This is a genomic window from Clostridium sp. YIM B02569, assembly GCF_022320765.1.
Lineage (GTDB): Bacteria > Bacillota > Clostridia > Clostridiales > Clostridiaceae > Clostridium > Clostridium beijerinckii.
Window position 1 is genome coordinate 1 of record NZ_JAKJJX010000008.1, and the last position, 57671, is coordinate 57671.

Consider the following 57671-nt stretch of genomic DNA (forward strand, 5'->3'; position numbering starts at 1 on the left):
AGAGCAATAAGCCTCAAGATGATGCAATATATTTATATATGATAAAAAAAGAAGCAGAGGGAAAAGCCAAAAAGTAGCTAAAATTGCTGCATTTAATAAATTTCTAAGAATTTACTATGCTAGGTTAAAAGAAATATATATGACCTGATTTTTAGGAATTTAGAAGTTTTCTGAGCTAAGCAGGATATCTGGTGGGCTTGTTTGCGATGCCTCTAAATATAAATATTTATTTTAAAAAACCTACTAAAAAAGTGTTGATTTTTCTTAGCAGGTTTTTTTGCAAAAAAATAAGGGTAATAAAGATTTCTCTTTACTACCCTACAAGACTTAATGCTTAAAAAAGAATCTTGTAATTATCTTGGGAGTCTAACGCTATCCACTATCGCTGTTAGCTTTGTGTGTAACATTATAATACCATAATTCCACAAATTATACAAGACTACTTTTATCTGATTTATAAGAATTATTATATTAAAGCAAAAAAGGTAGACTAAGTATTCTACCTAGTCTACCTTTACTAAACAGAGTATATGCAATTTAGTAATAATCATTATACCATATTACTTTATATCATAAAACCAGCTTCCCAAAGTTTCTTTTAGCTCTAGGCATTTGCTCATAGATATATTTTGAGTTTCAATCCATACCCCTTTTTCGTTTCCTCTGAAATAACACCTAACATCTTTGAAATATTGAAGCACATAATCAGCATCAACACCATTAAAACTATTATCTCCTTGATAGCCATTAGGTAAATAGTTTGTAACAACATATCCAGTGTTTTTATTTAATATTCCTTCATTAAGCTCATTCATATCGCAATCAGTATTTATTCCGCTTACAGATCCTGTTTCACTATATTGGTGTCCTACTCTATTAGTGAAGAAATTAGAATTTAATTTCCATGGATCATTATTATAGTTTGCTTCCCATAATGGATAATCCGCAATTCTATTATCTAAGTTATCCATAAAACTAGTATAAGTATAAATACCTATTTGCATATTAGATAGCTCTTTAAATTTAGCAATAAATCTTAGAATATACTCCATTAATCCATCAAAATTAGTTTCTACATCTAGCATCGGAATAAGATCACTGCTTTTATCTTTTATAGCATTATAAAAACTATTGGCTTGAGTTTCTGGCTCACTAGTTCCAACTAAGAAATGATAGAACCCTGTTTTTAATCCTACATAATGTGCGTTTAAATAATTAGTATCTAAATAACTATCTTTAAATGTTGTTCCCTCTGTAGCTTTAATATAAACAGCTTCTACTCCTGCTGTTCTTACTTGGTTAAAATTTATATTTCCGTTATGATTACTTATATCTATACCTTTCATTTATATCTTCCTTTCTTATTTTAAATATAAAAATAAGAGTAACCTTAAAGGTCACCCTAAAAACTAAGCTTATACTGTTTGCTGCACATCTGCGTTTACTGTTGCTGCTGCAAGCGATTGGAATTTGCTTAATTGATCTTTTAGACTTGCGTTTTCTGCTTGTAATTTAGCGTTTGATTCTTGTAATTCCTTCATAATTACGGAATTATCTAATACTGCTTCCTTCCCCACATTAACACTTCCTGCAACTGCCTGCCTAAAATATATAACATCTTCCTTAGTTAGTTCTGGAAATTTAGCAAGCAATAATTTATCGAATTCTTCAGTTTTACTTCTAAATTTATCTTCAATTTTTTCTGCAATCCTAAAGTTCTCGTCTACAATGCTCCATACCTCTCTAGCTGTTGTCATGTATGTTTTATTTTTTAATATACTCATTACTAGCCCTAAAATTTGTTTTATCATTTTACATACCTCCAATTATTTATTAAATATTCCTGTTTGAACTGCATAAAAAAAGAAGCTAATTAAAGCTCCTCCCATTGCAGTTATAAACCACTTCATCATGCTAGTTAAGTTTTTAAGATTTTCACATAAATTTTTAAGTTCTGTCTTTAGTTCTCTTCCATCCTGTTCAAGTTTATCAAGCCTATCCCCATGATTATCAAGCCTTTTATCATGCGTTTCTAATTTGTCTTTTATTAATTCTTCATTCATAAGTCACCTTCCTATTTCAAATTTTGTAAAAATGTGCAACAAAAAAGCACCTTGAAGGTGCTAATAGTTCTTGATAATTATTTTTTTGCATAATATATCTTTTTAATAATATTTTTAAATAATACGTCACTTAAAATTTTACCTAATATTATAGAAAAGATTGTTCCTAAAATAGTATAAATTAACCACCAACCATGTTTTGTATTGTATGTTGGATAATAACGCCAAACATTATTTAATGGAACTTTGTCAATATATAGTTGTAATAAGACTACCATTTTAAACATAACAAATTGCCAAATTAATATATCTATACTGTTTTCACCTAAAAATATAAACATTTTTTTTATGTTTAATAATAATCTTGATTTCCATTTACTAATTATTTCTGATACATAAAAAGTAACTTGAATCGCAAATATGGCTCCAAAAATAAAAAGAGATTTATATTCATATTTATTTTTTCCTAAATCAGTTAGGTTATAACAGCTAATTATAACAAATAGAATAAAAGAAAGTACTATAATAATAGGTTTATTAAATTCATAAACTTTTTCTCTATTTATCTTTATTAAATAGCCAAGTGCATAAAATACTCCAAGTATCAATGTTCTGCTTAGCATATAAGGAAATGTTATTTCAAATCCAATCATTGCTAATACAATAAAAAAAGCAGTAATATAATACATTTTATAAGAACTGTCTTCTAAACAATAATGTAATATTTTATACAAAATAGAAATAAAAAACAAAGCTCCTAAGAACCATGTAGCTCCAAAAAAAACTCCATCTTTATTTAGCGTCAATAATATTTCAAATATCTGTTTAAAACATGCTTTTAAATTTCCACTTTTTGTTGTTTGTAATATAATTGAAATAATATTACAACTTATAAATGGAATATACAATGTTTTTATTTTTTTTATAATAAAATCTTTAAGCGAACTTGAACTGTTGAATAGAAATCCTGATATAAGAAAAAACAATGGCATATGGAATTGAGACATATAGGATGAAAATGGACCGGAGGCATGGACCCATACTACCATTATTATACCAATACCTTTAGCTATATCTAAGTATTCTATTCTACTAGAAGCTATTTTATTTTGCATTTACCTAATCTCCTTTTTGCAATATAATATTTTATTTAGTACATTATAACATTATATTACAAATTACGGTATTTGTTTAAACAAAAAATATAAATATAGCTAAGAAATTACAGCCAATTTCCTTATTGTTCCCGTACTATCCTTAATTGCAATATAACCTGTTATAGTTCCTGGAGTTGCTGTATATGTTCCAAATTTAAGATTCCCAGTTCCTTTTGGCGATAATGATAAGTCAATATTGGTATCTGTTCCTGAAGAGGATATTATCGGTGCTGATCCAGTTACAGTTCCATCAATCCTTATTTTATTTACTGCATTTGGTGTTTGCACCACTAATAATGACTCACTACCATAAACCCCTCCAATTGCAGCTATGCAATCCATATCTATACGATTCTGAGATTCGGTTGTATAACCTACAAAAGTACTAGTTGCTCCATATTTTATATATCTTGCTGAGGTTCCTAGTATTGTATTAAATATCATTTTTGAGCTTTGATTTGAATCCGATTCACGTATTCCAACTGATATTCCAACTATAGTATTATTGGATACAGTATTATCAGTAGAATTGTATAAAATAGAATTAAAAGTATATGGCTCGGATGAAATTCCTGTAAAATTAGAATTTACAGTTGAATAATTAATCATTCCTATAAAATTATTATTAACTATACAATCCTTAGAACCTGATATTCTTATTCCTGTTCCACCTGTGGTTAAAATTGAATTATTTAAATTATATCCTATGTCAACTATTCTATTACCATGTACAACAGTATAATCTGATATTTGAACTTGTATTCCCACTACAGGCTGTATAATAATATTATTTGCTATTATATTTTGTTTACCAGGTAAAAGCAAATCCGCTACTCCTGTTGCTATAGCTGTTTTAGTTTTAGTGAAAAAATTATCTGTTACAATATAATTTAAAAATCCTCTCTTAGATATGACACCATTAGTACACTTAACAAATCTACATTTATTTATTATAGCTTTTTCGCCTATTTCCATAGAACTATTAGCACTTAAATAAATTGCAGAATCCCATACCCCAATAAATGTACAATTTTTAATTGTAATATTTTTAGCAACGGCAAATATTCCGCTATCTGATCCACAATGTTCATAATCAGCACCAGCATATATTGTTAAATTTTCTATTTTTACATCGTCAAAATATTCTCCAATGTAAAATGCATCCCATGCTGTTGAACTTGTACCATCATCATTGGGTTGTGCACTTCCATCAATATATCCTCCATACCAATCTATAGAATAATAAGTACTACTATTATTATTAAAATGAAATATTTTATTGTTTAGTCTAGAGCTTGCTATAAACTTCACATTAACATCACACAAAACCTTTAAATTATTAATCATTGTTGGTGCAATAGTATTTTGAATTAAATAATTTCCACTAGGTATATATAATGTCTTACCTTGGGATATTGCATTATCAAAAGCTTGGATTAATCCTTCGCTTTCGTCTACTACTCCTAAACCTGTACAGTTATAAGGCGGTTTTGTTACATTAATATACATATCATTTCCTATTGTACTTAATTTATCCTTTAGTGTTGAATATGGTTCTTTTGCATTTTCAATTTCATTTTCTGTTTCAGTAACTCTATTATCCAAATCTAATAAATCAGGATGAGACTCTTGAAACGTTTCTAAATTTTCAAAATAATCCGTTGCTTGATCTAGTTTATTCTCTAATTCTTCTAATAGTGTATACGTTGCAGTACTAATACTTGCACTTACTGCAATTACACTCGGTACAACCTTTAATACTAGATTGAAAGTCGCTTTCTTATTGCCTATAGAATCAATAAATTGTAATTCTATAGGCGTATCCCCTGCAGTAGTTGTAAGCTGTTCATCAGCATTAATGTTAACTAAATTGCTATTTATAGTTATTCCAGTATGCTCTTGAATTAATGGAACTTGGTCAGATTTCATTGCTTTTAATCTCACATTATATCCAGTTAAATTTGCTTGCACACTATTGTCAAATATATTTAAAATCAAATTTAAATTATCAAATTGCTTGCAAGTAATATAAATGTTTAAATTTTGTTTAAGGTCTAAACTTGCTGTTAAATCTTGTATTGCCATATTTATTCACCTTCCTTTTTACATGTGGCTTACTACATATTCTATATATTCTCTTAAGGTTCTGGATCCTATGTTTATATTTTCACTGTCAAAGTCAACACCAGCATAAAATCTAGAGTAAGCTCTGAATCTAGCACTATCTTTTACATTTAAAGTATTAGTAATTTCAAAATCATCATCAGCAACTAAAGTGGTTGCATTGTCTGCCACATAAATTCTACTTGTATATCCATTCTCATTAGTCATACTTAGACCATTTTTATCTAGCTTATAGTTTGCGTCTCCATCATCTACAACAAAGCCACCATCAGCAGTACATCTTCCGTTTGCATTAACATAAAAAACTAACTTAGAGTCTTTGTAAAGTCTAAACTTACCATCATGAACTTCTAAACCATTCACATCTATTATTACATATGCACCACTAGCGCCTACACAAGCTACCTTAAATGCATTTTTACTTAGCTCCCATCCCATTCCTGTTCCATCCTGTTCAACTACTGCATCAATCTTTTCTTCCTGTAAATCAATCCTTGCGTTTATCTTTTTCTCAGAATTTGAAACTTGTAAAACTATCTCTTGCTTGGCAAACTGTATTTGCTTTACAGTATCGCTTATAATATCCGTTATATTTTTTCTAGCAAATCCAATTTCAACTTTATCTATTGTTGCATTTCCCTCAGAATCTACTGTATAGCTGATTTTATTAACTCTACCTTGTAAATCCAGATTTAACTTCTTATGTTTGATATAAACCGTATCTCCTAACTTTACACTCTCTAGAGCTTTATAATTTTTATATTCTTCTGTTTTACTTAGTTCTATAAAATCTATAACATAGCTAAAAGTTATTTGATCTACTTTATCCTCATTAAACATCTTGTTACAAGTATCTCTCATAATCTTATATGCTTCTTCAACTGTAATTTGTTTCTCATCTTTTGTATTAGTTCCATCCCAAATATTCAAATTTAATTCAACATCTCGATAGTATTTCTTTTCATATGCCCCAGCATTAGGACTTACAATCTGATATTCTGGCAATCTATAGTCTCCTGACTTTGGTATAAGAACTGTTGCTAAATCTGTGTTATCTATAGTTTCTTTTATCGAAGATATATTTTTTCCATATTCAATAACAACACCATTGTCTTCCCCTCTTTGATCAACTATATCTATAGTTTCATTGCTTACTATAAATTCACCGCCATATTCAGATAAAACACTATTTTCTGAACCTATAATAGCACTTAATAAGTTTCCTTCTTTAACTTCTAATATCACATTAGTGTTAGTATTTGTATCCAAATCACCTACTTTATAGCTATGAGAATCCAAAGCATTATCCAATATAATTTGTATAGCTTCTTTTCTAGTCTTTCCTACAATAGTCATAGCTCTAACTCTATTTTCCTTTAAATCTGCCAGTAATTTAGATTGGCTTTGAACACTAATAGAATTAGAGTTAGTTTCTTTTTGAATTATCCTAAATTGCTGATTATCTCTACTATCAATCGTTGGAGTAGAAATTATTGAAGCAGTTACTAAGTTACTAGAAATATTTTTAGTGTCTTCCAATGGATATTCTAGTTCCATAGTATAATCTTCATTTATTTCTTCAGTAACCTTACATGATATTATTTCATTCAATACCCATTCGTTATGAGTAAAATCTGTTTCAGTACTCCTGAATAATCTAACCATTAATAACACCTCCAGTAAGGTGTTATTTCTATTTTGCTTACAGCTCCAGACCATGAAATTGTATTTTGGCCAATAGAAAAGACTGGCCATTCACCAGTCATATTTTTACCAAAGTTAATATTATCCTTGTAGCATTCTTTTATTTCTGAATCTATTGTCACATAATCAACTACATTTTTTACAGTGAAAGTAGTCTTGCTTATATTTAAAATTATGTTTCCATTTCCATAAATCTTTAATATAGGCTTAGCTTTATATGTTCCAAAATTATTTAATACTGTTCCATTAGATGTTATAGTTTTAGATTTTAACCCGCTTGTCATATATTTTAATCCATTGCAAGTAAAGGTTGCAGTAAATCGCCTTACTATATTACTTGTTGTCTTTGTCTCGCTTATTTTAACTTGCTTCACTTTGTAAGTTTTAAATTCATCCATACTGTAGAAAAGTTCTTTAGACATTGAACTTAGCAGCCAATTATCGATTCTAGATTTTTTCATTAGATATTCATCTTCATTAGCTTTATACCAAAAATCAAAACTAAGACTTATATCTTCAAATCCTTTAATCTTTGTAAGATTTTCTCCGCCATCAATTGATATTGTTTCGTATATAATATTACAAGCTGGTATGATTGGAATATTTTCTATTATTAAATCTAAATCATCTAAGCTATTTAAATTATTATAGAATATAAATGACACTCTACCACTTCCTTCTATTTGAACTAAATGCCAATTCTCTACTTACATATGGAGTTGAAACTCTAGCAATTTCTCTGCCATCCAAATTAACTGGAACCTGAATTATAATAGGTTGTCCATTTGAACCTGTGTAAGAATTTTGAGCAATATTACTAGCCACTTTATTAGCTACACTTTCAGCAGTTTTTAAGACTAAATCTTCACTTGCATCATGATTATAAATTCTTGTACCCGCCTTAAGTTGGTAAACTTCATATCCTCTTTCATGAAGTGTAGTTAAACCCGAGTTTTCCATAACTCCACCTGTCCAGTGTTCTCCAATTCTTAATTGATCTGCATCAGCTGCATCTACATCTGAAGCATTCCCACTTACATTATAGGAGAATGTTTTATTTGATGGAATCCAACTACTCCACCAATTTTTCAATTTATCCCACCATGTTAATATCTTACCTGTACTTGTATCTACACTATTTTCAAGATCACTATTCATTCCTTTTATTTTTTCAACTGCTCCATCACGAGTTTCTCGTGCCTTTTGAATAGTATCATCTCTTTGCTTGGTTGCATCTGCTATCATTTTATCAGCTTGCTCTGATGTTATAGAACCTACCTCATCACGTTGCTTAATTATTGTTGCAACAGTTTGATCATATTCATCATTAGCAACTTTAATAGCTCCATCTCTACTTTCATTTAATTTTTGAATATGCTCCGATGCCTGTTCAGCAGTGATTCTTCCATCATAATCTTTCATACGCTGTAAAATTACCTGTGCTTCAACCTCATTATCAGAAAGTGATTTTACCGCATTTTCTTTCATTTGATTTTGTAATTGTCCTATGTCAGTTACCTCTTGACTCGTTAACGTTCTATGCTCATTACTTGCATTCTGAATTATTTTATTAATTTGATCTTCATATTGCTGAGTTTGCGTTTGCCTATTAGTATAGAATTCCGTTGTCTTTTGCATTATTTCAGCTTGTTCTGTACTTGTAAGTGTATTTTGTTGTGTAAATAACTCTTGTAACTTAGATATGCTATCAGTTTTCTGTTTCTCATATCCTTGTATAATACTCTGAGTCATACTATCGAATTTAGTTTTAGTGTCAGTTGCAATTTGTCCTGTAATAACATTTCCATTAATATATAGGTCTTGAAGCGAGGCTTTAGCATTTTGATCCATATCTAAATAATCTTTTACTGCTGTTTTTGTTGCTTCGCTTATCTTTATTGTATTAGTTGCAACATTTTGAGCCATAGCTCCATATTCGGTTTGTACAGTTTGTGAAGTATATTCAACTTTATCTGCAAATAAATCAACACTTGGTACAACTTCCTGCGTTAACCCTTTGTATATTCCATACCCAGCTAAAGCAACTGCACCAGCCACTGCAATGTATGGAGCTGCAGCTACAACTGCGCCACCCATCCCTGTAGCCACTGCACCAAATCCTGTAGCACCTCCGACTCCTCCAGCAACCGCTCCAGCTTCTGCAACTGTTTCTGTAGCTACAGTTGCAGTTCCTAAAGCACCAGATAATTTAGATGCTACATTAATTACAGTTCCAATCCCACTAGACACTCCACCAACTACTTTTAGAACTCCACCTAGCGCAGTACTAAACATTACTACATCTGCAATAGTTGTTACAGTTCCTTTATCCATACCTTCTAAAGTTGATGTCAAGCCACCAATTACACTAGTAACCTCTTCCATTACTGGTGCTAATGCATCTCCTAGTTCTATACTTGCATTTTTCAATTCATTAAAGTTTTTTCTCATTTTATTACCAGCAGTTTCGTCTACTTTTGTAAATGCATCATCCAATGCAGTCGTATTAGTGGTCATTTGATCCATACTTTGTTGGAATAAGTTCATTCCTTGGTCACTTGTCATAGTAAGCACAGTGTTAACTGCTTCTACAGAACCAAATAATTGATACAATTCTTCTGTATTACCATTAGTTTTTTGTTTTACTTCTTCTAAGAACCTCCCCCATCCAACGCTCTGTAAATGTGCTGCATTGAATTTTAAACCTAGTTTTTCTGCCATTTTTGCAGCATCATCTGATGGTTTTGCTATATTAGAATAAGCTGCTTTTAACCCTGTAACTGCTTCAGATGTCTTAATACCATTTGCAGTTAATGTTGCTAATGAACTGAATAGCTCTGATGTAGTTACTTTTAATGCTGCTGTTGTTGGAATGACATTACCTATAGAGCTAGACATTTCTCCAAAAGTTGTTTTTCCTAAGTTTTGTGCAATAAACATTTGATTAGCAATATTAGTTACTTCTTCTGTCTTAAGTCCATAAGCATTCAATACAGTTGTTAATCCATCAACTGATGTTGCTGTATCAGTAAATCCACCTTTAGCCGCCTTGACCGCTGTTGTTAGAAAATTTACCGACTTTTCTGCTGCAACGCCTGAAGAAATAGTATCATACATACCATCTTGAATAGTATCAAAACTTTCTCCCGACATATTAGATAGATCTATAACACCTTTTCCTAGGTCTTCTATACTGATATTAGTTGTATCAGCAACAGTACTAATCTTGGCCATGCCATCATGGAAATCAGTACTAAATTTAACTCCTGCTATTCCTGCTGCTTCTAAAGGTGCTGTAATTTTTAATATTCCATCTCCAACATTAGTAGCCTTACTCCCAAAATCCTTTAGCTTCTCGCCACTTTCTTTTAAACCATTACTTGCACTAATCCACTTATTATTACTTTTATCAAGCTCATTATTTATTTTTTGAAGCTCTCCTTGAGTTTTGACCATCTCAGTTTCAGCTTTATTCATATTAGTTTGATAATTTTGTATCTGTTTAGCATTAGATTCAATTGCTTTTTCTTTTTTACTATACTCAGTTGTTAATTGATCTACTGCTTCTTTAGCATTTTTAGCTTGTTCACTTTCTTTTCCATATAACTGAATTGCTTCTTGATACTTATTATTGGCGCTTTCCAAACTAGCTTTTAATTTATCTCTTTCAGAGATATTATCACTCATCTTCTGGCTAGCTTTCTCCATTGCTTCTCTATAAGTATCAATTTTTTTAGATTGCAAATCAAATTGTTTGGCAAGTGCATCTTGTGCTGATCTCAATCTATCACTAGTAGCTCCAAATGTCTTAAGACCTTCACTAGCTAATTTAAATTCTGATTGAACTTCTTTTAAACTGCTATTTATACCTTTAATACTAGAATTATATCCAGTATCATCTAGTACCATCTTGGCCTTTATTAGTTTTTCTAAGTCGCTCAATTACTTTACCTCCTTTCTTATAAGAATGGTATTTCATCTACATAAACTCTTTTTTCATTGCTAGATTTATTTTCATCGTCTTCATCTTTAATTTCCCAACCATTAAATTTCACATGATTCATCCACATTTTATATATTTCAGCGTGTGTAGATTCTAAGAATTCAGCTTTTGTATAATTTAAATGAGCTTTACTAATATAAAAAAGCCAGTCAAAATTAATCTCATAAGGATCTTTTGACTGGTCACCTAGTTTTTTTCTTTATTCTTTGGCTTTGAATCCTTTTTCTTAGCACTAGTATCAATACCCATATAATCAAAATATAAGTTTTTTACAAATGCAGGTATTTCATTATTAAGCTGCTGAGGTGTTAATAAATTTATTAATTCATCTATACTAAATTCCTTGTTTTTTTCTACTTCTTTGTCATTTACAGTTTTGCATTCTTTATCTATGCAACTACAGGACATTAGCCTTAATGCATTAGTATAAAATTGTTTTCCTTCCATTATCCCTTGCAGTACTGTTCCGTAATTCCCATACTTATCATCTACTTTCAAAATGGTTTCATTTGTCATTTTAAAATTATATTCTTTTTCACCTATCTTCAATTTTCTAATTTCAGCAAACATATATTTATATCTCCTTTCTCACTTTATAAGAAACTCCCAACCAAATTAAATGATTGAGAGTCTAAAATACTTAAGTAGTTGGTGTTGTTCCTTTTTTAGTAGGTACAATCACGCTTTCAAAGAACTTAGTCCCAATGTCATTTGGGCAATTTGGATCATCCTCGTCTACGTTATATTTCCACATTGCGTTATTTTGCAATGGTTGGAACGTTGCTTTCATTTCTGGTGTCTGATAATCAACTTTCCCTTCTTGACCTTTGCTAGAATCATCTGGCAAAGACATCTTCCCTTTATAAAGAATTCCATATCTCTTTTTGCCATTAGATTTATTTGCAGCATAAAGCAATGCTATATATGGAGCAATATCATCAGATGATGCAAATGTTCCTCCTTCTGTTGCAATAGTCTGTCCTAGTAAGTCAGCAGATTGTGCATTAGTCAAATCAGCTACATTTACAGTAACCTCAATATCTTCTAATGTTGTTGTTTGATCCCACACCTTATTTTCTGCATATAATTTTGCTGTATTACTTTTCGGTGCAATCTTAATTTCTTTAATACCTGGTAAATAAATTGGTTTATCAAATACTATTCCTGTAGAATCATCCTTTGTAATCTTTGAATAATAAAGCTTTTCTAAACCTACAATAGCCATATATTTTTACCTCACTTCCAGTGTAATAAAAAAACGCATAGCTTTATGGAATAACTGCGTATCATTTTCATATAAATCAGCAGCCATACTCCTATTAAAGCCAGCGTTTGTCATTACTTCTCTAATTTTATTCTCTAAATCTGTATAATCTGTTTTGCTAAATATATCTACTTGCAAATAAAAGTTTGTTGCTATCTCTTTATTTTCTGCCCACTCCTCGCCATTCTCATCAAAGATCTCATATTCAACGTATGGTGTATTAGGCTTATTGGCATGTATAAAATAAACTTTTTTATCTGCTGTTAAATTTAATATTTCAGTATCAGATAATGTGTCTTTTACTAATTTCTTAATATTAACCATCACACCACCTCTACTTCAATAATCCCTTTGCTAATACTTCTAAAGCTTCATCTTGTGAGCTATTAACAGATCGTTCAAAAAATCCAACATGATGTTTTTGTTGGCTAGTTCCAAACTCTTCAAAGCCTGTATACCAAGCGCCCATTATAACTTGACCTGTTATTAAAGAAAGATCATTCTTACTAACCTTTTCTTTAATTTTTCTTTTCATATCTCCGCTTTCTCCAACCGGAGTATTACTTTCAACTGTATTATAAATTACATCTATACCATCTTTCATCGCTTTCTTCTCATCAGCTTCAGTAAGTGTCATATCTTGAAGTAATGCTTCTAATTCTTCAAAACCATCTAATTCAATTCCACTCATGTAATCACCTAGCCTTTAACTTCTGCCTTTATATCTATCCATTGATGGAGATTCTTATAATCAGAACAAAATAATATATCATAATCTTTTTCTTTATATATCACTTTATACTGCTTTGTTGCTCCTGGTACTAATAACACCTTAGTTTTATTGCAATATCTAACTGTAAAGGTAACTACATTTTCACTATTATTAGCCTTTGCAGATAGAAACTCTTTTCCACTTATTTGTTTAAATGCACTCCAACATGAATAATAAGTATCATCCCAATTTGGTGTATCAAAACCATTATCATTTTGACTTTCTCCAATGTATTCGCTTATTACTATTCTTTGATCCATTTCTACGCTACTCAATTATAATCACCTCATATTAAACTCAAAGGGTAGAAAAATTTACCCTTTAAATTAGAATGATATTGCATAACAATTTCTAGCATATCCTTTCTTTACATCAAATCTTCCTAAAATCCTTACTTTAACTGTATCATTTATAAATCCTGCTTCTGTACTTCTGGCAACTGTAAACTCATTTCTTTTAAATAACTTTACAAGTTCCTTAGAATTACAAACATAAAAAGTAGCTGTTTTTCCTTCTGCTGTTGGTAATAAAGTTTCATCTACTACAACTAATTCTTTATTATTAAAATAATATTTTCCGTTTACTTCCGTAACTAAATTTAAAGGTCTCTTTTGCCCATCTTTCATATTCTTTAATACTGAATATCCTTTTGGATTTGTGAATGTCACTAATCCAGCTTTAACTGCTGGTACCGCCTCGTCTATATCTGTATTTATATCCTCATAACTTCCAACGCCAGTAAATGCAGCTGCATTATCTTTTATGACTTTCATAATTTTTGCATTTTTAGTTCTTACAGTTTTAGCTGTAAAGTTTCTACGTGCTAAGCCTTAAATTTCAACCTCTGCATCATCAAGTAATTCAGATGTTAATGTGTAAATCTCACCAACTTTAGCACATTTAAATGCTATATCTGAAGTTGTTAACGTTGCATCAGTAATATCATCCCCTTCTAAAACCTCTGGCAATTCATCTTCATCCACTTCTGATACTGGCATTGTTCCTTCATTCTTTGTTACTGGAATAACTTCAACATATTCCTCTAATGATCCATATCCTTTTTCTATCTCTATAAGTTGATTTACAAATTGTTTTGGTAAAACTGCTGAATTGTCTGTTGTCTTAACCATTGCTCTTTCTTCTTCTGTTAACTCCTGACCTAAGACTTTCTTAACAATGCTTCTCATTTCATCAACTTTATCTAATTTTGTTTCCTTTTTTTCATTCCTTTGAGACTCTAAATCTCTCTTTTCAGCTTCTTCTAATTCTTTTTCAATTTCTATCATTTTTTCTATACTTCTTATTTCTGACATTTTAGCTTCAGCTTCTGTTACCTTTTGCTCTGCTATAAGACTTCTCACTTCTGTTTTCTTACTATCTAATAATGCTAATAAATCTTTTAATTTCATATTTTAACGTCCTCGCTTTCATTATTTAAAATAGAGTATAAAAAAAGAACTACATAATCTGTAATTCTAATTCCATTAATTTAAGTTTTAGATTTATTTCATCCTCTCTTTTTTCTTCCTCTAATGGAATTACTTCCACTTGATCCTGTATAAATCTTTGCTCAATACAAACTTCTTCATTATCCCTAGCCTCTATACTAGTTCCATAATATGCTGGTGTACGTGTATTATCAAGTATAGATACTTCTCTTAATATAATATCTTCAAGATATCTTCTCTCAACATCTGTATCCGTTTTTCCCCAGCTTTGTTTTTGAGGTATGAAAGAAAATGACCACCCAACTAGTTTATTATTTTTTGCCTTTTCAATGACATCAGAATCATATATCCTAGCTTCCGCATATAAACCAATATTATCTTCCTTAAGTTTAAGATTATCTTTTGTTGATCCAAGTTTTCTACTCCAATCATGATTAAGTAATACTGGTACATCACTAGTCCTTTCCAATGCTCTTTGCCAAACTCCACTTCTAACCTGCTCAACAAATTTTCCTTTTGGCGAAGGTAACTCTCTAGAATCCCTTTCACATGCATTAACATATCCCCTAACTACTACATGATCTGACCTAATTTCTACTTGCATAAATTTTCACCTCCTCTCAAGATTCTGTATTATAATTACTAAGCTTATCTAATATACTAGAAACAATTCTATCTTGTTTAGTTTTAATATCTATACTAGTACCTCTAATGTTATACATATCTGATATTAGTTTTTTCTGAAGTATTTCAGCTAATTTAACCGCCTTTTCATCGTTTTTATAACCTTCTCCTACCATAGAATCTATGTATATTAGAGATACCTCTAGCAGCTCAGTTAAGTAATTATCTTCATCTTCATAGTCAATCTTCAAATAATCTTTAACAACATTTAGTGTCAATATTATCACCATCTTTCGGCGTAGTATTTTGCTTTCCTTTTTGGTAACTAACATTACCATTAATTAAATCTTTTAAAAGAACTTGTCCTGAAGGTAAAGTAATAATCAATTCACCACCTATTTTTTGTACGCCTAATATATCTCTAGCATAATCAAGGTCATAAACCCCATTTTTTACATAGGTACTAATTACCTCAGATTGAGTTTTACTATCAGTTCTTAATAGTACATTAATATTAAAGCGTATTTTATATCCCATCTCTCTTTCAGTTTGAGTTAACAACTTCCAGTCCATCTCCTGCTCTATTTGCTCAAATATTATTAATAAGCAATCAGTTAAAAACTTTATATTGTCCTGTTCCTCACTAACTGCTGTATCTCTCATTATCCCCAGTTTACTTAACGGAACTTGAAAGCTACTTGCTATTTCTTCTTTTGATAATTTTCTCAACTCAGTAAATTGTGCATCGCTTAAAGATAAATTCATAGGCTGAACATTATAACCTGCTGGTATAGTAAATACCCGCCCATTATTAGTGTAGATCCTATCAAATTTCTCTTGAACCTTTTTGAGTTCCTTTTCCTCTTTAATGTCACTAGTAAGCTGAACAACTATTTTATTTGTAAGCCCATTGCTAAAAAGTTTATTTAAGTAATTTTGACTTTTAAGACTACTATCTAAACTTTCAGAAAGAATGCTCCTATTTGCTTTGCCTTTAATTCCATCCATAGTAAAGTCCCTTAGCATTATTATATCTTTATCAAAACAACTGCCGATCTCACCTTCTACACCTTCAAAATCCCATAATATTTTATTTCCTTTTATACTTTTAATTAATCCTGCATTATCTATTGTTACATTTGTAATTTTCACTGAATATAATCCATTTATTTTACTTCCTTGCCTATCAATAAAAAGACCAGAGTGCCCCCAATGTTTTGATAATGCTACAAAGGCTTTATAGCAATCTATCGCTGACATATAATCATTAGGTCGTATTCTTAGTTTGTCATATAAATAATGATCCTTAGCTAACTCTTCCCCCTTTTCTGTTTCCTTTTTTACTTGTAAAGTACATTTAGCAATACTCTCAGATATGATTTTTATACAACTAAAATAAGTGCTTTCTTTCATTTCAATATCAAACGGAGTAATATCATAACCATTCTCAAATGAATACATTGTTTTCCATTCATTTACGCTAATTGTCTCTCTTTTCTCAAGTAATCTATTAAAAATCACTATTTATCACCTCGCTTTCCTGTAAATTTATATAAAAATATACTGAAAGCAATAAAAATAAATCCCAATGAGTAAAATCCAAACTTGATATTTATAGAAAAGTTAGTAAGAATAATTATGAAAACTCCAATAAAAAAGACCATTTCCATAACAAATATGTCATTGAAAATAGTTCTATTAATTATATTCTTAAGTTTTTCTTTGACTTTTTTCAAAATCTCACCTCATTTCTCTACCAATCCATCTTATCAAGGGTATCTATAGCACTATATTTTTCTTCTTCAACTATTAATTGTGTCATTCCAAATATTAATACAGCAACCATATCTATTCTTTGCTTATTCTTATTTTCTTTCTGTAGCATCTCATCATCTGCTTTACCTTTTGTAGTAATTGCATTCTTCATATTCCAATCAAGTAATTCATTCTTTTCGTAAAACACATTTCCATCATAAACAAGCTTTCGAAATTCTTTTGTTGCTGGACTTAAATTGGTATAAGTTTGTTTTAACATTATTACATCGAAATCTTCGCTTAACCTTTCCATCATTTCTTTTGCATTCATAGGATCTGTTACAATGGATATAATTTTGCAATTATATGTTTCTTCAATGCTTCTTATATATTCTTCAACTTTTGTATAGCTTACTGTCATTCCTTTATGAATATCACAATATCCTAATTCAGCATAATGTCTATAATCAATATTTTCTCTACGTTCTGCCAAACTATCTTCTGGTAAAAATCCATGAGATTTGCAGTAAATTTTATTATCTTCTCTATACATAATGCTTACTGCAGTTAAATCTGTAGTAACTGATAAATCTACACCAACAATAACCTCTTTACCTTCAAAATTAATATTATCAACTTTACATTTCTTCCAGTATCTAATGTCTAAATACTTATCTAATTCATTGGTATCAAGAAAAATATTAAAGTTTTTAGTTAATAACTCTTCCTGTTCAGATATTTTTATTTTAGCAATCTCTCTATCGCTTTTAATTTCTTCGTAGTTTTCTTCCACTCTTAACGGGTTTGCCTTATAAATTGCCATATCATCCCACACTTCCTCTCTAAGTGCATAATACAAAAGAATAAATATTCGTTCATTTGTAACAGTTCCCTCCAGCACTGCTCTATCATATTCAAGCTCTTCGAGCATTATTGAATCACTTTCAGCATAAGCAGTTGTTGTTTTAAACATAAGTGGATTTTTGACACTTAATTGACCTTTTCTCATAGCTTGTATATTATCATTACTTGTAAATGCTCCAACTTCATCTGCACATACTGCTGCTGGTCTAATAGAGTTATTCTTATTTGCTTTACTCGTACGTGGATAATAAAAACTATGTGTTAGTGTGCACTTTATAACACCTATTTCACTTTCTGATACAAAAAAATGTTTTTCTAGTGCTGGACTCGCTGTTATTATCTGTGCCATGGCCTTACGTACTTCCTTTGCTAAATCTCTATCAATACATACAGAATAAAACTCACTAAAATTCTGTTCTGTTAGCATTAATAGTATAAATATGAGTGCTATTAAAAATGTTTTAGCATTTTTACGAGGAATAAATAAAACTACATCTCTATACCTGAATTTATTTTTATCATTTTTATATCTCCAACCAAAAATAGCCACTAGAATAAGTGCCTGGAATCCTACGATTCCATCATAAACACTTTTTCCAGCGACAAATCCTGTTGCATAATTTATTATTTTCAAAAGATTATTTATAATCTTTAACTTTTTTGCACATAAAAAAAATTCAAACTTATCTTCATATTGCTTTATTTCATAATCATATAGAAACTTTTTACACTGCTGCTTGACTTCATCTGTAGTAATTTCAGTGCCATCAGTAACATCTTTACAATATTTTAATGCATCATCCAATAACTTCATTAATCTTCATCATCCTGTAGAGCTTTCAATAAAGGATCTTCTTTTTTCTCTTTATTATCCAAAGCTAGATTTCCTAGCTTAGCTCTGCTTTGTGGAGATAATGATAATTCACTACAACACCTATATAAATCTTTTGTATATTTATCCTTTGCACTCATTAAATCTTTGTTTACCAAACTTCCTATATTCTTATTTATAATAGTTTCTATAGTTTGAAGTCGGTCAACTGCAATAGAACAAGTAGATAACACAAATACATCTAAATTAGTCAATATTCCTGTTTCTAGTAATTCTTCAATTATAAATTTATATATTTTCTTTTGTTCTTTGGATAAATAACTTGGTGGTTTATCTATTTTGTCAGCTAAACCTTTTAGATTCTCTTCATTCTCTTTTCTTAATTTAATTTCAGCTTTAGTATTATGTCTACTTTGGCTCTCTATTGATTTACTTGGTCTAGCCAAAAATTCACCTTCTTTCATGCGATTTTTTCAAATTTTTATTTTGGGAATTTTATCTGACTGAGAGGGCACCTGGGACTTTCCATCCCTTTATATAAACTTTCAGCCCCTCCCCCGGGTTTAAAATATCTCCTTTTCAAATTTTTTTTAGCAATTCTTTTAAATAATTTTGAACTTTTAGTTTTTCTTCAAGGCTTTTATTCATCATTCTATGAATTTCTATATGATTTCTTTTTGTTAATCCAATTATGTTGCTTGCATCTAGCCTTAAACTCCAATCATCTTTAGTTTCTATTATGTGATGATATGCTTCGGCTTGAACTATATTACCTTTGCTCCATTCAATAATATCTAAACCAAATTGATTGGATGCTACGCTATTCCTACACTTAATCCATGCACCACTTGAATAAAACTCCTGCTCTCTTTTATCTGTCCTCTTCTCCTTATAATGCTTATACTTTTCTTTCTTCTCCTTTACTTCACATTCACACTTACCTCCATATGTGACTCTATTACCACATACAGAACATAACCTGTACATAGCCATACAGTAACACTCCTTATAGTCCAATAATCTTTGAATTAGCTTCTTTCTCTTTTAACTTGGTAAGCTTCTTATCATTAAGCACCTTGTTAGGATCTTCGCTCCACATCTTAGACTTCCTATTAACTAACCAGAACTTTTGTGCTGCTAAATCTGGTTTACTATATTTCTTAACAGGTTTAATAACTACCTTCTCTTGAACTAATATAGTTTTACCATCATCCGCCAAGACTTCTTCTTTTACTTTTGTTGCAACTTCTTCTGTATATTTATATCCTAAACAATTATTTAGTAGTGCTTTCTCAACCGATTGATTAGCCTTATCTTTTCCTGTAGCAATTGCACCCTTAAGTGCTACGCTATCAGTTTTATATTTCCTATATGTGGAATATCCCACACCTAATTTTTCAGCAATATCTTTATCAGTTTCACCATACTCAACCCATGATTCTATCTCATCTAAGCGGCTCTCTATAAGTTCCTGATAACTATCACTTCTTGCCATAATGAACACCTCCTTATCGTAGCACTCACAAATCAAAGTGCTACGATATTATTATCTATTCTCTAGGTCATTTATTTCCCTACTTTTTAGCGTAATAATTTAGCTGACTTATAGTATGTTTTAAGCTATAAAATACCTCATTTACTTACAGAGTAAGGTATTTATTTTTTAATATTCCTACTTCTATATGTCTTTAATTTTTATCCTTTAATATTTATGGATTAAATAATAAGGTATTTAAGGCTAAAAAAATATGAATATTTCCCACATATCAAAACACATATTTATCTGATATCTTTGCTGACTCTTGCAATATATCTTCATCTAATCCGATATATTCCATAGTAGTTGTTACCTTGGCATGTCCAAACAATCTTTGGACATAATAGATATCCTTATCGCGTTCTATATATTGAAAATATCCATATGTTTTACGTGCTGTATGTGTTCCAATTGAACCTAATATGCCAATCTCTTCAAGTACACTTTTAAAAATCTTTCCTAATGCTTCTCTTGATATATTTTCTTTAAATGGTTCTACGCCTTCCCCTTTTTGTGACCAATATAAATATTCTGCGTCCTCTTTATCTTGAATATATTCTTGAAGTATTTTTATAAGCCTATTGCTCAGTTTTACAACTCTTTCAAACTTTACTTTTCTAGTCTTCTTAGTTTTTTCTTCTTGAATTACTAGTTCATTAGTTTGTATAGCTTTCTTAACATCTGCAACTGTAAGTTTTACTAAATCTCCACCTCTATATCCAGTATTAACTCCTATACTCCAAAGTATATATGCTGGATAATTATAACTTTTCATTCTATTAGCAATTCTCTGTAAATCCTTAGGATCTTTAATTACTATAGCTGCATTCCTTCCTTTTTTTCTCAAACTGAATGCACCTGCCTTATCTTTCCCTTTACTCTTTTGTATACATTGCTATCCATACATCTACGTAAATCGTTTGCCTCATTTTCTTTAAATATTCTTTTACTTCCACAGTGAGAACATGAAATATAGTATCCCTTTTTTATTGTGTCCTCAACTTCATCATTAATTAAAATGTTTGTCTTCTTGCATTTACCACAAATGCGAATCAAATATATTTCTTTCACATTCTCACCTTCTTTCCAAACAAAAAGAAAGACAAATTGCTATACAAACAACTCATCTTTCCTATAATTGCTTTTTCTTATTCTTTTATCTATTTCTTTAAAGCCATTCTCATTTTTCAATCTTTTAGGAGTATCAAAACTTACTATTGGAGCTACATTAACATCAATTACTATGTCTCCATCTGAATTAGTTTTATAGATAGATCTATTCTTTTTAATAAAAGTTGAATCACTCATGTATTGTTTTGCTTCATATCTTGTGATTCTGTCTATTTCTTCATTCCTAATTTTATTTGCTAAATGCGAATTCTTAAACTCCTTTAGATTTCTATGTATACATTGCCTGACTGTATCTGATTTACAGTTTAATATAAATGCTATATCTACTGCATTATATCCTTGTAAGTATAATCCTTTCACTTTTTCTTTATCTAGCACAAATATACCTCCTAAAAATAGATATAGTTATTCCATACCAAAAACGTGACATTTCTTTTTATTGATTTTATGTTATCATAAAATTCAAGACATTTGTCGGACATTTTTGAGACATTTTCAGGACATTATATATAAATAAAAAAACATAGTTATACAATTCTCATCAACTGCATAACTATGTTTCTTTTGTATCCTAATTATTAATTTTACTCAATCCAAGCCCCATCAGTGCCTAGAGTATAACCATCAATTACTGAGTTACTCTCCATTGCTCCATTAGAATTGAAATAATACCATTTTTCGTTTACCTTCTGCCATCCTTTTAGCATAGATCCTAATGAACCATACTGACCATTAGATAGATAGTACCAGTTATTATCTGCATCTTTAAGCCAACCAGTTGTTAATTTTCCGTCAGTATCTAAATGGAACCATTGACCTTCTACATCTTGTCCATTATAAGTCCAATCACCTTTTTGCGACTTATACCATCCAGTTACCATTTCTCCACTATTAGTATTGAAAAAATACCAATTGTTATTTACTGTTTTCCAACCAGTTTCCTTATTTCCATTTTCTTTTACTAAATACCATTTACCATTTGTATCTTGTGCCCATCCTGTCTTTTTAACACTTGTATCATTCGTAGTTTTATCAGTATTAGTAGATTCTGTATCTTTATTTGGCTTTGAATGATGACTTGATGAACTTGAACTATTGCTTGATGCTACAATTTTTCCACTAACGCAATCAAAAGAATAATCACCATATTTAGCAATTAAGCCTATGTATTTATTCAAATCATGTCCAGTTAACTTATACGTTTTATCAGTTCCTACTTTCTCACTAAAGTTTGAATCTGAGTTATCTAATCTATACCATTCATAAGTTACTGCAGCGCCTGTGGTAACTTCGTTTCCAACTTCATCTATAAGCTGTGCAGTTAAAGTTCTTCCTACTTTTGTTTCTCCAACAATTTTTGCTTCTGAAGGTATTGTTGGTTCATTACCTTCATCTGAATCTTTTACAATAACATTTACACTTGCTTCTAAGTTATTTGGATTTATTACACCCTCTGATAATGTTATTGTTCCTGTAAATGTATAAGTCCCTAATGTGTCTCCATCATATGCTGGATTTCCATCATTCCATACTACTGCTGCACTTGTTGTCGTGTTATCACTTAATCCAACATCTACTGTATCTGGTAATCCTATGTCACTTCTTGAAGTTCCCTTTGTGACATTAATATCTGAAGGACTACTAATCGAATCTACTTCTACAGCCGCAACTGAAATCTTTAAAGTTCCAAGAGCTCTATGAGCAGAGTCTCCGTTTCTTCCATAAATTCTAAATCCATAATGATATCCTTGGTGAAGATTTAGACTTGAGCTACCAGTTAAACTTGTATCTCCATTAACATAAAGTTGAACAGTCTGTTCTCCATCTGGTCCATCTGCATATGCAGTTACTTTTGCTTGAGCTTGAAACCAAGAATGAAAATAGCTATATGACCAATCATATTTAAAAGTTTCTGTAGAATTTGCAACACTATCAAATGTCCACTGTTGACCGTTAAATATTATATTCGAGTCTAGGTCATAAGCAAAACTTAAACTTCCATCATCATTTTTAGTTATTGTTGTTGTGCCTTCACCTGACTTAGTCCATGCACCAGATGACATATCAGCTGCTGAAACAGCATATGTTACATTAAACATGCACATAAATACAAGTACCATTACTAGCGATAATTTTTGTTTAACAGATTTTTTCATTATTAATACCCCCTTTAACTAATCATATATATTAAAACATATTTTTTTACCAATTTAAACATTTTTAGTATAGTTTTTTTAATAAAATAAAACTTTTACCATTTAATCATTATTTTTTGAGTATATTTTAGAAAAATCAGAGTGTTTTTGCAAAAAATAGTTGTAAATTAATTTATTTTTCCAGCAATATCCACTTTTCTTACATTTATTTTTAATTAATACTTGAATAGGCATAAATAAAAAGTGTATATACTGCACTCTATAAATTTATCTTTTGGATAGCCCTATTCAATATTCTATTTAATTGTCTTTCAGTTCTATCAATTTCACTAGCAACTTTTTTCTTATCTTTGCAATCTATTAAAACTAATTTTACAACCTTATATTCCTTTTCAGGTAATAAATTTAAAATATTATCAATTCTTTTATTTTCATTTTTTAATCTATTAATTTCCGTAATTAAATCCTTTATTCTTATGTCTTTTTCCTCAGATCCACTTAGTCTTAAGTTTTCAATTTCAATTTCCAAATTATCAATCTTGCATTTTCTTTCTCTGTAGATATTAAATATACTTTTAATTTCTGCCATTTTTACCACCTATCCTTTATAATACTTTTATGTTATAATGTAGACAGATTGATTAGAGAATCTTCTTTCCATGATTCGTTCTCTAATTGTTATAGGTGTTCATTACGAACACCTTTTATTTTTAAATATTAGTATTATGAATTAAATTACTTGAATACTTTTTTTCAAATAGTACATAATATATTTGGTTGTTGATTATATTATTATTAAAAAAATCCATTGTATGCCCCTTAATTGGGGCATATTTTGCGTTTAATAATAGAATAACGTAATAAAAAAATCGCAAATTCAATCTCTTGAATAATGCGATCTTACAATTTGCTATTTGATTTTAGTGATTCATAATTTAAGAACATTAAGAATTTAGTATAGTCTCAATTTTTTTCTTAATTATTATGGCAATTTCCTTCTAAAATATTTATTAATAGTTTTTGAAGCACATTCACAATAGCAGTGATAATACTTGTTGCTAAAATAATCATAAAACTTAATGATATAGGACCTGCTGGGTCATCTCCACTAATTTTAGAAATTACCTTTAAGGTTATTATCCCTAACAAAAAGAAGAGGATGATTGTTAAACCACATTTCTTTATAACCTTCAAATATTTAAGTGATAACTCGGAAAAAGCATTGTTCCTTTCAATACAGGTTAATAGTTTAAATGCTTGATACAGTGCAACAGAAAACGCAACACAGCATCCATACGCATATCCTAACAATGGATAAAGCGAGTAGTCCCCTGGATGTGCTTTGGGTTCTTTAATAGCTATCCCAGGTAACCAAATTATACACAAAGCAAGAACTGCAATTCCAATCAGAAAAATAATTACCTTTAAGAAAGTGGTTGAACCTTGTTTAATATTCACTTAAAACACCTCACTAATTAAATAATAAAATCATTTTAGCACAATATTTATCGTTTTACAATAAATTTATATTATTTTTCATTATATAATTATTGTTATTATTGTATATTTTTAATTTATAGAAAATGTGGGAGCATGTTAAAACTATATTGTGAGATTGATTTTTTCATCCCATAAAAGAACTCTTTAACATTTTATCCACCCAATTTTTTCGCAATAATTTACTGTTTTGCATTAACTATAGCATATTTTGTAAAAATCACATTATTCACTTTTCAAAGAACATATTTCTTCATTTACTTACCACGTCAAATCTGCATTCTGAATATTTACTTAGTAAGTACACATAATAAAATTATCTATATTTGTTGTTTATAGCAAAATGTTAAGGTGGTTTTACTATGAAAAAATTTATACTTATATTTTTGATTTCAATATTTTTATTATTGAATCTGGCTTCTCCTATATTTGCTGCTAACATTTTTAAAGAGGGAATTTATAAAGCAGCTGATTTTAATTTTTCAGCAGAGAATACCTATAGTGTTCAAAATGTATCTCAAAAAGATAGTGTTTATATAATTCTTTATGATGAAAATCAACTTCAAATACAATCTATACGATTAGATCCCAACTCCAAAAAATATAATTTATTACCACTTAAGCCTGACTACAGAATTGCAATAGTTGGTAATGGGGATGTATTTATCGATTAAAAGTTACACTAATACTACTACTTGGGGAGGTGATTTTATATTATGAAAAAAAATATTGCAATAACGTTAATTATAATATGTTTATTTTTTAATTCTCTTTCATTAATTCCCACATTTGCGGTAGATACATTTAAAGAGGGGCTTTATCAATTATCCAATCTTAATGTTGCCAAAAAAAATCGTTATACTATTCAAAATATATCACCTGATAATAGCATTTATATGGCACTTTTTGATGAAAACCAACGTCAAATACAATCTATTTATTTACCACCCAAATCAGCAAACTATACCCTGCTTGCCCTTGAACCTAGTTATAGAATTGTAATTATTGGGAAAGGTGAAGTAATTATTGCTTAAAAGACACTTTGTAGTGTCTTTTTTTATGAACAATTTCTCCCCCTCTAAATTACTCTCTAATTTTCATCCTCTTTATCATCCTTCTGAATATATCCCATTTCCATAAGCTCTTTATTTAAAGCTTCTTTAATATCTAATCCTTCTTCTTCCATTCTCTTTTGTACTCTTGGAACCACTATATCAACTATATCTTTAATAATTCCCATACTTATAGCTCCTTTTTAGGAAGAGAGCTTCAATAAACTCTCTTCTTATTTATCTTTTGCAGTAACCTTAACATTAACATCGTAATCCCTGCTAATGCGCCTTCCAGTCCTGCAAGGTATTAATGAATATTTCTATCATATTTCCGCATAATAATTTTATCTATTTAATTTACACTCTGAAATTAAGAAAGAAGGCTTATCAAATGAAAAAATTTATATATATTCTTTCTATGTCATTGCTTTTATTATTTACTTTCAATACAGTATCTGTCGTAGCTCAGCCCAAAATATATTCACAAGGTTTTTACAACATGAAAGATTTAAACTTAAAAGAAAATGTTTCTTACAAAGTCCAAAACCAGGAACCATATGTTGAGGGTCTATTAATAATTCTTGATGCTGATAGAAAGATACAACAACTTATACGAATACCAGCTAGCTCCGGTCAACTCCCTTTGGCTCCTCTTAAATATGACTATAGATTTATAATATATAATAATGTTCTTTTAACTTTTTCTTAAATCATGAAAGGTGGCCTATCAAATGAAAAAAATATTTATTATACTTTCTGCGCTTTTACTTTTATCTTTTAGTATGAATAATTTAGCTGTTAAAGCTGCACCACTAAATATACAATTAACTGAAGGTGTTTATAGTGTAAAAGATTTAAAGTTAATGGAGAATACTACATACAATATTCAAAATGATTCTGCTGGTACTATTCTTATGATGAGAATAGATGGCGGGCAACAAATAATGGAATCACATCGTTTATTAGAAAACTCACCTAAATACAACATTGGTCCTTTTAAATATGTCGATAAAATCGTAATATTGGGTCCTGGTACTGTAACAATAACAGAATAAATATTTTCAAATTACACATAATATAATGATTTAGTTAACATATTATTTATATAATCCATTTTTGCCCCATTAATTGGGGCTTTTTAATGTGCAAAATTATCTATCAACGCTTGGAATTATCTGAATTTAGTCTTCATATAATTAAATGTAGCCTCTTCGCTATTACTTTATTGCTCTTTTGTTTACTCTTTTGTCCATAATATTTTTTACTTTTACCTAGTGATTTTTAGGCCCCTTTTTAGGGGCTTTTTAATGCACAAAATTATTTTTTAACATTTAGAATTATTTGAAGTTAATCTTCATATAATTGAATGAAGCTTCTTCGCTATTACTTTATTGCCCTTTTACTTACTCTTTCATTATCCATAGTAATTTTTTTGCTTTTGGCTAGTGATTTTTGAGCCCCTTTTTAGGGGCTTTTTATTGTACAAAATTATTTATCAACATTTAGAATTATTTGAAGCTTGGCCTCATATAATTAAATGTAGATTCTTCGCTATAACTTTATTTCTCTTTTATTTACTCTTTTGTCCATAATATTTTTTGCTTTTACCTAGTAACTATAAGCCCCTTTTTAGGGGCTTCCTTCATGTTCCCACAAATTAATTACATAGCATTTTTCATATTTGTTTCTTTAAGCTTCTTTACTGCTTTATAATAAAAAGCTGTCTGCTTACCATCCCATTTAATATTCAAGGTTTCACCGTTGTTGTAAATACTTACTACCTTGCCTATATGCTTTGTGCCTTTATACTCTATTTCTACCAGCTCATTTTCCTCAAAATCTATAACATTATGAGCAAAAGTTGATGGCTTAATATAGCTTTCCTTCTCATCAATATCTGTTTCTGCGCTTAAAATATGCAAGCCTATTTTTTCTTTAGGAATCTCAATCTTATATACTTCATCTTCATGATATTTTGGTTTTTGTAAGTATTCTAATATCCATCCTTTAGGATTTATAACAATTGTCTTATCTTGCTTTTGAATTATTATATTAGCATCACCTTTACGTTTAATGTATTCTATAACGTGCATGTCATTAAGTTTTTTAAACTGAATATCATTTAATTTTCTATCTTGATTTACAAATAAAATTTCATCAGCTGGAAGCAGATCTACATCTTTTTTTAACTCCAGTTCTTTTACCCCATCACTGTTAAAATACAATGTCTTTTCTTCAAGCTCTACAAGCAATGCTCCATATATTCTTTTAACTATTCTTGCTGCATTAGGTTTATATAGATTAATAATTTCTGCAAATTTATCTTTATGACTTTTGACTACTGGTGCGTACTCTTTTTTAGGCTCTTTAACTTCATTAAGCACTAAATCAAATATGCTTATTTGCCCATCTAAGACTTCATCCATTTTATTTTTAATCATCGTTATCCCACCCAAGCAGCTTCTTTTCTAAATTGTCATAGTCATATTTTCTTGGCTCGAAATTATTAAATCTGAGTGGCTGCACCTCTTTATTTTTAGCTATCTTAACTGGATTTTCTTTGTCTACATAATTGCCTTCTAAGATCTTAATAAAATTATTTGGCTTTACTAACCAATCAAAGGTTACTGTCCAGTTCTTATTATTTTGACCTTTTAAGAAACTGCTGCATTTTATATTTTCTATAGCTTGAAGTATTTTATCTTGTCCATATTCTTTAAGCCTTGCTTGAAGTAATTTATATCTGTTAGTGCCTTTATTTATGGATATGAGCTTTTGAAGTCCAAGTTCATTCCACTTATCTATTATGGGTTGCACTTTAGTGCTACTAACTATATCTTTAGATATAGTATTTATATTATTAATTGTATTATTAAGTATTGTATTATTATCTTCACAGTTTTCCGAATACCCTCTGTCAATATCTCGAGTACCTCTATCGATATTTCGAACACCGCAGTCGATATTCCGAGTACCCCCTATCGATATTTCGAGTAGCTTAATTATTCTACTTTCTATTGCTTTTGTGCCTGCTTTGTATTTATAAGAAACACTTAAAAATCCTTTTTTCTCTAAAGATTTTATTATTTCACTGCACCTGTTTTTAGATAGGCCAAAAAACTCTGCAAAATAGTCATTAGACGCAAAACATCCCTTTTCATTATCTAAGCTATCTATTTCAACTAAAAATAATTTTTCATTCATAGTTAAGTGAGTATTCAGCCAAATTTCTTTTGGTATCCATATGCCTTTAAAATCTCTTTCCACAGTCTCGCCTCACTTTCATTATTTGTAATTTAAATTAACTAAAAAACTTAGCTGCATCTACTTAAAACAACACAGCACCTTTTACATATTTCAATAAATTCTTCAGGTGTAGTCTTTTTATTAAAACTTGTCCTATTAAACCTTATGTCTTCTCTTGTCATAGCAAAAATAATATTAAATTCTTCTTTGCTAACTTTTGATTTTAAATCATTTAAGAATTTTAAAACCATTTACTTTTCCTCCATTTCAATTTATAATGGAGATACGGATCGCCATCCGTATCTCAAACACGTGTGAACCTTTAATCAAGGTTCTTTTTTTATTTATAAAGTTCATCTTCCTTCATGTTTTTATGTTCATAAAAATCAATACATTTTTTTGTATTCACATCAGTAAATTCAACATATAAATCTCCACATTCATTAAAACAAACTTCTCCAACAGTTACTTTATAGATATCATTAAGCAATTCATTTTCAACTGTAATAGTCCCATCTTTTATTTGCTTCCACATACGTCTTTTTCTTTCTGGAGCATACATTATTGTGTATTCACATTCTTCAGAATCACTTTTAATAACGTCATAGCCTATTTTCCATAAGATTTCTATTATATTCATCTTCTGAATTTCTCCTTTAATATGTTTAAAATCAGTTAATTTGCTTTTAATATCTTTAGAGCATTATTTAAAACCTGAAGTCTTAGCTCTGGAGGACACATTTTCATAACAGCAGCAACTTGTAACTCTGCCATAAGCTCATCAAATCCTTTTTTATCTTCTAATCCTATAATGGTTACCTTTAATTCATCGCCTTTCATATCCATTCCCCCGTAAATATAAATCATTTCATAATATGTTTTCTTATCACAATGTGTTACCTAGCAAACTTTATAGTTATAATTGCACATACCATTTCATCAAGTGTTTTCATTATCATTTGCCAATCATCTTTTTCATCTTCATCAACTTGACCATCACGTGAAATCTTAATCATTAATTTCTTAATGCTCTCTAGATCTTCAAGCTCATCTAAGAATGTTAATACAGCTTCAGCTAAATGTTTAACTTCTATCTTTGGAAAAAGCTCTTTCCCTATCAAAGTATTTTGATAATGCTGCAAAATTAAATATGGACGATTATATATCTTAGCCATATCAATCACTATGTTTTCTGGGGGTGTTCTCTTCCCTCCTTCATATGCTCTTAAGCTATCAACAGATATATCTAGTAGTTCTGATGATTTTTCTTGAGTTAAGCTTGTACATTCTCTCGCTATTTGGTAAATATTTCTGTAGCCTTCTACCATTTCTTTCCTCCAGCCTTTATATTAAAATTACTTATACAACATTTTGTAGTATTAAAACGCAAAAATATCTTCGAATAAGGTTATCATACTTACATGATAATAGCTTTGTATTTTTTTCATTAGGTCAATGCTTGGATTTCTATATCCTCGTTCTAAGGCACTTAATGTTTTTTGAGATATTCCAATATCTCTTGCTACATCTTGCTGACTTTTTTCGCCACGTGCCAAAACAAGATTACTTCTCATTTTTATCCCTCCCTTACTACGTTTTGTAGTTACTATATTTATATAATATACTCCATTTTGTAGTAAGTTAATAAAAAAACAATAATTTTCACAACAAATATATGTAAAAAATAACTCCATTAAGTAGTAAAATGTTATTGAGGTGTTTAATATGAATCGATTGAAAGAATTAAGAATAGAAAAAAATTTAAGCCAAAATCAATTAGCAGAATTATTTAATATTTCTCAGCAAGCGGTAAGCCATTATGAAAAAGGGGTTAGAGGAATTGACTCTTCACTTATAAAAACTCTTGCTAAATTTTTCGATGTTTCAACTGATTACTTATTAGGCATATCTGATGTAAGAAATTATACTGAAGATTCAAATATTACTATTGCACTTAATAGTGACACTGATTATGATGATCTTCCAAAGGAAGCTAAAGATGAGATTAATAATTTTATTGAATATATTAAACAAAAATATAAAGATAAAAAATAAGATGCATAATAAGCATCTTATTTTTTATCTTTTCAATGTTATACAAACAATATTGTTTTACTCTTTATAAATTATATTCTCTATATTATTTAAAAGATTATTATCTTGTTTTATAGTTGCATACCACCTTACATCACCTATATAATCAATTGGAACTTTTAATAAGTCAAAACTCCATGTAAACTCAGTCTTAAAATCATCTATCTTATTTAGTCGAAGTATCCTTATAACTACTAAAGCGGATTCAATACTTTTACCAATCATAATTTTAATATTATCCACACCAACTTTACATATTATTCTATCAGCAAATTCCATTTGCCAACCAATATCCTTATTATTAGTAATGTATCTTAAAAGATTTATGCAAAGAGTCGGATTATTTTTGAGCATGTTGGAGAAATATTTAGGATTAACAATGCGACTAAACAACATTTTTTTATATTCTTCTAACCATTCAATTTTTTCAAATTTACATATGATTCCAAACATCTCAAGAACAATATTATCATTCATCATTAATGATTCATTAAAACGTCTAGAATTCACAATATGCTCAAAAAAATTTTTACCGTAATATTCCGACAAATTTAAATCTTCAAATCTATATAACAATTCTAAACACTTTATAATTATATTAGGATTTGTTTCTATACTTCTTTCAATATGTCTAGCTTTTGTAATATTATCCAAAAATCTTTCAAAGCATTTTCTAAGTAAATTACTATCTCTAATTTTAAGTAAAATGCTGAATAAATCAAATATAATATCCGGCTTTATAGTAATTGTTCTTTCAATGTATCTTGATTTAACTATATGTTCACAAAATATTTCATAATATTGATTAAACCAACTATGTTTATTAAATTCAAATAATACTTGCAACCATTTTAGTGCAATATCAGGACGTAAATCAATCATCATCTCAATATTCCTAGAATTCATAAATTCTCCAAAAAGCTCTTTACTATAGTTATCTAGCCATTTCTTTCCTTTTAATTCTCTTAATAATAATATCCAATCAATTACAACATCTGGTCGTACATGCATTAAATCATTAAGTAGTGGATAACTATGATTCGAATAATCGAGTATATCATCAAGATATTTTATTGTCAAATTAATTCCTCTAATTTTTCTTAATACTTTTAAATATAGAATTGACGCATTAGGATTAAATCTCATCATTTTGCAAAAATCTCTAGGGTTCATAATATGCCTGAAAATATCTTCTCTATAATTTTCATCGGCATAATAATCTGAAAATTCCATTAATATTTTTATTATAGGGCTAGCAATATTCGCTCTCATATGAATCGCTCTTTCAATCTGCCTAGAATTAATTATATCCCTAAATAATCTATATTCATCATCAATTGATAAATATTTACGTTGTAAAATTATTTCTAATAAATTGAAGAAAGAATTAACTAAATTATCAGTTATATTTTCATATAATACCCTTTCCATTCCTTCTTCTATATACCTAAATAGCTCATACATTGGATCTTCTTCTCTAGAAATCAAATTTCTTATTTTACGAATTAAGAACTCAAAAGATAAATTAAATTTTTCTGCATCTAAATGTTCTTCTAACTCTAAATCATTATAATCACTTGAATGAAGACCAGCAAGTCCAATTATCGCACTATCTGCTAATGCCTCAGCAACACTCAGTGTTGTTCTAAAAGGATCTCCATTTTGTCTTGATTCAAATTTATCTCTGCTACTTAAAATTATTTTTTTCCCATCCCTTTTGGTATGAATTATATTTGCTAAACCGCTTAAATTCTCCAACTTAAACCAAGAACGCCATATCTGTGCTAGTTTATCCCAAGGACGTGTACTTGTTTGATATATTTCTGATATGCAAAAATCCTCCTCGTTAAAAATAACTTCTTTATTTCCTAAAATAGTTCTAAGAATTATTAAATTTAACGTGTATGTTGATATCATTCCAATAAACGGCATATCTGCAAATTGAATTGCACTATCCGTCTTCATTATATCCGGAAATTCTCGTGACTCTAATAACATTTTCACATGGCTTTTAACTATTATATCAAGGCATTCCAAAAAATTATCTAGACTAAAATTTCTCTTGCTAAGACAATAAACTATCCATTCACGAAGCATCTCCGGTATAACAGGGCGTGAATACAATGGAGCAAACATAAGGCAAGCAAACCATTCCTTTGCAATGCTATTAGGATCTTGAGTTTTCCGTTGAAATTCAACCTGTAAACTTTTATTATTCTTTAATAAATATATTGATTCCGTTTCTTGCAGTGCAAAATTTAAAATAAAATCAGCAGTTAAAAATTCTCCAAATGTATTATGCAAAAACTCAAATGATGTATCCAGATTAGAAGTTTCATCATTGGTATCTCCTGAGCTTGATTTATGGATAAAAAAGAAACTTCCTAATAACAGATCCCCTTCCGTTACCGCTCTATCATTATCTACTTCTATTTTACGCTCTAACTCAAAGAATTTAATATCTTTACTAAGTTCGGACGACAGAATATGAAGTTTACGACGATTGTACATTCCTATTGCTGCTACACCTAGTCGCTTCATTTCATTGTCAATTTCCTCATTTTGTTTATCACTAGATAAATAATCAAAACCTTTAACATAGCGACGTCGTTCTCTTCGTACAAATCTACGTAACAAACTATCATAAAGCACTGTTCGATTTAATTCAACGCTATTATAGAGGCTATTGTTATCTGAATCATATATAGCTAACATCAATAACAGTAATGGTTGTTCTGCTAATTCTAATATCTTAGCTTTACCATCACTTTCCTCCTTAGGTAAGCTGAATTGTTTAACTTTTGGATTGCTTAATAAAAAATAATTCAAATTTGTTTTATTCCAAATGGATATCCAAGTGTTTCTTTGTATCTCATTAAATTCCATAAGACGTAATACTGTCGAACCTATCGGAACCGCAGCCTTATCAATTAATGTAATACGACTTGTTATAATAACACGAACTGGTCTTTTATGTATAATCTGATCTTGTTGAAACTTTTGTACTTTATCCAAATATCCAGAAAAAACTTTACCACTAGCCTGAAGTAATTCATCATAGCCATCAAGAATAATAAGCAAAGGTCTATCACTAAATTGGCTAGCAAAATCAGCCCAGTTACTTATCTTATATCCAGAATCCCTTTCAATTTGTTTTTCTACTAAAGTTTCAATTTGCAGCTCTGCATTTACTTCACGTAAGGGAATACGTATTGGAGTGTAAGCTTCGCACATAAGCCTTGCTGACAATACTTTTGTTAAAAGTGATTTGCCACTCCCTGGATGACCCAATATTAATAATGGTGTTTTAATACTATATGGTGATGAGAAATATTTTACAAAAAACGCATCAAGGTCATCTTTTATATCTAAAGTATTCCACGTAGACTCCTTTTCCAAGTGCACCTCTTTTGATTTATATCTAAGAACCTTATATGATTGTGGTACAAATGCCTCTGAAATTTTAGGAAAAACTATTTGCGGTTTATCGTCATCATTTATTTCTTTATCCTCAATTACTGCCTCTTGTATTTTAAAGTCATAACATTCCTTAAGTCCAGTAACAATTTTTTTTGCTTCATTTTCTCTAAATGACTCAGGAATTAAAGCTACCGTTTTTTGAAGGTTTATAAAACCAATGTCTATTCTATTTTTAGATTCTTCCATTAGTGAAAGGTATTCAGTAATGTACTCTGATGATTGCTTATTCTCCCCTACTCGTTCAGTAATTTGCGACCATATCCAAAACTCATTATACTTAACAGCTAATTCATAGTATTGTGCATCAAAAAATTTCAGTGCAATATCAGGAAGTTTCTTTACTAGTTCAGTATAATTAAAATCTCTTACATTTTCATCACTATCAGCTGATATTAAAGTATCAAAAAAAATCCCCAAATTTTTTGCCATTTCATTATACAAATCAGTAAGTTGGTTTCTTGTTTCACTAAATGTCGCTGTTGGATGTGGAAGTTGTAGTGGCATATTAAAAGGTAAATTAGTTTCAGATAAAACTACTGCTGTATTACTACTTGAAATATGGCAACAGCAATCAGTTTCTGTAAGAATTCGTTCTTTATCCTGTGACTTCAAATTTATTCTTTTTCTAATATCATCTGATAGTTGTTGATCTAGCGCATCAAAAAAAGCAGTAAAACAAATTAGGGTATATGCCATTTCCATTTTGTCCATCCGTGAAATATAATCCGTCTCTTTCTTAACAGTCACTTTATCAAGTAATTGTTTACCAATTGTGGTTAATTGATTTTTTACTGCTAACAACCCAAAAAAAGGTGTAGGATCAACGCCTAGGGCCATTGGCGAAAAGATAATTGCTGCTCCCAATATACTATCAACTGTCTCAATCAATTCTCTATTTTCCTTTTTAATTAATTTACAAACCTCTTTAAATGTTAAGTCTTTAACCATTATATGCTCTCCCTTCAAATTATCTAGATTCTTCTCTATACTAAACACCAATTTATATATAAATTTTTTCCTGTATCTTAGGCCGAAATAAATATTAAGGGCATAATAAAATAAAAATATTTTTTCATAAACATAGTTCCGTTACACGTCCAGAAATATCAACATATTCATCCCCAGAAATCCAAATATATCCCAATTGTATCATGTTTATAGATTATTTACTATAAAAATACAATAAATACAAATTTAGCTTTGCATTGAACATACGTTCCCATTGTATTATAATAATATCATTAATACTGATAATGGTGGTGATAGGCTAATGAGAAAATTAAATGATATTTTTTTTATTATTGAGAACGAGAAAATACATCTTGAAGAAAGAAATCTTAATCAGTACTCATTTAATGGAATTTATTTTAAAGCTCCAGATCTTCCTCCAGTTATAATTGTAGAAAAATCTATTATTAATGATAGATGTAAATATATATCTATTCTCGCTGAAGAGTTAGGACATCACTTTACTGGTTTAGGTAATTTAACTATTGAATCTAAAAATTATTCTGAAAAACTCATGAAGAATAAACAGGAGCATAAAGCTAAATCATGGGCTGCTAATTTTCTTGTAAGTGATGATGAATTCCTGCAAGCATTATGTAATTGCATATCTACTCCTTGTGAGATATGTGATTTTTTTAATATAACTAATGAAATGCTACAATATAAGATTCATTCTATAGTTGTTGATGAAAATAGATATAATCATATAAGATCTGCATTAAAGAGAAGGGAAGTCCCATATAATAGTTGTGAAATATAGTATTTTTCCTACTACTTTTTAATAAATATATGTAGCTATATTCAATTAACTTAACCTATTTATAAAACTACAATCAATGTATAACACTTTGGAGGTATACTATGAAAGCAGCTATTTATTCTAGAAAATCAAAATTTACTGGTAAAGGTGAAAGTGTAGAGAACCAAATAGAGCTATGTAAATCTTATGCTAAAAATAACGGCTATGATGATATTTATATATATGAAGATGAAGGCTTTTCAGGTGGTAATATAAACAGACCTGAATTTAAATCTATGATGAAGGATGCTGCGGCAAAAAAGTTTAATGCAATTATTTGTTATAGACTTGATAGAATTAGCAGAAATGTTTCTGACTTCTCTACTCTAATTGATGAATTAAAAGTCCTTGGCATTGATTTTATTTCGATACGTGAGCAGTTTGATACTTCTAGTCCTATGGGTACTGCCATGATGTTTATTAGCAGCGTATTTGCTCAATTGGAGCGTGAAACTATAGCTGAACGTATTAAAGATAATATGTATGAGCTTGCTAAAACTGGTCGTTGGCTTGGTGGCACTCCCCCTTTTGGTTTTTCTTCTGAACCTATATATTATTTAGATAATAATTCTAAGCAAAAAAAGATGATGAAATTATCTCCTATTAATGAAGAAATTTCTCTAGTAAAACTTTTTTTTGAACAATATTTGACTCTTGGAAGCCTTGGGAAGCTACAAAAATATCTTATTCAAAATGACATTGAAACTAAAAGAAATTCTGCTTGGGATATAAAAGCCTTACAGCTCTTACTTAGAAATCCTGTTTATGTTAAATCTTCTGAACTTGTTATAAGTTATCTTTCAATTAAAGGTGCAACTGTATTTGGTGATCCAAATGGTAACGGAATATTAAGTTATAACAAAAAAGATTCTAAGGATAAATATAAGGATATTAGTGAATGGATCCTTTCTGTCTCAAAACATGAAGGTGTAATTGATGATAATTTATGGATTAAAGTTCAAAGGCAATTAGATAAGAATAAAGATCTTGCACCTAGACTTGTTAATGGCAGTGAATATGGTGTGTTTAATTCAGTGCTCCATTGCGCTAAGTGTGGCGGAAAGATGATTCAAAAGCAAGGTCATGTTTCTAGAAAGACTGGGGAAATTCTTCGTTATTATATATGTATAAATAAGATTAATCCAAGTGATAATACTTGTGATTCTAAAAACATAAGACTTGATAAATTAGAAAAGAGTGTTATGAAAGAACTCTTTAAGGCTACTGATGATAAAGGCTCTCTTATTAAAGCCATTGAAGAATATAAAAAATCTTTAGAATCTGAAGCTGTAGATAAAAGCAGTATTAAATCATATGAAAAGCAAATATCTCAAAAGGAGCTGCAGGTAAAAAACTTAATTGATAAGCTTTCTTTAAATCCTAACATATATGATTTACTTTCTTCTAGGATTGAAGAATTAAATAAAGATATTAAAGAATTGAAATTTAAAAAGTTTGAATTAGAAAATACTAATAGTAATTTAAAAGCAGCTATTAAAGAAATTAATGCTTCTACTTCTATGCTTTTGAATTTTAAAAAGCTATGGGAAAATGCTGATTATTCTATGAGAAAACTTCTTATAAATTCTTTTGTTGATTATATTTCATATAACTCAGATACTCAGGAAGTAGTCATAAAGCCATTTTGCACTAATAAAAAAAAAGGCGCTCTTTAATGTAGCGCCCAAATGCACCTGCAGTTGCAGCAAAATCTATATTATTTACCATATTGACATCTGTTTTTGGGTTAATATTATTGTGTTTCATAGCATATTCAAAAGCCATTTCTGGAACCCCACCAGGTCTTCCTCCTATAATATTTTTTCCTTTAATATTTTGCCACTTAAAATTATCTTCCTTAGTTCGTCCAACCACGAAGGAACCATCTTTTTGGGTAAGCTGTCCAAAAAGTACTGGGTAGTCTTCTCTTCCTTGATTATTAATGTAAATAGTTTGTTCTGGTCCACAAAAACCAATATCTGCTGATTTACTTAAAACTGCCTGCATAGTTTTATCTGCGCCTTGACCTGTTTGTAAATCAATTTCGATTCCATTCTCTGCAAAATATCCTTCTTTCATTGCAACATACATAGGAGCGTAAAAAACTGAACGTGTAACTTCATTTAAGCGTACAGTTACTTTACCTTCCTTAGTTTTATTATTGCTACTACAGCCAAACATAGATATGGCAGTTATACTCGAAATCAATAAAGCAGTTAATACTTTTAACTTTTTTTTCATTAAATAAAGCATCTCCTAATACTGTTTTATGATGTATCATATGATATTTAATCAAAGATTGTTCTAATATATGCGCTCTATTTGCTGGATACAATAAGTCTTAATTTATATAAACTATTTGGGCTTTAAAACTTTATTTTGTAAACAATTCACATTTAACAATTTTAACTTAAAGCAACGCACGAAGTATAAACTTCTAAATTTAATTGTCGATTTTTAAATAATATGATAATATAATCATATCGTTTTTATAAAAAAGGTATTTTATCCACTTATCATTTCTAAGAACAATATCAACAACATTAAATGTATAGAAAGGGGAATTTAATATGAAACTATGGTCCATTATAGCAATAGGAGTATATTTACTTATTTTGCTTACAATAGGATACTACTCTTACAAAAAAACATCTAATCTTTCAGATTATATGATAGGAGGAAGAGGACTTGGACCTCTTGTTACAGCATTATCAGCAGGCGCAAGTGATATGAGCGGTTGGATGCTTATGGGACTTCCTGGAGCAGTTTACCTAACTGGTATATCTAATATTTGGATAGGAATTGGTTTAACCGTAGGTGCCTACTTTAACTACCTTCTACTGGCTCCAAGATTTAGAGTCTACACAGAGATTGCAAATGACTCTATGACAATTCCAGACTATTTAGAAAATCGTTTTAAAGATAAGTCTAACATACTTAGGCTTGTATCTGGTATCGTAATACTTGTTTTCTTTATTCTTTATGTTTCATCAGGACTTGTTGCTGGAGGAAAATTATTCGTTGATACATATAAGCTAACTTATACAATGGGTGTAGTTGTCACTCTATCTGTTGTTGTTCTTTATACGTATTATGGTGGATTCTTAGCAGTTAGCCTTACTGATTTCTTCCAAGGGACTTTAATGTTTGTATGTTTAATCACTGTTCCAGTTGTAGCATATATGAATATAGGTGTCGATCCTGGAACATTTGTAAATAAGGTAAAGGCAATTGATCCTAAATTATTTGATATATTTAGAGGGACTAGCATAGCTAGTATTATTAGCCTTCTAGCTTGGGGCTTAGGTTATTTTGGTCAGCCACACATTATCGTTCGTTTCATGGCAATAAAATCCGCAAAAGAGTTGAAATCAGCAAGAAGAATTGGTATTGGATGGATGGCAATAGGTCTTTTAGGCGCTGTTGTAAGTGGTATTATAGGTCTTGTATATTTTACTGAACATAACACTCCATTAAGTGATCCTGAAACAGTCTTTCTTCGTCTTGGTGATATATTGTTTCATCCATTTATTACAGGAATTATATTATCTGCAGTACTAGCTGCTATTATGAGTACTATCTCATCTCAGCTTTTAGTTTGTTCAAGTTCTATTACAAAAGATTTTTATCTAGCTTTCTTTAATAAAGAAGCTTCCGAAAAACAACAAATGGTAATAGGTAAATTAGCTGTATTAGCCGTAGCAGCATTTGCGACAGTACTTGCATACCTTCCAAATAAGACTATTTTAGATATTGTTGGCCAAGCATGGGCTGGTTTTGGTTCGTCTTTTGGTCCAGTTCTTTTATTAAGTCTGTATTGGAAAAGAATGACTAAATGGGGTGCCTTATCTGGAATGATTGTTGGTGGTATAACAGTTCTTTTATGGATTGTTTTAGGTTTATCTAGTTTTCTATATGAGATGATTCCAGGATTTTCATTATCACTTCTATCTGTAATTATCGTTAGTCTTTTAACTAAAAAGCCAGATAGTGATATCAGTAACCAGTTTAATAAAATGGAAAATATATTAACAGATATGAAATAATATATTTGTTTTCTAAAGGTATAGTATTCAATTAATCTTGTACCTTTAACTTATAAAAAATAACAGTAAGACTAATAATTCTATGGTCTTACTGTTATTTTTTATCCTTATTTGCTTATTTTAAATTTTGATACTAACTCATTTAATCTATGAGCCAATTTAGCTAATTGATTAGCTGAATCTCCTATTTCGTCCATAGTAACAGCCTGTTCTTCAGCTGATGCTGATACCTCTTCTGTTGCTGATGCCGTGTGTTCTGATATAATTGATGTTTCTTGCATTTCTACTACTGTATCTTTTGCTGTTTTAATCATAGATTCCGTAGAATTATATACATCTCGTACTACATCAAAAATGTTTCTTATAGCTTTTTCTATATTATCAAAATGAGTTTCAGCTTTTAACGCTGTTTCCATACCAACAGTAATTTCCTTAGAACCTTCATCCATACTATTACTAATAGTCTCAATTTGATTTTGTATTCCACTTATTAAAGCCGAAATCTGGCTTGCAGCAGTAGCAGATTGTTCCGCAAGGGTTCTTACTTCATCTGCAACTACGGCAAATCCCTTTCCTTGCTCTCCAGCTCTAGCAGCTTCTATTGCTGCATTTAAAGCAAGTAAATTGGTCTGACTTGCAATGTTAGTTATAACTTCAACAATCTTACCAATTTCATTTGATCTCTCAAGTAACATTTTACTTTCTTCTAAATTGGTTTTATTATTTTCAACAATTAACTTCATACTTTCAACAGCTTTATCCACCGCTTCAAAAGCAACCGCACTTATGTTATGTGATTCTTCAGCTGTTTCAAGCATATCATTACATTTATTAACAACAACTCTACTTACTTCTTCCATTTCAGTTGTTTTCTCGCTGGCTAAAGTCACTTGTCTTGACTGCTCAGTTGTGTTTTCCGCTATCACTTGTATTGCTTTAGCAACTTCTCCAGTAACCTTAATGCTATCATCACATGAATTTGCAAGATTAGTTGAAACTTCATTTACCTTTGATGATTCATTATTTATATCTGTAATTATGCCTCTTAATGCTTCTATCGTATGATTAAACGCTGTAGCAAGATTTCCAAATTCATCTTTGGATTTTACTTCTATTGAACCACTTAAGTCTCCAGTAGATATAACTTCCGCGAACTCATTAAGGCGTACTAAAGGTTTGATCAACTTAGTTGCTGCTGTAAATATAGCTGCTGATAAAATTACTATAATAGCTATAACTATCCCAATCATAATTAGTATCAAATGATTAGATGAAGCAAAAAGTTCATCCTCATAAACAACATTTATAACTGTCCACCCAGAAATCGGTGACTTTGCATAGAATGCAATTTTTTTCTCAGATCCACTTCCAAATTTAAAAACTCCTGGTTTATCACCTTGAATGGCTTCATTAAGTTTAGTAAGATCTGAATCGTTAACTGTATTTATTTTCTCTTTCATGGCCCAATCTTTATTTGGATGAACTATAAAAGTTCCGTCACTTCCTAATAATATTCCGTAACCTTTTTGACCATATTTTAGATTTTTCACTTGATTTTCTACTGCTTCAATAGCCAAACTTGAGGCAGCTCCGGCTGTAACTTTTCCTTGTGCATCTTTATTCCATGCAACCATCATTACAACATTCTTATCATAAGCTTCAGAATATGTAGGCTTAAATATTGCATCATAAGGAACGCCATTTGTCTTTGAATATCTTTCTGAAGCTTCTGTTGCAGCACCTTTAGCCCAATTAGCAGTTGCAAATTTTCCATTGCTTACATTATAAAATCTCGCTTGTAGCTTATTCAAACTATCAGCGTTACTCCATTCATTAGGCTCTAGGCTATTTAGTATATGCACTGCTGCATATTCGTCTGGATATGTATTTTTAATAAAATTAAATCTTGATAAATTTAAATCATCTATTATATTTAATGATCCATCTGTACTATTTAAATTTAAACCAGGATTTTTTTCCAAAACTTGTTTAAGCACTGGGCTTTGAGCTGTTTCTTGAACTTCTGCCATTCTACTCGTCAGCCATGTATTAATATGACCAGTTGCTTCTGTTGTTCTTAATGACATAGAATTCACTAATTCGCTTTCTATGATGCTTCTAAAATTAATATATGCAAATCCTGTCAGCGATAGCAATCCAACTATTACTAGCGGCAATATTATTACCATTAACTTTGATTTAAATGATATTCTCATGATTAATCATTTCCTCCTTAAGGTGTACAAATTTTTTAATCTTGAAATTCACCGTTATGCAACCATATATGTTTTAATTCTTCCTGATTTCTATCTAATGTTTTTCTCTCTCTCATAGCCTTTGCTGGTATACCCGCTACCAACTCGTTTTTTTCAACATTTTTACCGACTAAAGAACAAGCTGCTACTATTCCTTGTTTTTCAATTGTTACTCCAGGCAATATAGTTGAATTAGAATATATTTTAGCGTAATCTTTAATTACTACTTTTGCATATGTCCTTAATTCATGTTCATGCTCCTCATGAGAATGAGTAAAAATTGTAACGCCTTCACCGATTCCTACTGAGTTACCTATTGTTATTCCACCTTTTGAATCTAGGAAAGCACCTTTGTTCATAAATACGTTATCTCCTATTTCTATATTGTCAGGAACATTGAAACGTACATTTTCTTCAGCTATAAAATTCTTTCCGCATGACTTAAATAATTTTTTTGCCAATATCTGTCTATAAGCAATAGCAAAATTGGCAATTAAGCACATAGGTGATTTATCTAGTACATCCCATAAAAAATGAAGATATCTTTTTTCTTCTGAAAATTCTAATTCATTATTTTTAGGTAAATAGTCTCCATATAATTTCATTTCGTCTAATATTTCGTATGGAAAATAACATTTTAGAGAATTTAAAATTTCTATTACTCCTTCTTTATTAATACCTTGTTTTACTATAACTTCTACTTCGTTTAATAATTCGTCTATTTTACTCATATCATTTCAGATTATTAAAATCGCAAAAAATAATCTTTTCGCCTCCTTCATAGTCAAACTTTCAATGCGATTTTATAAGCAACATTAAGTCAAACTGTTTGTCCAACTTATTTTAGTTTTGCTACTAATTACTATGATTATATTTTATTAGCCTTCTCCACTCCCTTCTGATCTTTTAATATTATTTATAATTCAAACTTCGAATCTCTAGCAGCAAATACTTTGCACATGAAAAAATAATAAAAATAGCTTTCTTATTGTAAGTTTTAAGAGCGCAAAAATGGTGTCTACATAATTGTGGACACCAAAATTAAAATATAAAATTTATTATTCATAGATACATTTTGGCAACCTGACAATCATAGAAAATTAAATTTTTCCTTAGACTCATAGCTTTGCGACCTTATTTTTCAATAAGTGTGCCTATTGATATTATATTTTTTTCATTTTTATTCTATTATTACATCTTTTACAACATTTTTCAACTTATATGTACTAAATTTAAGTTACAATATTGTAAAAATGGATATTATTTAATCGTTTAATTCAATATAATACCATTTATTCAATATAATATATTTATAAATTTAAATATATTATATATATTTTTCTTATCGCCATGCTAATAAATTCATTTAAAAATCAATAAATTTTTCAATTCCATATATACTAATTCATGAAAATATATCTCCTAAAATTATTCTTTTATAGAATTTACTTTTTAAGTTCTGTATCAAACTCTCTTCTTGTCCAAGTTTTAAAATCAGCTGGATTTTCTTCATTCATTAAAAATACTCTTGCACCACGAGGAATTTTCTCATCTCCATATCCTCCGTATCCAGTATATCCAGCATACCCAAGCCTAACACCATCTAAAGCAGCACAGTAATTATTAAAATGATCATGCCCTACAAATATACCTTTCACATCCCCAATTTTAACTATTTTGTTAAATAAGCATAAATTTATCTTGGCACAGCTCTCATCTTCAAGCCTTTCACCATTTACTAATCCAGTCTTCCATGCCTTTTTAAATTTCTTTAAAGGTATATGAAAGAACATAAGCGCAGGTATTAATCTTTTATATTTTTTCTTCAAATCTATCGCTGTTTTTCTATACCACCATATTTGAGTAAGTTTTATCCAATCATATCCTCCAATAATGGCAGGAGCGTATTTTCCCGAATCCATCATATATATATTAAATTTAGGCGTTTTATCTTTTGAACTTTCTACAATAAGATTATAATTACCTATCCTATCAAAAGTTTTATACCCCACTTGACTCAGATTATGTTTAAAGCTCATATATAAATTCATCATTTCTTCTTTCGTCATCATATTATGTTCATCATCATGATTACCAAAAACTATACACCAAGGTACATTTCTATTTTCCATTGGCTCCGCTATATGATTTATAGCTTTTTTTACATCTTCTGCTGTCTGACATTTGCCATCAATAATATCTCCTGATAATATAACCATATTGGGGTTTTCGTAATCTAATATCTTATTCATAAGATCTATAGATTTGTCTCTGCTCGGTCCTTCATGTATATCTGTAAATTGAACTATTTTAAACTTGCCATTACTATCAAACCTAAGGTTATTTTTCATATATATTCACCTTTCTTAAAATATAATATTATATGAAAACTAGGTTGTATCTGACACTAACTATTTGCTAATTAGACCTTATTTTAAATTGTAAAAGGATCATTGCATTTTGCAACAATCCTTTATATCTTATAAAACATTAAATATATATTTTTTAATTAAATTTCTACATTTATCAATTAATTTATCACTTGGCTCACTAGAGTCTTAAACGTAAATTTATTATTACAACATATATATCATAATGATTTTATATCTTTATAGCTTAAATTCTTCAATCTTTTCTTTCAATTCCTCAGCCATATCTTTTAAATTATTAAAATTACCAACAAAGCTTTCTGTTGACGCTGTCACTTCTTGCGCTGTCGCTGAAACTTCCTCTGTTCCCGATGCTGTTTCTTCTAATATCGCTGATAAGTTTTCTACTTTTTCAACTACATCATCCTTCATATTATTTATGGTGCTCACACCTTCAGCTATTTTACTCACCTTTTCTGTTAAACTTTCTATAGCTGTTACTATTTCTGTAAATATCACTTCTGATTCTTTAACTGCATGCTCTTGATCATCTACTGTTCCACTTGTTTCTAATACCCTGTCAACTGCTAATTCTGATTTACTTTTTATTTCTTTTATTATTTCATCTATTTGTTTGGCTGAAACTGATGTCTCTTCTGCAAGCTTTCTTATTTCATCAGCGACTACTGCAAATCCCTTTCCTGCTTCTCCTGCTCTAGCTGCTTCTATTGCTGCATTTAAGGCCAACAGATTTGTTTGCTCTGTAATCGCACTTATTGCCTTATTCATGGTGCCTATTTTCATTATACTTTCCGAAACTTCACTTACAACATCTTTTACTGATTCAGTACTTTTTTTAGTTTCATATGATTTATTTATAACGGTCTTTACAATCTTTATTCCATCTTTACCTAAATCATTTGCTTTTATTGCCATACCATTTACACTTTCAGTCGCTTCTTCTATCTTATTCATAGATTGAGATAGTAAGTCCATGCTGTGTGATATCATTTCTAAATTGTTAGAAGACTCCATAGTTCCACTTGATATTTGATTTATTGTCTCACTTACCTGATTCATCGATATTGCTACTTCTTTGCTCATACTAGCTGAATTTATAGCATTTTTATTAACATTTATTGCCGAATTATCAACACTCTTAATTAATTTTGCAATATTTTTCTGCATTTTATTAAAACTATTTTCTAGAATTATAAATTCGCGAATATTATTATTTATAATAATTTCTTTGTTAAATTCTCCATTCGCAGTTCTTTCCATTCCATCTTTTAAGGAATTTACTCCTTTACTTATTCTTCTAGCAATAGCCATAGTCATAATTAATGTGATTACCGCTATTGCAAATATAATTATAATTGATGCTATAGTTGAATCATTTTCTGATTTCCTTAGCTCACTAGATGGGATTTTTAGTATTAACTTCCATCCAGTAAGTTTCGAGGTCTCAAAATACCCCTCATATGTACTATTATTATAATTGAATTTGATTTTACCTTTATCACCAGTTGATATCTGATTCCAGCAATTGTATTCAGTTGGCTCTGTTCCAGCAATTTTAGTTTTGTCATTGTCAGAAATAACTACACCATCTTTATCAGTAATAATAAACTCTCCGGTTTGTCCGTATTTTATACTTGATAACTGATCTGCTAGTTCACTTAGCTCTACATCTATAGCCATAACGCCTATCGGTACATTATTTTTAATCACAGCCTTATATATTGTTATTGCGCTTTTTCCAGTTATTTTATCTTGATAAGGACTATGAATAATATATTTATTTGGATTCTCTATAGTCTCTTTAAACCAGGATTTTTCTGTAGCGTTATAATCATCTGGCAATTTACTATCAAGTATTTGAAATACTTTTCCAGTGTTGTCTGAATAATATATATTTAAAATACTTTCATCAGTCTTCTTAATTAATTTCATATCTCCATTCAATTTATTATATGGTGATTCTTCAATATTAAAATTATTATTCTCAATTAATGTTTTCAATGTATCTTCATAATATGTAATCTTGTTATTTATTATTTCCTGTCCTATATTTGAGAGTAAAGTTCTATTTTCATCAAAACTCTTTTCATTACTCCTCCTTGATGTCGTTGTAGAAATGATACCTAAAATAACTACTGGTATTATTGCTAACATAGCAATTGTAATCAGTAAGTATAATCTTATACTTACTGATTTAATTTGACTTTGTGCTTTATGCATATTTTCCCCCACCTCATAATTAACTTCAATTCATATTATATCGCAAAATATGCCAAAATATCTCATTTTATATTCTTTTTATGAAACTATGCTCAAAAATTACATTTTTTTGACATTAGTCATATTTATTAGCAATATTTTAATAAATCTTCTTATTTATTATCACATTCCCATTTAAATTGACAAATTTATATTTATTTTTGATAGAAAAAATTAAAAATCAACCTTTTTAGGTTATACCCTCAATTTTACTGGAATATAATTTCCTAAAGAAGAACAAAAGTGGCTGCGCCAAGCTCTTTCTTTATACCATTTTTTACAGGCCAATATCCCTATAACCATTGGTATCACTGGTTTTCAAAATCAAAAAATTCTATACTTTCCTAGACAATAAAAAAACAAAATCCAAGTTATATTAGTAACCTGGATTTTGCTTTCACTAAATTTTTATATATTCTTTATTATAATATTTCTACATATTTAATCCTGAATATGCTTCCTCACCGTGTAAAGAAATATCTAATCCCTCTGCTTCCTGTTCTGAAGTAGCTCTTAAGCCCATTACTAAACTCATTACTTTAAGTATTACAAATGTCGCAACTGCTGCATATAAGGCAGTTGCACAAGTAGAAATTAAATGAGCTTTTAAAAGTGCAAAGTTACCATATATTAATCCATCACTCCCTGCTGGATTAATTGCCTTTGACGCAAAGATAGCTGTAGCTATAGATCCCCAAATCCCTGCTACTCCATGACAGCCAAAAGCATCTAAAGCATCATCGTATCCTAGTTTTCTCTTTAATATAGCTATTGCGAAAAAGCTTAATGCTCCACCAACTGCTCCAATAAGCACAGCTGATATAGGGCTCACGAATCCTGCCCCCTGAGTTATTGCAACTAACCCTGCTATAGCTCCACTTACTGTTCCTAAGGCTGTAGGTTTTTTATAGAGCAACCATTCACAAAGTACCCATGCAACTGCTCCTGCAGCCGCTGAAGTATTAGTTGTAAAGAATGCATTTACAGCTACATAATTCATTGCAAGAGCACTTCCTGCATTGAATCCGAACCATCCAAACCATAAAAGCCCTCCACCTAATATTGCCATAGGTATATGGTGTGGTTCAGGGATCGCTCTCTTTCTTTTACCAACAACAATTGCTGCAACAAGTCCAGAAACTCCTGAGTTTATCTCTACTGGATTTCCTCCAGCAAAATCAAGGACTCCTAAATTCCTTAACCATCCATTAGCTCCCCATACCCAATGAGAAATAGGATCATAAACAAATGTACTCCACAAAATAATCAATATTATAAACGCCGGGAAATTCATACGTTCAGCAACAGAACCTGAAATTACAGCTGCAGTAATCGCAGAAAACATTAACTGGAATACTACAAATTCTAAATGTGGTATTGTGCCTGCATAATCCGCATTAGGCGCCATTCCTATACCTTTTAGGAAACTCCAATCTAAACCACCTATTACTCCTTTTACATCTGGGCCGAAGGCTAAAGTATAACCTATAAAAATCCATTGTAAAGATATAATAACAAGCGCTGCATAACTATGTACTGTAATACTTAATACATTTTTGCTTTTAACCATACCTCCATAAAATAAAGCTAATCCTGGCACCATTAGCATTACTAACGCTGCACTAATAATTACAAATCCCATATCTGCGCCGTTTAATAATTCCATTTTCTATTCCCCCTTGAATAAATTTAATTAAATTTTGAGTACAATTGCTTATTCTAAGTTGTTAAAAAATAAAAAAGACGCTTCACTCCAAAGAAGGTATACCCATACTAGATATATCTTTTTTGAAATGAAAACGCCATTGTTTTCTACATATTTCTTTAAATTTTTAAATTACTTTTATAAGTTTACTATCCCATGTTTTATATGTCAATATAAAATGATAATTTATTATTAGTTATTTTAAAATATGAATTATTTTTTTCATTATACATACATGCCAAATAAAATAACAAAATCTCAGACGGCTGTTAGCCAAAGATTTTTAGGCAGCTGCTTTTTTAAGCGTATGTAAAAAAACCCTCTTGTTTTTACATTAAATCAAGAGAGTTCTAATTAAAAATTAAATTCTTATATACATATTATTGATTAATTTCTATATCCACATGAAAAATCTTCTCCAGGATTTATATCTAATACAACACGTTCGGGTTCAACAAGCGCAACTTCATGTCGACATTTCCACTTACTATTTTCCGTAATTCCTTCTATGGTGTCTATTTCTTCAAGAACATCGCTATTTTCAAAAATGTAATATCCATAAGAATATAAAATATTCGATATTTCGCCTGGATCTAAATTTTTAAAATGGCATTGTAAATCACATAAACCTACTGCTGATAATCCTAATGTATCCATTACATACTCATTCTCATTATTTTCAATGTTAAATAATCTTACATTTAATATACCAATTAAAACATCATAATCATCATTTAGAGGATTGTTTTTTAAATACTCTTCCCTACTTATTACTTGTTCAGTAATATTAAAATGAATGCCTTCACATGGAATTAATTCAACTATAGAATAAAGAGTTTTTTGAAAAAGTTCTATTCTTTCAGCATAATTTAATCCTATAGCCATTATATCTGTAACCAAAACTCTAACCTTACATTTTTCAAATTCTTCTTTATTCACATAGTCAAATGATTGTCCTAATGATTTTCTCAATTTATTAATTTCAGGCTTTTCTTCAATGACGCTAATAACAATTCCAACAGGCGCATTTACATTTTTATATTCTAATATATGATCCATAAATGCAAATGAAATATTGTTATCTCTATTAGATGTAACTTTAACATTTTTAAAATACTTTTGTATATTTCTTAGTAATTCATTTTCCAGAATAGCAGGCTTTTCTTTCATCAAAAGTTCAACACTATATATTTCTGAAAAAGCATCAGCTACATTTTCTACCTTTCCATTTTTACTTACTTCATATCTTTTCATTCTATACCAACCCTCTTTCTTATTTTTAATTTTAATTGAAATAAATTCTTTATTCTTTGCTCCAAATAAAAAAGCTGCCTCAAAACATAATTAATTTTGAGACAGCTTTGTCTATGTAAATATTCATTAATTATAACACACTATATATAAATTTAATATACATTCACTTAAAATGTATGTATTATTATAATTATTTTTACATTTTCATTTAATTTGAAAATTAATTCATACACAAATGGTTTGGTAAATCCATAATATTATTAATAGTATAGATATATTTAAGGAGAAAGCTATGCCCTTAAAATACAAGAACCACATAGACTTTGATAAATTACCCAAAAATTTTCCTCCACAACATCAGGATTGTCAACCAGGAATTGAAGCACGTATGGATCCACCGCCTATATTTGATAATCCTGATTATAAAGGAAGTGATAAATTAAAAGGTAAAGTAGCACTAATCACAGGCGGTGATAGTGGAATCGGAAGAGCCGTAGCTATTGCTTTCGCTAAAGAGGGAGCTGATATAGTAATTTCATATTTATATGAACATCAAGATGCAATAAAAACCAAGCAATATGTTGAAAAATATGGCAGACACTGTCTTCTCATGCCTGGTGATATTTCCTACAAAGATTTCTGCAAAAAACTAGTCGAATGTACAATTGAAAAACTAGGCAAGATTGATATTCTAATAAACAATGCTGGTGTTCAATTTCCTCAAGATAGCATAGAAGAAATATCATCTTCCCAATTAAAAACAACATATTCAATTAATATATTTCCAATGTTTTATCTTACTCAAGCAGCATTACCACACATGAAACGAGGAAGTACAATTGTAAATACTGCCTCTGTCACAGCTTATCAAGGTAATAAAACTTTGATTGATTATTCTTCAACCAAGGGTGCAATTGTAACCTTCACTCGTTCTCTTTCCCAATCCATAGTAACCAAAGGAATTAGAGTTAATGCTGTAGCTCCAGGCCCTATTTGGACGCCACTTATAGTATCAAGCTTTTCTGCTGAAGAAGTTGCTAAATTTGGATCTGACGTTCCTATGAAAAGAGCTGGCCAACCTTTCGAATTGGCTCCAGCATATGTATATCTTGCATCTAATGACTCCTCCTATGTTACTGGACAAGTACTTCATGTAAATGGTGGAACTATGGTTGATAGTTAGAATAAATTTAACAACCGGATATATTCTTTAGGGCACAATAAATTAGGGCTTTTTAACAAGCCCTTACTTATTGTCTATAAATTCAATCTTCCAATTAAAGTATCCACTCTCCTCATTTTTCTCATATTTGAAATATGCCGAAAATGTATTACCTTTTTTACTCTTAAGATTTCTAAATCCTACTTTTCCATTCTTAAGCAGAAGTTCAACCATTTCTTTAGATATTTTCTTACCGAAAGATGCTATATATCTATCATCTTTCCAAATCGTATATTTGCATCCATTTTTCCAGTTACTGCATCCAAAACTCTTTTCACCTTCAATTACTGGATTTCCACAGACTGGACATGGTCCTATATTCTCACTATCTTTAGGTATTTCTACTTTAAATCTTGATAATGCAGCATCATCTTTTTTTATCAATTCTACGGATTGGATTGTGAAATCTGTTATAAGTTTAATAAATTCACTTTTAGCAAACTTTCCTTTCTCTATATCTGAAAGAGTTTTCTCTAATCTACCTGTATACTCCAAGTCAAATAATTCTTTTACTGGAAAAGTCTCAATCAAATTTCTCCCAAGCTCTGTACACATAAGATTTTTACCTTTTGTCTTTAGGTATCCTATATCCTTTAATTTCTTTATTGTTTCTGCTCTAGTCGCTGGAGTTCCTATGCTAAACCCACTTAAAATTGCCTGCATCATTTCTTCTGAGTCTTCATCTTTTCCTTCAATACCTTTTCCGCAAGTCTCCATTACTCTAAGTAATGTTTTTTCAGTGTGATACTTAGGTGGCTTCTTAGTAACAGAATTCACTTTAGAGTCTACAATATCTACAGTTTCATCTATTTCAATTTTTGGTAGAATTACATCTTTACTTTCTATTTTCTCTACTACTTTCCATCCCTCTACAAGCTTTACTTTTCCTTTCGAGACAAAAATTCCATTCATTTCTGAAACATTAGCTTTTAATGTAACTTTCGTTTCTTCAAATTCAGCTATAGGCATAAACTGCATTATAAATCTATTTTTAATAGCATCATATACTATTTTTTCATCAGCTGATAAACCTGATGGCTTTATATATGTTGGTGTTATAGCACTGTGACTCTCAACCTTCGAGCTATCAAAAATTCTTTTGGATGTACTAAATTTAATATCTTTTTCATATGGCAATCCAGCTTTTAATGTATTTAAAACTTTTTTCGCTCTATCCTTTAAACTTTCTTCTAAAACCACACTTGCCGTTCTTGGATAGGTAGTAAGCTTCTTTTCATAAAGAGACTGTGCAACTTTAAGAACTTTATCTGATGTCCATCCCTTATATTTACTAGTTATATGTCCTTGCAGATTAGATAAATTAAATAAGTATGGTGGATATTCTTTTTTTAATTCTGTCTGCTTATCAATAATCTTAGCAGTTGCTCCTTCAAGCCTTGAAATAAATTTATCCAAATCTTCCTTTTTCTCAAACTTTTCAGAATCATTCTCATAATAAAGTCCCTCAAATTCTTCATTGGCTGAAGTTTTGAAGTTTGACACTAGCTTATAATAAGTTGTTGCTGTAAAATTCTCTATTTCTTTATCTCTATCATAAATAATCTTTAAAGTTGGAAGAAGCACTCTTCCTATATTAATAGTCTTGTTTTCTTCAAATTTATATTTCAGTGTACTTACAGAAGTTAAATTAATCCCAATTATCCAGTCACTCCACTGTCTTCCTATTCCAGCATCTTGCAGTGGCTGCATTTCCTTATTATCTTTTAGTGATTCCATTCCGCTTTTAACTTCATCAGGTGTCCACTCGTTTAAAAGTAATCTATATATAGGCTTTTTCACCTTAAAATAGCCAAACAATTCATCAGCTATAACCTGCCCTTCCCGATCGAAGTCAGTAGCTGATACAATGCCATCAACATCTTCTTTATCAATTAATGATTTTATTATTCCAAGCTGTTTCTTTGCACCCTTATCTTCAACAGTTCTGTCTACACTATCACATTTAACCTTATATAAAAAATGCTCTGGAATGAAAGGAAATTTCTCAAACCTCCACCCCTTCATATTTTCATCATAGTCTTTTGCATCATATAATTGTAAAAGATGACCAAACGCCCACGTTATGTAATAGCCATTTCCTTCAAAATAACCATCTCTTCTAGTTTTTACATTAAATGCATCTGCAATATTTTTAGCAACAGATGGTTTTTCCGCAATAATAACTTTTGCCATGATATATTTTATTATCCTCCTTTAAGCACAATTAAAAAAATAATGGACCATCATATCTGCATGTTCTGCACTTTAGGTCTATTATTTCCTTTCAGGTGCCTTAGTTATTACTTGTAGCACTTATATATATTAACACTAATCAAAAAATAAAACCAGCTGAAGTTCTTTATGTAAATATCAGGTATCAAAAATAGACAAATACTCTCATATTAATTATTTCCTTTACATATTAAAAGAAGGTATAAATGAACAAATCATTTATACCTTGCATCTAAATTATTCAAGCTTTTCTAACTCATAATATTTTAACTTATTCTTTTCTTTCAATACACAATGCTTTATCTGCTTCTTTAAGCATGTTTTCTATAACTTCCATTGAAGAATATCCTAATTTATTATTAAATATTTCTGTACCGCATACTAAAAACTCGCTTCCCAATTTAATGGCTGACTTTATAGTTTCAGTAGTAATTCCACCTTGCATCTGCACTGTTCCATCAAAGTTTCTAGTAAAATAATTAATGTAATCTGCTATTTCTTTCGAATTCAACATCCCAAATGAATTACTTGAACGTGCACCTGTAGCCTCCACTTGAAATGTTAACATTCCAATCTTATCTTGAAATGGCAATATAAATTCCAGTATTTCTTTCTTAGTTTTTGGAATAAATCTATCCGTTCCGACAACCTCAATCACAGGGCTTACGCAAGCTCCCATTTCAATTATCTCATCTATAATTTCCTTTAATTCCTGGCGATCTTTCACTACTTCTAGCTGAAAACATACAGCCCCAACATTTATGTGCTTAATATCTTTTATATGAATCTTAGGATAATCCGTAAGTAAATGTACATTCAAAAATACCTCATATAATCCAGCTATCGTATTTAATCTTTCAAGAAAGCTTATGTTAAAAATGTGAGAATTAAGGCTTGGACCATCACTTCCAAAATTGCTATAATCATCGAAGTTTATATCCACATGTAATGTTTTTATATTACCTTGTTTTAGCAAAATTTCTACTTCTTCAATCACCTTACCTTGAATTGTATCAATATCAAGTGATTCATCTAATTTATCCAGTATAGTAATTAATGCAGGGTTTATTTTTATAACTTTTCCATTTATAACATCTTTTTTGTTATAAAATCTTAATGCCGATGTCCCATAAAAAATTTCCCTATTATTCTTCATTAAAGCCTCCCGCTAATTTAAGCTTTTATTAGTTTATTCTTATAATTTATCCCAACTTTATAATCTTTAAATATCTACTCTATTTCTTTTTTCTCCTCTATTATACGCACTTATATTTTCTAATAAATATGAAAACAACCTACTTCTAGCTTCTTCACTTGCCCACGCTACATGCGGTGTCAAAATCAGCCTATCTTTATTTTTTACTTTTAATAGTGAGTTTTCTACTGGAATAGGTTCCTCTTTAAATACATCCAGAGCTGCACCACCTATTATCTCCTCATCTAAAGCTCTGGCCAAATCTTCATCCACAATTATAGGCCCTCTTCCAACATTAATTAAAACAGCATCCTTTTTCATTTTAGTAAAAGCTTCATAATTTAATAATCCTTCAGTTTTTTCATTTAAAGGAGCATGTATTGAAATAATATCACATTGCTTTAACAAAGACTCAAACTCCACTCTTGCAAAATCTGAATCTGAATTTTTTCCTGAAGTTGAATAGTATACTACTCTTGCACCAAAAGCTTGAGCTATTCTAGCTACTCTTTTTCCAATGGCTCCAAGTCCAATTATTCCCCATATCTTACCACATAAATCTTTATATGGTGCTTCTAAATTTGTGAACATATCATATCTTGAGTACTCTCCAGATTTAACAAAGTTATCAAAATAACTTATATTATCGTATAAATGAAGTAACATAGCAAAAGTATGTTGAGCTACAGTCGTAGTAGAATATCCTCTTACATTAGTTACCGCAATATTTCTTTCTTTAGCATATTCTATATCTATATTGTTATATCCTGTAGCCATTTCGCATATTAATTCCAATTCGCTCGCATCTTTTAAATTTTCCCTGTTTAACTTAACTTTATTAGTTAAAACAATATTAGCATTTCTAATTCTTCCTGCAACTTCTTCTTCAGATGTCAAATCATAATAAATCACCTGACCAAACTCATTTAATTTAATATAGTCTACATTTCCTAAAGTTCTTCCATCCAATACTACTATTTTCTTCATACTCAATCTCCTTTTCCAACTTTAAAATAATCCTATTTACTCTATAATGATAAAAAAAGAAGTTCCTAAAAATTATGATTTCACTTGCTAACTTTATGAATACACGCCTTATTTTTCTATATTAATAATACCGTAAACAAATTTAAATGTAAACTTATACGTAATTATTTTACACCTCAACCAATTCCGTATTCATGTGTTAAAAATTGATTTTAAGTAATTAAAAATGACTATAATACGTAAAAAAAATAAAGAGTTATGGATATAAAATTTTTCTCTCTCCATAACTCTTAATTATTTTATTTTTAAATCAATAATTATTTAATAGTGGCAGGTTTTATATACCAAATCTCATCTGCATATTGCTTTATAGTTCTATCACTTGAAAATGTTCCTGAACTATATAGATTAGCAAAACATTTTTGAGCCCATTTCTTTTTATCCTTATAATCTTCAAACACTCTTTCTTGAGTCTGCTTAAATGAATCAAAATCTGCAAGTACATAATATTGATCTCTTTCTTCTAACAAAGCATTATATAAATCTTCAAAGTATCCAGTTCTTCCATCATCTAGTGTACCATCGATTAAAGTATCAACTACTCTCTTAATACTTGGATTTTCTCTATAATACCATTTTGGATCATAGTCATGCTTAATTCTTTCAATATCCTCTACTCTAAGTCCAAATATATAGTTATTTTCCTCTCCACTTTCTTGAACAATTTCTATGTTAGCACCATCATAAGTTCCAAATGTTGGAGTAGCATTCAACATAAATTTCATATTGCCTGTCCCTGAAGCTTCTTTCCCAGCCGTTGAAATTTGTTTAGATAAATCTGAACCTGGAAATAGTTTTTGAGCATAAGACACCCTATAATTATGAACAAAAACAACTTTTATTTTCTTAGAAACTTCTGAGTCATTATCTACAAGTCTAGCTATTTCATTTATAAATTTTACAATCCCCTTAGCTCTTCTATATCCTGGGAATGCTTTAGCTCCAAATATAAATGTTGTTTTTGGTATATCTAAATTTGGATTCTCTTTTATTCTGTAATATAAATCTAAAATGTATAAAGCGTTTAATAACTGCCTCTTATATTCATGTAATCTCTTAATCTGAATATCAAAGAATGAATCTGGATCTATATTAATTCCCTCTTCTTGTTTAATATAATCTGCTAGTTGAACTTTCTTCTCATGCTTAATTTCCATAAGTCTCTCAAGCACTGCATCATCATCTTTAAATTTCTCTAGACCCTTAAGAAGCTCTAAATTTTTAATCCAATCTTCACTTTCTAACAAATCTGTAATAAGCTCGGATAATTCTGCATTGCAGAGCCTAAGCCATCTTCTTGGTGTAATTCCATTAGTTTTGTTTTGAAATTTATTTGGATATAAATGATACCAGTGATTTAATTCATTCTTCTTTAAAATTTCTGTATGAAGTGCTGCAACACCATTTACAGCTCTCCCAACAAATATGGCTAAATTGGCCATTCTCATCTGATTAT

56 protein-coding genes, 2 pseudogenes and 1 riboswitch (1 of these 59 running past the window's edge) are annotated in these 57671 nt (G+C 29.9%); of the genes and pseudogenes, 9 read left to right on the top strand and 49 right to left on the bottom strand.

Annotated features, from left to right (window positions below; all coding sequences use genetic code 11):
* Positions 1 to 560 precede the first annotated feature (560 nt).
* From L3B96_RS08745 to L3B96_RS08885, 29 genes and pseudogenes are all read right to left on the bottom strand, one after another.
* Complete coding sequence (locus L3B96_RS08745; RefSeq protein WP_238860353.1) at positions 561 to 1346, bottom strand: GH25 family lysozyme; 786 nt, start codon at positions 1344 to 1346, stop codon at positions 561 to 563.
* Positions 1347 to 1415: 69 nt separating this feature from the next.
* Positions 1416 to 1811 (bottom strand): hypothetical protein, encoded by a 396-nt coding sequence (locus L3B96_RS08750; RefSeq protein ID WP_238860355.1) that lies wholly within the window; start codon positions 1809 to 1811, stop codon positions 1416 to 1418.
* A gap of 15 nt (positions 1812 to 1826) precedes the next feature.
* Positions 1827 to 2063: a hemolysin XhlA family protein gene (locus tag L3B96_RS08755; RefSeq protein ID WP_238860357.1), complete on the bottom strand. Its 237-nt coding sequence runs from the start codon at positions 2061 to 2063 to the stop codon at positions 1827 to 1829.
* 77 nt (positions 2064 to 2140) lie between these two features.
* Positions 2141 to 3178: an acyltransferase family protein gene (locus L3B96_RS08760; protein ID WP_238860358.1), complete on the bottom strand. Its 1038-nt coding sequence runs from the start codon at positions 3176 to 3178 to the stop codon at positions 2141 to 2143.
* Positions 3179 to 3277: 99 nt separating this feature from the next.
* Complete coding sequence (locus L3B96_RS08765; RefSeq protein ID WP_238860360.1) at positions 3278 to 5305, bottom strand: NosD domain-containing protein; 2028 nt, start codon at positions 5303 to 5305, stop codon at positions 3278 to 3280.
* A gap of 18 nt (positions 5306 to 5323) precedes the next feature.
* Positions 5324 to 7009, bottom strand: coding sequence for a phage tail spike protein (locus tag L3B96_RS08770; RefSeq protein ID WP_238860362.1), 1686 nt, complete (start codon positions 7007 to 7009; stop codon positions 5324 to 5326).
* The gene (locus tag L3B96_RS08775; RefSeq protein ID WP_238860364.1) at positions 7009 to 7713 is read right to left on the bottom strand and encodes a phage tail domain-containing protein; all 705 of its coding nucleotides are present in this window, start codon (positions 7711 to 7713) and stop codon (positions 7009 to 7011) included. Before L3B96_RS08775 ends, L3B96_RS08770 begins: the two co-directional genes overlap by 1 nt.
* A gap of 1 nt (position 7714) precedes the next feature.
* Complete coding sequence (locus tag L3B96_RS08780; protein ID WP_238860366.1) at positions 7715 to 10990, bottom strand: phage tail tape measure protein; 3276 nt, start codon at positions 10988 to 10990, stop codon at positions 7715 to 7717.
* 17 nt (positions 10991 to 11007) lie between these two features.
* On the bottom strand, positions 11008 to 11112 hold the full coding sequence (locus L3B96_RS08785) for a hemolysin (protein WP_238860368.1): 105 nt from the start codon (positions 11110 to 11112) through the stop codon (positions 11008 to 11010).
* A gap of 125 nt (positions 11113 to 11237) precedes the next feature.
* Positions 11238 to 11621 carry an RNA polymerase subunit sigma gene (locus tag L3B96_RS08790; protein ID WP_238860370.1) on the bottom strand — a complete coding sequence of 128 codons (384 nt, stop codon included), beginning with the start codon at positions 11619 to 11621 and terminating at the stop codon, positions 11238 to 11240.
* Positions 11622 to 11691: 70 nt separating this feature from the next.
* The gene (locus L3B96_RS08795) at positions 11692 to 12276 is read right to left on the bottom strand and encodes a major tail protein (RefSeq protein WP_238860373.1); all 585 of its coding nucleotides are present in this window, start codon (positions 12274 to 12276) and stop codon (positions 11692 to 11694) included.
* Positions 12277 to 12282: 6 nt separating this feature from the next.
* Positions 12283 to 12639: a prohead protease gene (locus tag L3B96_RS08800; RefSeq protein ID WP_238860375.1), complete on the bottom strand. Its 357-nt coding sequence runs from the start codon at positions 12637 to 12639 to the stop codon at positions 12283 to 12285.
* Positions 12640 to 12649: 10 nt separating this feature from the next.
* The gene (locus L3B96_RS08805) at positions 12650 to 13006 is read right to left on the bottom strand and encodes an HK97-gp10 family putative phage morphogenesis protein (protein WP_238860377.1); all 357 of its coding nucleotides are present in this window, start codon (positions 13004 to 13006) and stop codon (positions 12650 to 12652) included.
* An 8-nt stretch (positions 13007 to 13014) separates the two neighbouring features.
* Complete coding sequence (locus tag L3B96_RS08810; RefSeq protein WP_238860379.1) at positions 13015 to 13362, bottom strand: phage head closure protein; 348 nt, start codon at positions 13360 to 13362, stop codon at positions 13015 to 13017.
* A 51-nt stretch (positions 13363 to 13413) separates the two neighbouring features.
* A pseudogene (locus tag L3B96_RS08815) lies at positions 13414 to 14496 on the bottom strand (phage major capsid protein).
* A 49-nt stretch (positions 14497 to 14545) separates the two neighbouring features.
* Positions 14546 to 15139, bottom strand: coding sequence for an HK97 family phage prohead protease (locus L3B96_RS08820; protein ID WP_238860381.1), 594 nt, complete (start codon positions 15137 to 15139; stop codon positions 14546 to 14548).
* Between the two features lie 16 nt (positions 15140 to 15155).
* Positions 15156 to 15446, bottom strand: coding sequence for a head-tail connector protein (locus L3B96_RS08825; RefSeq protein WP_343073082.1), 291 nt, complete (start codon positions 15444 to 15446; stop codon positions 15156 to 15158).
* Positions 15418 to 16680 carry a phage portal protein gene (locus L3B96_RS08830; RefSeq protein ID WP_238860385.1) on the bottom strand — a complete coding sequence of 421 codons (1263 nt, stop codon included), beginning with the start codon at positions 16678 to 16680 and terminating at the stop codon, positions 15418 to 15420. The genes L3B96_RS08825 and L3B96_RS08830 overlap by 29 nt, the downstream gene beginning before the upstream one ends.
* The gene (locus L3B96_RS08835; protein ID WP_238860387.1) at positions 16680 to 16895 is read right to left on the bottom strand and encodes a hypothetical protein; all 216 of its coding nucleotides are present in this window, start codon (positions 16893 to 16895) and stop codon (positions 16680 to 16682) included. The genes L3B96_RS08830 and L3B96_RS08835 overlap by 1 nt, the downstream gene beginning before the upstream one ends.
* Positions 16896 to 16912: 17 nt before the next feature.
* Entirely contained in the window at positions 16913 to 18592 is a 1680-nt protein-coding gene (locus L3B96_RS08840; protein WP_238860389.1) for a terminase TerL endonuclease subunit, read from the bottom strand.
* Positions 18592 to 19056: a phage terminase small subunit P27 family gene (locus tag L3B96_RS08845; RefSeq protein WP_238860391.1), complete on the bottom strand. Its 465-nt coding sequence runs from the start codon at positions 19054 to 19056 to the stop codon at positions 18592 to 18594. The genes L3B96_RS08840 and L3B96_RS08845 overlap by 1 nt, the downstream gene beginning before the upstream one ends.
* A gap of 133 nt (positions 19057 to 19189) precedes the next feature.
* On the bottom strand, positions 19190 to 19603 hold the full coding sequence (locus tag L3B96_RS08850; RefSeq protein ID WP_238860393.1) for a hypothetical protein: 414 nt from the start codon (positions 19601 to 19603) through the stop codon (positions 19190 to 19192).
* Positions 19604 to 19616: 13 nt separating this feature from the next.
* On the bottom strand, positions 19617 to 20105 hold the full coding sequence (locus L3B96_RS08855; RefSeq protein ID WP_238860394.1) for a Xaa-His dipeptidase: 489 nt from the start codon (positions 20103 to 20105) through the stop codon (positions 19617 to 19619).
* Positions 20106 to 20376: 271 nt separating this feature from the next.
* Positions 20377 to 20994 carry a tyrosine-type recombinase/integrase gene (locus L3B96_RS08860; RefSeq protein ID WP_238860397.1) on the bottom strand — a complete coding sequence of 206 codons (618 nt, stop codon included), beginning with the start codon at positions 20992 to 20994 and terminating at the stop codon, positions 20377 to 20379.
* Positions 20991 to 21218 carry a hypothetical protein gene (locus L3B96_RS08865; protein ID WP_238860399.1) on the bottom strand — a complete coding sequence of 76 codons (228 nt, stop codon included), beginning with the start codon at positions 21216 to 21218 and terminating at the stop codon, positions 20991 to 20993. The genes L3B96_RS08860 and L3B96_RS08865 overlap by 4 nt, the downstream gene beginning before the upstream one ends.
* 39 nt (positions 21219 to 21257) lie before the next feature.
* Positions 21258 to 21656: a DNA-binding response regulator gene (locus tag L3B96_RS08870; protein ID WP_238860401.1), complete on the bottom strand. Its 399-nt coding sequence runs from the start codon at positions 21654 to 21656 to the stop codon at positions 21258 to 21260.
* 206 nt (positions 21657 to 21862) lie between these two features.
* Positions 21863 to 23434 (bottom strand): Ig-like domain-containing protein, encoded by a 1572-nt coding sequence (locus L3B96_RS08875; RefSeq protein ID WP_238860403.1) that lies wholly within the window; start codon positions 23432 to 23434, stop codon positions 21863 to 21865.
* Between the two features lie 259 nt (positions 23435 to 23693).
* Complete coding sequence (locus L3B96_RS08880) at positions 23694 to 24023, bottom strand: RNA polymerase subunit sigma-70 (protein WP_238860404.1); 330 nt, start codon at positions 24021 to 24023, stop codon at positions 23694 to 23696.
* 386 nt (positions 24024 to 24409) lie between these two features.
* Positions 24410 to 24892, bottom strand: a complete 483-nt coding sequence (locus L3B96_RS08885) for a DUF2975 domain-containing protein (protein WP_238860406.1) — start codon at positions 24890 to 24892, stop codon at positions 24410 to 24412.
* A 401-nt stretch (positions 24893 to 25293) separates the two neighbouring features.
* Between L3B96_RS08885 and L3B96_RS08890 the strand changes: the two genes are divergently transcribed.
* Together L3B96_RS08890 and L3B96_RS08895 are read left to right on the top strand one after the other, a co-directional pair.
* Entirely contained in the window at positions 25294 to 25605 is a 312-nt protein-coding gene (locus L3B96_RS08890; RefSeq protein WP_238860408.1) for a hypothetical protein, read from the top strand.
* 42 nt (positions 25606 to 25647) lie between these two features.
* Positions 25648 to 25965, top strand: a complete 318-nt coding sequence (locus tag L3B96_RS08895) for a hypothetical protein (protein WP_238860410.1) — start codon at positions 25648 to 25650, stop codon at positions 25963 to 25965.
* A gap of 56 nt (positions 25966 to 26021) precedes the next feature.
* Here the strand turns inward: L3B96_RS08895 and L3B96_RS08900 are convergent, their stop codons facing one another.
* Positions 26022 to 26171, bottom strand: a complete 150-nt coding sequence (locus L3B96_RS08900) for a hypothetical protein (RefSeq protein ID WP_238860411.1) — start codon at positions 26169 to 26171, stop codon at positions 26022 to 26024.
* Positions 26172 to 26374: 203 nt separating this feature from the next.
* On the opposite strand from L3B96_RS08900, the gene L3B96_RS08905 reads away from it, so the two are divergent.
* On the top strand, positions 26375 to 26692 hold the full coding sequence (locus L3B96_RS08905; protein WP_238860413.1) for a hypothetical protein: 318 nt from the start codon (positions 26375 to 26377) through the stop codon (positions 26690 to 26692).
* A 22-nt stretch (positions 26693 to 26714) separates the two neighbouring features.
* Positions 26715 to 27038: a hypothetical protein gene (locus tag L3B96_RS08910; protein WP_238860415.1), complete on the top strand. Its 324-nt coding sequence runs from the start codon at positions 26715 to 26717 to the stop codon at positions 27036 to 27038.
* A gap of 606 nt (positions 27039 to 27644) precedes the next feature.
* On the opposite strand, the gene L3B96_RS08915 is transcribed toward L3B96_RS08910, so the two are convergent.
* The 7 genes from L3B96_RS08915 to L3B96_RS08945 all read right to left on the bottom strand — a co-directional run bounded on the left by L3B96_RS08915 (position 27645) and on the right by L3B96_RS08945 (position 30803).
* Positions 27645 to 28424, bottom strand: coding sequence for a hypothetical protein (locus tag L3B96_RS08915; protein ID WP_238860417.1), 780 nt, complete (start codon positions 28422 to 28424; stop codon positions 27645 to 27647).
* Positions 28417 to 29250, bottom strand: coding sequence for a helix-turn-helix domain-containing protein (locus tag L3B96_RS08920; protein ID WP_238860419.1), 834 nt, complete (start codon positions 29248 to 29250; stop codon positions 28417 to 28419). The genes L3B96_RS08915 and L3B96_RS08920 overlap by 8 nt, the downstream gene beginning before the upstream one ends.
* A gap of 47 nt (positions 29251 to 29297) precedes the next feature.
* A complete protein-coding gene (locus tag L3B96_RS08925) occupies positions 29298 to 29480 on the bottom strand; it encodes a hypothetical protein (protein WP_238860421.1) in 183 nt (60 codons plus the stop codon).
* 89 nt (positions 29481 to 29569) lie between these two features.
* Positions 29570 to 29869 (bottom strand): hypothetical protein, encoded by a 300-nt coding sequence (locus L3B96_RS08930; protein WP_238860424.1) that lies wholly within the window; start codon positions 29867 to 29869, stop codon positions 29570 to 29572.
* 35 nt (positions 29870 to 29904) lie between these two features.
* Entirely contained in the window at positions 29905 to 30069 is a 165-nt protein-coding gene (locus tag L3B96_RS08935; protein WP_173709452.1) for a hypothetical protein, read from the bottom strand.
* Positions 30070 to 30125: 56 nt separating this feature from the next.
* A complete protein-coding gene (locus L3B96_RS08940) occupies positions 30126 to 30557 on the bottom strand; it encodes a helix-turn-helix transcriptional regulator (RefSeq protein ID WP_238860426.1) in 432 nt (143 codons plus the stop codon).
* 51 nt (positions 30558 to 30608) lie between these two features.
* Positions 30609 to 30803, bottom strand: coding sequence for a helix-turn-helix transcriptional regulator (locus L3B96_RS08945; protein ID WP_238860428.1), 195 nt, complete (start codon positions 30801 to 30803; stop codon positions 30609 to 30611).
* Positions 30804 to 30954: 151 nt separating this feature from the next.
* Here L3B96_RS08945 and L3B96_RS08950 point away from each other — a divergent pair, with 151 nt between their 5' ends.
* The gene (locus L3B96_RS08950) at positions 30955 to 31284 is read left to right on the top strand and encodes a helix-turn-helix transcriptional regulator (protein ID WP_173711224.1); all 330 of its coding nucleotides are present in this window, start codon (positions 30955 to 30957) and stop codon (positions 31282 to 31284) included.
* A gap of 57 nt (positions 31285 to 31341) precedes the next feature.
* Here L3B96_RS08950 and L3B96_RS08955 read toward each other — a convergent pair whose 3' ends face one another.
* Entirely contained in the window at positions 31342 to 35751 is a 4410-nt protein-coding gene (locus L3B96_RS08955; RefSeq protein ID WP_238860430.1) for an ATP-binding protein, read from the bottom strand.
* Positions 35752 to 36073: 322 nt separating this feature from the next.
* On the opposite strand from L3B96_RS08955, the gene L3B96_RS08960 reads away from it, so the two are divergent.
* Together L3B96_RS08960 and L3B96_RS08965 are read left to right on the top strand one after the other, a co-directional pair.
* The gene (locus L3B96_RS08960) at positions 36074 to 36571 is read left to right on the top strand and encodes an ImmA/IrrE family metallo-endopeptidase (protein ID WP_238860432.1); all 498 of its coding nucleotides are present in this window, start codon (positions 36074 to 36076) and stop codon (positions 36569 to 36571) included.
* Positions 36572 to 36672: 101 nt separating this feature from the next.
* Positions 36673 to 38286 (top strand): recombinase family protein, encoded by a 1614-nt coding sequence (locus L3B96_RS08965; protein WP_238860434.1) that lies wholly within the window; start codon positions 36673 to 36675, stop codon positions 38284 to 38286.
* 10 nt (positions 38287 to 38296) lie between these two features.
* Here L3B96_RS08965 and L3B96_RS08970 read toward each other — a convergent pair.
* A pseudogene (locus L3B96_RS08970) lies at positions 38297 to 38851 on the bottom strand (ABC transporter substrate-binding protein); the annotation flags it as partial.
* Between the two features lie 329 nt (positions 38852 to 39180).
* On the opposite strand from L3B96_RS08970, the gene putP reads away from it, so the two are divergent.
* Positions 39181 to 40656 carry a sodium/proline symporter PutP gene (putP, locus tag L3B96_RS08975; RefSeq protein WP_238860436.1) on the top strand — a complete coding sequence of 492 codons (1476 nt, stop codon included), beginning with the start codon at positions 39181 to 39183 and terminating at the stop codon, positions 40654 to 40656.
* A gap of 107 nt (positions 40657 to 40763) precedes the next feature.
* On the opposite strand, the gene L3B96_RS08980 is transcribed toward putP, so the two are convergent.
* From L3B96_RS08980 to L3B96_RS09005, 6 genes are all read right to left on the bottom strand, one after another.
* Positions 40764 to 42872: a methyl-accepting chemotaxis protein gene (locus L3B96_RS08980; RefSeq protein WP_238860438.1), complete on the bottom strand. Its 2109-nt coding sequence runs from the start codon at positions 42870 to 42872 to the stop codon at positions 40764 to 40766.
* Between the two features lie 35 nt (positions 42873 to 42907).
* Positions 42908 to 43642 carry an acyltransferase gene (locus L3B96_RS08985; RefSeq protein WP_238860440.1) on the bottom strand — a complete coding sequence of 245 codons (735 nt, stop codon included), beginning with the start codon at positions 43640 to 43642 and terminating at the stop codon, positions 42908 to 42910.
* 343 nt (positions 43643 to 43985) lie between these two features.
* A riboswitch (cyclic di-GMP riboswitch) is annotated at positions 43986 to 44076 on the bottom strand.
* 280 nt (positions 44077 to 44356) lie between these two features.
* Complete coding sequence (locus L3B96_RS08990) at positions 44357 to 45262, bottom strand: metallophosphoesterase family protein (RefSeq protein ID WP_238860442.1); 906 nt, start codon at positions 45260 to 45262, stop codon at positions 44357 to 44359.
* Between the two features lie 258 nt (positions 45263 to 45520).
* Positions 45521 to 47521, bottom strand: a complete 2001-nt coding sequence (locus L3B96_RS08995) for a methyl-accepting chemotaxis protein (protein WP_238860445.1) — start codon at positions 47519 to 47521, stop codon at positions 45521 to 45523.
* Between the two features lie 472 nt (positions 47522 to 47993).
* Positions 47994 to 49226 (bottom strand): ammonium transporter, encoded by a 1233-nt coding sequence (locus tag L3B96_RS09000; RefSeq protein ID WP_023973985.1) that lies wholly within the window; start codon positions 49224 to 49226, stop codon positions 47994 to 47996.
* 426 nt (positions 49227 to 49652) lie between these two features.
* Positions 49653 to 50519, bottom strand: a complete 867-nt coding sequence (locus L3B96_RS09005) for a DUF4261 domain-containing protein (protein ID WP_238860447.1) — start codon at positions 50517 to 50519, stop codon at positions 49653 to 49655.
* A gap of 292 nt (positions 50520 to 50811) precedes the next feature.
* Between L3B96_RS09005 and L3B96_RS09010 the strand changes: the two genes are divergently transcribed.
* Positions 50812 to 51702: an SDR family oxidoreductase gene (locus tag L3B96_RS09010; protein ID WP_161223055.1), complete on the top strand. Its 891-nt coding sequence runs from the start codon at positions 50812 to 50814 to the stop codon at positions 51700 to 51702.
* Between the two features lie 63 nt (positions 51703 to 51765).
* Here L3B96_RS09010 and L3B96_RS09015 read toward each other — a convergent pair whose 3' ends face one another.
* The 4 genes from L3B96_RS09015 to L3B96_RS09030 form a co-directional block, all read right to left on the bottom strand.
* Complete coding sequence (locus tag L3B96_RS09015) at positions 51766 to 53934, bottom strand: type IA DNA topoisomerase (protein ID WP_238860449.1); 2169 nt, start codon at positions 53932 to 53934, stop codon at positions 51766 to 51768.
* A 310-nt stretch (positions 53935 to 54244) separates the two neighbouring features.
* Positions 54245 to 55129, bottom strand: coding sequence for a hypothetical protein (locus tag L3B96_RS09020; RefSeq protein WP_171788790.1), 885 nt, complete (start codon positions 55127 to 55129; stop codon positions 54245 to 54247).
* A 66-nt stretch (positions 55130 to 55195) separates the two neighbouring features.
* On the bottom strand, positions 55196 to 56155 hold the full coding sequence (locus L3B96_RS09025) for a D-2-hydroxyacid dehydrogenase (protein ID WP_238860451.1): 960 nt from the start codon (positions 56153 to 56155) through the stop codon (positions 55196 to 55198).
* A 317-nt stretch (positions 56156 to 56472) separates the two neighbouring features.
* A protein-coding gene (locus L3B96_RS09030; protein ID WP_238860453.1) for a glycogen/starch/alpha-glucan phosphorylase crosses the window boundary here: on the bottom strand, positions 56473 to 57671 show its 3' portion. Its footprint extends 1162 nt past the window's final position; 1199 of the gene's 2361 nt are visible here — the last part of the coding sequence; the start codon falls outside the window, past its right edge; the stop codon is at positions 56473 to 56475.

Bases quoted from the DNA above. Each gene is read 5' to 3' on its own strand.
- L3B96_RS08745 (WP_238860353.1), bottom strand. From the start codon at position 1,346: ATGAAAGGTATAGATATAAGTAATCATAACGGAAATATAAATTTTAAC.
- L3B96_RS08750 (WP_238860355.1), bottom strand. From the start codon at position 1,811: ATGATAAAACAAATTTTAGGGCTAGTAATGAGTATATTAAAAAATAAA.
- L3B96_RS08755 (WP_238860357.1), bottom strand. From the start codon at position 2,063: ATGAATGAAGAATTAATAAAAGACAAATTAGAAACGCATGATAAAAGG.
- L3B96_RS08760 (WP_238860358.1), bottom strand. From the start codon at position 3,178: ATGCAAAATAAAATAGCTTCTAGTAGAATAGAATACTTAGATATAGCT.
- L3B96_RS08765 (WP_238860360.1), bottom strand. From the start codon at position 5,305: ATGGCAATACAAGATTTAACAGCAAGTTTAGACCTTAAACAAAATTTA.
- L3B96_RS08770 (WP_238860362.1), bottom strand. From the start codon at position 7,009: ATGGTTAGATTATTCAGGAGTACTGAAACAGATTTTACTCATAACGAA.
- L3B96_RS08785 (WP_238860368.1), bottom strand. From the start codon at position 11,112: ATGAATCATGTGAAATTTAATGGTTGGGAAATTAAAGATGAAGACGAT.
- L3B96_RS08790 (WP_238860370.1), bottom strand. From the start codon at position 11,621: ATGTTTGCTGAAATTAGAAAATTGAAGATAGGTGAAAAAGAATATAAT.
- L3B96_RS08795 (WP_238860373.1), bottom strand. From the start codon at position 12,276: ATGGCTATTGTAGGTTTAGAAAAGCTTTATTATTCAAAGATTACAAAG.
- L3B96_RS08800 (WP_238860375.1), bottom strand. From the start codon at position 12,639: ATGGTTAATATTAAGAAATTAGTAAAAGACACATTATCTGATACTGAA.
- L3B96_RS08805 (WP_238860377.1), bottom strand. From the start codon at position 13,006: ATGAGTGGAATTGAATTAGATGGTTTTGAAGAATTAGAAGCATTACTT.
- L3B96_RS08820 (WP_238860381.1), bottom strand. From the start codon at position 15,139: ATGCAAGTAGAAATTAGGTCAGATCATGTAGTAGTTAGGGGATATGTT.
- L3B96_RS08840 (WP_238860389.1), bottom strand. From the start codon at position 18,592: ATGAAGTTATTGGATGATGCATTAAAATATTGTAAAGATGTTACTGAT.
- L3B96_RS08850 (WP_238860393.1), bottom strand. From the start codon at position 19,603: ATGGCTATGTACAGGTTATGTTCTGTATGTGGTAATAGAGTCACATAT.
- L3B96_RS08855 (WP_238860394.1), bottom strand. From the start codon at position 20,105: ATGGCAAGAAGTGATAGTTATCAGGAACTTATAGAGAGCCGCTTAGAT.
- L3B96_RS08875 (WP_238860403.1), bottom strand. From the start codon at position 23,434: ATGAAAAAATCTGTTAAACAAAAATTATCGCTAGTAATGGTACTTGTA.
- L3B96_RS08880 (WP_238860404.1), bottom strand. From the start codon at position 24,023: ATGGCAGAAATTAAAAGTATATTTAATATCTACAGAGAAAGAAAATGC.
- L3B96_RS08890 (WP_238860408.1), top strand. From the start codon at position 25,294: ATGAAAAAATTTATACTTATATTTTTGATTTCAATATTTTTATTATTG.
- L3B96_RS08895 (WP_238860410.1), top strand. From the start codon at position 25,648: ATGAAAAAAAATATTGCAATAACGTTAATTATAATATGTTTATTTTTT.
- L3B96_RS08900 (WP_238860411.1), bottom strand. From the start codon at position 26,171: ATGGGAATTATTAAAGATATAGTTGATATAGTGGTTCCAAGAGTACAA.
- L3B96_RS08905 (WP_238860413.1), top strand. From the start codon at position 26,375: ATGAAAAAATTTATATATATTCTTTCTATGTCATTGCTTTTATTATTT.
- L3B96_RS08910 (WP_238860415.1), top strand. From the start codon at position 26,715: ATGAAAAAAATATTTATTATACTTTCTGCGCTTTTACTTTTATCTTTT.
- L3B96_RS08915 (WP_238860417.1), bottom strand. From the start codon at position 28,424: ATGATTAAAAATAAAATGGATGAAGTCTTAGATGGGCAAATAAGCATA.
- L3B96_RS08925 (WP_238860421.1), bottom strand. From the start codon at position 29,480: ATGGTTTTAAAATTCTTAAATGATTTAAAATCAAAAGTTAGCAAAGAA.
- L3B96_RS08930 (WP_238860424.1), bottom strand. From the start codon at position 29,869: ATGAATATAATAGAAATCTTATGGAAAATAGGCTATGACGTTATTAAA.
- L3B96_RS08935 (WP_173709452.1), bottom strand. From the start codon at position 30,069: ATGAAAGGCGATGAATTAAAGGTAACCATTATAGGATTAGAAGATAAA.
- L3B96_RS08940 (WP_238860426.1), bottom strand. From the start codon at position 30,557: ATGGTAGAAGGCTACAGAAATATTTACCAAATAGCGAGAGAATGTACA.
- L3B96_RS08945 (WP_238860428.1), bottom strand. From the start codon at position 30,803: ATGAGAAGTAATCTTGTTTTGGCACGTGGCGAAAAAAGTCAGCAAGAT.
- L3B96_RS08950 (WP_173711224.1), top strand. From the start codon at position 30,955: ATGAATCGATTGAAAGAATTAAGAATAGAAAAAAATTTAAGCCAAAAT.
- L3B96_RS08955 (WP_238860430.1), bottom strand. From the start codon at position 35,751: ATGGTTAAAGACTTAACATTTAAAGAGGTTTGTAAATTAATTAAAAAG.
- L3B96_RS08960 (WP_238860432.1), top strand. From the start codon at position 36,074: ATGAGAAAATTAAATGATATTTTTTTTATTATTGAGAACGAGAAAATA.
- L3B96_RS08965 (WP_238860434.1), top strand. From the start codon at position 36,673: ATGAAAGCAGCTATTTATTCTAGAAAATCAAAATTTACTGGTAAAGGT.
- putP (WP_238860436.1), top strand. From the start codon at position 39,181: ATGAAACTATGGTCCATTATAGCAATAGGAGTATATTTACTTATTTTG.
- L3B96_RS08980 (WP_238860438.1), bottom strand. From the start codon at position 42,872: ATGAGAATATCATTTAAATCAAAGTTAATGGTAATAATATTGCCGCTA.
- L3B96_RS08985 (WP_238860440.1), bottom strand. From the start codon at position 43,642: ATGAGTAAAATAGACGAATTATTAAACGAAGTAGAAGTTATAGTAAAA.
- L3B96_RS08990 (WP_238860442.1), bottom strand. From the start codon at position 45,262: ATGAAAAATAACCTTAGGTTTGATAGTAATGGCAAGTTTAAAATAGTT.
- L3B96_RS08995 (WP_238860445.1), bottom strand. From the start codon at position 47,521: ATGCATAAAGCACAAAGTCAAATTAAATCAGTAAGTATAAGATTATAC.
- L3B96_RS09000 (WP_023973985.1), bottom strand. From the start codon at position 49,226: ATGGAATTATTAAACGGCGCAGATATGGGATTTGTAATTATTAGTGCA.
- L3B96_RS09005 (WP_238860447.1), bottom strand. From the start codon at position 50,519: ATGAAAAGATATGAAGTAAGTAAAAATGGAAAGGTAGAAAATGTAGCT.
- L3B96_RS09010 (WP_161223055.1), top strand. From the start codon at position 50,812: ATGCCCTTAAAATACAAGAACCACATAGACTTTGATAAATTACCCAAA.
- L3B96_RS09015 (WP_238860449.1), bottom strand. From the start codon at position 53,934: ATGGCAAAAGTTATTATTGCGGAAAAACCATCTGTTGCTAAAAATATT.
- L3B96_RS09020 (WP_171788790.1), bottom strand. From the start codon at position 55,129: ATGAAGAATAATAGGGAAATTTTTTATGGGACATCGGCATTAAGATTT.
- L3B96_RS09025 (WP_238860451.1), bottom strand. From the start codon at position 56,155: ATGAAGAAAATAGTAGTATTGGATGGAAGAACTTTAGGAAATGTAGAC.